This is a genomic window from Caballeronia sp. LZ008 (genome assembly GCF_031451435.1).
Taxonomy (GTDB): Bacteria; Pseudomonadota; Gammaproteobacteria; order Burkholderiales; family Burkholderiaceae; genus Caballeronia; species Caballeronia zhejiangensis.
Genome location: NZ_JARUXK010000001.1, coordinates 3007604 through 3065274, shown reverse-complemented (window position 1 = coordinate 3065274; position 57671 = coordinate 3007604). Strand labels below are relative to the sequence as shown.

Below are 57671 nucleotides of genomic sequence, written 5' to 3'. Positions count from 1 at the left end.
ATCGGATTTATCACGCGTTTTATGGAGAGACGGCGGCGGCGACCGTCCGACGCTTGCGGCTGCATCGCGCGTCGAACGAGCTTTTGCAGGGCGCCCTGCCGATCGATTCGATCGCCGAACACGCGGGTTACAGCAGCGTGCAGGCGTTTTCGCGGGCGTTTCAGGCGAGTTATCGAATTCCGCCGGCGCAGTTTCGCAGTGAGGGCGGCGCTTCGAGATTCGTTCCTTTGGATGAAGTTCGATCAGGAGATACGGCGATGCATCAGGTCGATATTCGTAGTCAGCGTGGATTTACGGTCGCGGCGATGGAGCATTGCGGGTCGTACATGAATATCGGGCGGGGGTTCGAGATGCTGTTTCACTGGCTCGCGGTGCGCGGGCTGGTCGATCCGCGGGCGCGCTCGCTCGGGATTTATTTCGATGATCCTTCCGCCGTCGCCGAAGACGATTTGCGCTCGATGGCTTGTTGTGAGCTCTTCTCCCCCGACGATGTGAAGTTCGAAGCACCGGTTTCGCGGGTGGAAGTCGCGGGTGGGGAGTTTGCGGTGCTCACGCATATCGGGCCGTATGCGCAGCTTTGTTTTGCGTATCAGTGGTTGTATGGGGAATGGTTGCCGCGCTCCGGGCGTGAAACCGGAGAGGCGCCGGTTTTCGAGGTTTATGTGAATGATCCGAGGGAGACCGCGCCGGGGGATCTGGTGACGGAGATTTGGTTGTCGTTGCGGCAAAGCGCGTGATGCGCGAAAAGAAAAACCCGTGCCGCTTGCGCGGACACGGGTTTGGATGATGCAGAGACAATCAGCTGTAGACGGTCGCATATCCCGAGAAACTGGCCCTTACCAGACAAGGCCTCCCCGCCGGGGCGGATGCATAACCTGAGAAAGACGGACGCATAAGCCGAGAAATTCCAACCAGGGCCACGTTAAATGCGGTGCGGTCGAAGTCCCAGAAACGACCTCTCCCGTCAGCGGACGGCGCTCGCGCACGTGCGCGATTTTCGAAAAACTACGCTTGAAGTAAGAAAATTCTAGCGATTTTCGCGGGTGATGGGAATCTGCCGGACGTGCGCCGACGACCATTCTGTATTTCCTCTCAGGCGAGCGAATTCGCTAGTGGGTCAGGACGGCCGCGGACGCCCGTCTCGACCCGACACGGAGGGGCCCCATGAAATCGACCCGCCTCTGTCTTGCCTGCGGCAACGCGTTCGTGCCGCTGCTGCATGTTCCCCGTCAGCGATATTGCTCCTGGAAGGCTTGGCAGAAAAGCCGGTTCCGTAACGATAGTGACTAAAGCGACAGCCGGGCCCGAGCCCAAGCGAAATGACGCGCGGAACGGCGCATCCGACGTCTCGATAGCGCGAGACCGCAGCATGCGGCGCTTGTCCGGTGCGTCTCGATTGGGCTTCTCTACGCGTTGAGCAGTGACTTTGGGGTGACCGAATCGTGTGCAATTCCAGGCATGGACGGCTGTGTTTTGTCCGAAAAGTGTGCGATTCGTCTGCAAGTGTGTCCGAAAACTGTATGTTTCTGGCACGCCATCCTCCTAGGCAACGCATTCCGGTGTCGGTGTCTGGCTCAAAGTGCTTCATAGCGCGCGACGGCCAGGTCATTTTTCGTCGGACGTCGATGCGTTATAGGCCTCTACTGCGGCCTCGCGGGTCGCCCAATACTCCAGCACCGACGCCTTCGTGACGAATCGGTCGCTCCCCTTTTCATGATGTAGTTCCAGTTTCCCTTGCTCGAGCAGCTTCGAGATGTGCGGCCGGGACACGAACAGCAGGGTCGCCGCCTCGCCGATGGACAGGAAGTCGTCGGTATCATGCCGCCATGCGGGGTGCCGGCTCAGAACGTCAACGAGTATTGCCTCCACGCCGGCGGAGAGCTCGCGCCGAACGTCGGAGGGCAGACTGGCCCCAACACGCCCGAACATCTCGTCCATACGTACGCGCGCGACCTGCACCGCATCGGCAATTGATGGCGAAATTTTCCCGTCTGTCGACATATTGGCTCCCGGGCGGAGTAGAAATTGAGTGTAGCCCCTTTGTGAGACACCGAAACGCGCCAGCTGCGCCCGTCGCAAGCCGAACTGGAGGGGCCCATGAAATCGACCCGTCTTTGTCTCGCCTGTGGCAACGCGTTCGTGCCGCTGCGGCACATTCCCCGTCAGCGATATTGCTCCGCGAAGGCGTGCCAGCGCGTCCGTCGACGCGACTGGCAGAGCAACAGGCTCCGTAACGACAGCGACTATCGCGACAACCAGGCCCGCGCCCAGGCGAAATGGCGCGCGGACCACTCAGCTACTGGCGCCAATATCGGGCTGCGCATCCCGCGTATCGCGAGCGCAACTGAAGTATGCAGCCGTCGCGCAACGCGCGACGGAGCTCCAGGCCGATTGCAAAGATGGACGTCATCAGGCTTCCTCGGCCGCTGGACTCGGGGTTCTACCTGCTGTCTTACGCGGATGATGCCGGCGTTGCAAAAATGGACGCGTGGACCGTTCACATCGCCGTGCTGTCTGCACCGACAGCGCCGCCAACGTGATTGCAAAGAGATGACCTAATACGCTTTGGTTTCCAGCCTGCTACCTTTGCCTTGTGGCCGTTCGCTTTCGAACGCGACCATCTGATGTAAAGCCACGACGCTCGCATCGGGCGCCTACTTGCGTCCGATGCCTGCCGCCTGTCGGTGTCTGAGTTGCGGGGTGGAGCATGTCATTCAATAACGCGGATGCACCGGTCGTCGCTAGTTCGTCTGCCGGGCGTGCAGCGGAGTACGTCCAGACGTCGACCGAACACCAGCAGTATTCGACCGAGAATCAGCGCGACCGGATTGGAGACTACGCTACCCGCCGTGGACTCGAAATCGTCCGTACATATGCCGATAAGGGCAAAAGCGGTCTTCGAATTGACGGCAGGCAGGCACTTCAAAATCTCATCTCCGATGTCGTCAACGGCAATGCTGACTTCTGCGTCATCCCCGTCTACGACGTGAGTCGATGGGGTCGATTCCAAGACGCCGATGAGAGCGCGTATTACGAGTACATCTGCCGCCGCGCTGGCATCCAGGTCGCGTACTGCGCCGAGCAGTTCGAGAACGACGGGTCCCCCGCCTCGACTATCGTCAAAGGGGTAAAGCGGGCGATGGCTGGAGAATACAGCCGGGAATTGTCGGCGAAAGTCTCCGCCGGCCAGTGCCGTTTGATTGAGATGGGTTTCCGGCAAGGAGGTCCCGCCGGCTACGGACTGCGCCGGAAGGACACTTCCAAATTGGACGCGAGAACGCTTCGCGAACGGCCGTTGTCGATTCGTGGAGCATTGACAACGCGAGCCGCGTCGTCCGTCATCGCGCCATGGCCAGCGGTTGAGCTATTTATGGACAAATACACTCAAATAGACCTTGATGATTTGTGCACATGTCGACGCGTACGCGAAGCCGACGATTTGGGCGCTCAGTTCAAAATGGGCAAAAGTGGCGAAGGTGTCAGCCACGTATTTCCGTTGAAGGACCAAGCGCTTCAGCGAGCGCTTTGGTAAATCAAAGACGAGCTCACTCATCTTGAGGCTACGCCACGCCTTCACGCCGGCGAGGGGTGCGGTGAAAAGCAGTAGCACAAGCATCATGTTAGCCATGAGTGGGTCAGCGCGATGGCGGAAGGGTGCTACATCGGTCGCGTAGGTCTGAGCTACGCTACTAAGGAGTGCGATGCCAAAGTAGAGCAACCCGAGGACGGCCGCACCGGTTCCGCCAAGAAAGACAATTGCCCCGAGGAGACGCTTTCGGATGTTCTTGCTGTATTTCCGAAAAGACCGTTGACTCCGGATAACAAAGAGCGGCGTGAATCCTGCGAAGGCTGCGACAACACAATCGATAGCCGTAACGCCCGTCTTCACCACGAACCAAGCTGCAACTATGGCCACGCACCTCGTGAACAGTTCCCAGCCGAGCTTTCGGTCCTCGCTCATGAGGCTCCAGTAGTCTTCAGTGATGCCGCGCTTCACGATTGCTGTCATGGTTTTCGAATTTGAACCGCTCTATTATCGGAGTTCCGGTAGAAGGGGAGGCCTAGAACTTTCCTCGGGCCGCGTTGAGTCGAGTGCGCGTTATCCCATGCGGCCGATTTGCTACACAGGCGTTGTCTACCCTGTGCCTCGGGGCCGTCGCTAACCATCGGTTGACTGCACCGCGCGGCAAAGCCCGTTCGGAGAAACGGATAGTCCCACGCCTTCCTCGACGTTAGTCCGACCCTCAAGCGCATGCACTAGCGTTTCTATCGACGTAGCCCAGTACAGACGCTCTTGCTCAAGACGGACGCGCTGCCCCCAGCTACCAGCGCGTAGGTTGTCGTAGACGCGCCGCTCTTCAGCCGTCAGTTCATCAAACGGGACATTGGGACACAGTGAAGATTCCTCCACCCACAGCGGGCGGTGCGAAACCAGTGTTGCTTCGTCCATGAGTACCGACCGAAGCTGAGGCATGACCCTGCGGGCGCGGTCGAGAATTGCAAAACCGTGAGTGTCGATGTCACCCCAGTAGACAATCTGCGGCCCGCGCAACCATCGCAGGACATGCAACGCACTCACCGCATTACCAAGCCGCATGATTGCCACTGTACCCGGAACATCCGGGAGTGCCATGCCCGTCTCAAGATTCTCGACGATAACCACTGCCTTGGGCTCAATAGGCAGCGTCGCAAGTTCAGCTATAGGTGCCTCGATGTCACAGAGGCCACCGACCCGTTCGCGCAAGACTGGGCATAGGAGTCGGATTCGGACCCTGTGCGCAGGTTTCCTCAGGCCGGACAAAGCATGGAAGTCGGTGTCGTCGACAGTGACTCCGCGCAACGACCGAAGGAGCCCCGCCACCAGGCCTGTTCGCTTCTCCAACCACTTCGTGTCAAGCCCCTCGACAGGAAGTTGCCGAAGATACTGTCCTCACTGAGAACGCGACTAATCGAGCAAGCTGTCGGTGAGGTGGCCGGGGCCGGGGCCGGGGCCGGGGCCGAGGCCGGCAAAGCATTGCTCACCGCCGGATGTTTCAGCGAGCACCCCGGTCAGACCGAAAGCAATATTCCGGTCCATTTACTGACCGGATGGGCAAGCTGCTTGAACAGCCAAGCCCAAGTATGTTCGGTGCATTGAGAACATTGCTCGAAAATCTCGCTCATCAAACGACGCCGCCCCTCGCCCGTCAGCTCATGCCCGCGGGGATTGGGCACTTCTCCGTTAATATTCGGAAGAATATGCCGTAATATTGAGCAAATGGCCTGACTGCCTGGCGATTTGACCGGGGCCGTTGCTTGGCTGCCGAAGCGCGTCTTGAGAGGGAAGCGCCGAGAAAAACACGCTAACAAAACAAGCCCTTAACCGGGAGACCGAAGTTGAACATCCAGTCGTTACTTGCGGGCGTACCGACGCCCGCACTCGTCACGGGCGCATTTCTGGCCGCCCTCGTGGTTGCTGTCATTGCGTTTTTCTTCGGTCCGGCGATAAGGCATCTGGCTCGGCTGCGCTCTATTCAGCGTCGCATTGAAAGGTTTGAAGACGGAAATTACCCTTCACAGTTTGAGGCGGTATTCGCTGGCGACCGTCGGCTCGCCCATCTATGGAACGAGTATGCCGAATCGTTGCACGTTCAGCGTGAGGAGCGCGATGGACAGATGGTCGTGCGCGCCGTACGCGCCACCGTGCCCGCCGAGCTGTATTTCAACAGCCAGGTTGTCGTCGACAGCCGCTTGCGCACCGAATTTTTTAAGCATGTCCCGGGAATTTTTACTGGCATCGGTATCATCGGGACATTCAGCGGGCTGATAGAAGGCCTTCACGCGTTCCAAATCAGCGATAACGCGGCGACCGTGCGCGGCAGCCTCGAATCACTTATGCATTCGGTGGGAGAGGCGTTTCTTGTGTCCGCCTCGGCAATCGCTGCGGCGATGCTAACCACGCTCTTCGAAAAGCTTCTCCTTGCCTCGCTGTACCGACGTACAGAAGAAATCGTTCATGCGATTGACGCGCGTTTTGAGGCGGGGGCCGGCGAAGAATACCTGGCGCGTCTGGTCAAGGCATCGGAGGAGTCGGCGAGCCAATCCAAGATATTGAAGGACGCTCTCGTCAAGGAGATGGGAGAGCTGCTGCGTGAGTTGACTAGCGCGCAAATCGAAGCGAGCAAAGAACAAGCCGCTCTGGTCGCGGAGGCGGGTCGCCAGAACAATGCGGCTCTAGGGCAGGTTATCGCAGAGAGCATCCAGCAGGGTCTCAAAGGCCCGCTCGATGAAATTGCAGCAACAGTCAAGAGCGCCAGCGGCGACCAGAGCGCAAGCGCCGGACGGATGCTGCAGGACGTAATGACGAGTTTCAGCCAACGTCTAAATGACTTGTTTGGCGGCCAGATTTCGGGGCTTACCGAACTTAACCAGCAAACCGCCCAGAGCATCCAGCAAGCCGTTAGCACCTTGCACACCCTGGTCTCGAACATCGAAGCTTCGAGCCAACGTTCGACCGATGCGATGGCGCAGCGCATGGCGGAGGCCATCGAGAAGATGGAGTCGCGACAGGAGGCAATGAACGCACAATCGGCTGCATTCATCGAGCAACTGCGCCAATTGGTCGCGACATCCCAGTCGGAGACGAGCCAGAAATTGCAGACGACGCTGGAAACGCTTGGCACGCATGTGGGAGAGATGCTGACCACACTGAGTGGCGCGCAGAAAGAAGTATTTGAGAATAATCGGGCACGCGAGAGCGCCATGTCTGAGCGTGCGACTGGGGCTGTTACAGCAATGTCCGAATCCGTCGATGCCGTTGTCAAGGAACTGGGTGTCGCGACGACGCAGATGGCGCAAAGCGTCGCTACCTTGACCCAGTCCACCGCTTCATCGGTAGACCGCATGCACGCTGGCGCTGAAGCATTGGGTACGGCGTCGCGAAACTTCGCCGCCGCTGGCGAGCGCGTCGCCAGCGTCATGGGCCAAACCGCCGATGTCTCGACCAAGCTCGCCGCAACGGCTGGGAATCTGACAAGCGGGGCGGGAGCCATCCAGGAGCTTCTGGGCGACTATCGCGCTCATCGCGACAGCATCGGCCAACTTGTCACGGAGTTGCGCGCCACCGTCGAGTCCGCACGAAGAGAGGCCGCATTGACTGGTGACATTCTCAGCCGAATCGAAACATCCACCGGCCATCTCGGCGCGGCGCAAAAGCAGGCCGACGAATACCTCGCCGGTGTGAGCCGCGTTCTGGCCGACGCACACGGTGCATTCGCGACTGAAGTGAAGCGCACGCTGGATAAAGCGAATGCCGAGTTCCATACAAAACTGACCTCGGCAGTGGGCTTGCTTTCGTCAGCAGTCGGTGAGCTGGAAGTCACGCTTGCCGCGATGGGAACCCTGACGCCGGCGCGGAGGTAGACGATGTTTGGAAGTCAAATCGTCGTCAAGCGAGGAAGCCGTGACGAGGCGGAGAAACCCTTCTGGATTTCCTTTGCTGACTTGATGACCGCGCTGATGGTGCTCTTTCTCGTGGTCATGGGCGTCGCTTTGCTCGCCGTGACGAAGAATGTAACGGAGAAGGAAAAGCGCGAAGAGCAGCATCGGAAGGACATCGAGCTAATTCTCGACCGGTTTCAAGCTGCATCTAAGCGCTACAACGGCATCAAGATAGACCGTGAGCGGCATGTCATCGATTTTGGGGACCGCGCGCGCTTTGCATTTGGGAAATCAAATCTGGCGCCCGAGCAGGAAGCCGTATTGCGTCAATTCGTTCCCGAAATCCTGACCTTGGCGAACGGTGAGCTGGGCAAGCGCGTACTTAAGCGCGTGGTTGTCGAAGGCTACACAGATAGAACCGGTACATACCTGAGCAATCTCAACCTTAGCCTTCAGCGCAGCGAGCGGGTGTTGTGCAGCATGTTTGCTACGGCTGGTGCGAGTCTGCTCGTCGAGGACCAGAAGGAAGACGTACGAAACCTGTTCCTGGTCGGCGGATATTCGTTCAATGACTCGAAGGACACGGACGAAGAGAGTCGCCGCGTCGAGATGCGTCTCGAGTTCCTGGGTGTTGGCGAAGAAAGAGCTGCGGTCCCGGTGCAATCGGGGAACTTTGGCGACTGCGCACTGCGATGAATGCACTGAACTACCTCGCGTCCTTACTGCAATCGTCCGTCATCGAGGAGACGCAACCGGTTCGCCTGGGCGGCGAAATCGACGCACTTCTCGAAGAGCTGAAAGCGCGTGCAAAATCAGGTAGCGGCCGGGAACCCGTGCACGACCATCAGCTCGATGCGGTCCGGCGGTACTGGAGCAGCCAGGAAGTGCCCACGTTCCGCGATGCATACCTACTGTCCTTTGGCTTATGCATTCCGCACCGCCCCCAGGGTGAGTGCGTCATGGAGGACCGACCACGCTTGCAGCGTGTCCTCGAAAGTGTCGACGGCTACATAGCCAGAACAGCGTCATACAGGCGCTGCTATCAAGGACTCGCAAAGAGCTACTTCACTTATGACGTAGACGCGCCGGAAGCAGCGCCCGCTGGAAAGAAGAACTGGTTGACTTTGCGAGACTACCTTCACGACCGTAACCGTGAGATACGAGACAGCAGACCGGGGCCCGCATGGGTTGACACAGCAATTGAGAATCGACAACTTTTCGACGAAGCGCCCTGCACGCCCTATGTGAGCCAGTTGCTGCGCGGCGACGAATCGCATATCGACCGCATTTGTGAGCAGCTTCAAATCGGAAAAGAGTCGTGGTTTCTGCGCCAGCTCGTGCTGACGCAGGTTGAAGGCGCGACGAAACTCGATGACGACGAGTTTGTGAGCCTGCTACCTCGCTTGCTTGGCCTGCTGGCCCATAACGAAGTGCTCCGCGACCGAGGGACCATTCTGGTCCTTGACCGATACGCACGGGTCTCTGGTAGCCCGCTCCATCCCAAGCTTCGCGACCATGCTGTTACCTGGTGGGGTAATCCGTGGCTGCCGTCGAATGCGACACGATGGGGTGGCGTCGCGCCCGCGGCTCGAACAATGGTCTCCGATTGGTTGAAGCTTGAATTTATCGAGACATTCTTTACGAAGCTGGCAGAGGACGGGCTCGCCGACCGTCGCCGAATGGAATTCTGGAAGCGATATGTCAAGTCCATTGACGACATCGAGTTTGCATTGGGCTCAACCGCACGTAATTCGCGTGAACCTGACCTTGTCGCGCTCCGTAGGAAAATGAAGGGCCTGACTCGCGAACTCGATGCCTCTGGTGCCAACAACGCTTTCATCATGACGATGGGTAAGTTGGTCGCGGTGGAGTTTAGTGGCCTTGGAAACGCATTTTATGGCTACGACGCCAGTCGTTCGCTGCCCTTCAATACGAGTCAGACATTGAAGCTCGGGAAAGACGAGCGGAATTCGCTCAAGCGTTCGAGTCGCATGCTCTGGCTCAAGCATGGGGATGGCATTCACGGCTGGAGTCGCTGGGAGGATATGTTCGAGGCAACGCTTCGCGAGAGTTTTCAGATTCTCCCCTCTGTCGACACCTCACGTTCTTCTACCAGAAGCCAGGCTGCTAACGAACGCACGCGGCCGACGAGTCCGGGCTCGTCTCGCGAGAACACTCGCTCGACGCAAAACCACACTGCAACGCACGAATCCTACTCGCATGTCGCGCTCAAGCGATTCGCGGCAACGCATGGTCTGCAAATCGATGACCGGACTGCACTCGGCGGAAACTTGTGGATTCGCGGAGACGAGGACGATGGGCATATCGGCCAGGTTCTGGCGGATTGGGGCTTCCATGTGAAGCCGGGCAAGGGTTGGTGGAAATAAGGCGAAACTGTGTTCAAGTTATTCAAGCCGGCAAAAGCGCGAGACGTCGCCACCTGGAAGCGGCAGTGGTCGGATAGGGGCATCGTTCTGACTCGTCGAATTGAAGGCCCGGGTGCGATGGTCGACGGAGACCTCGTCGGTGGCTACCTCACGCAGCTCACCGATGACGGCCTCGCCAATGCGGTCGAGGACGGCTTCTTGGTGGACTGGCAGTCGGTATATGAAATCCTCGAGCGGCAGGACTACGGGCAGCTGCGCGACGTTCTTCGAATTCCACCTTTCACCGACTTCCGTCCGTACCTGCGAAGTGGCCATTCGCTGGTCGACCGCGAGTTCGGTATTGCGGTAGATGGATGGCGCGTTGATGGTGGCCGCGAATTTCAAGGCACTCTCACGGGTCCGGTGATGTCGGAAGGCACCGCAGAGACGCTGATGCACCCAGCGCAATGGAAGCTCTTCAAAGCGGTGGTTGCATTCTCGCGCCGTGGTGACGAAGACCGCTCTGATTTGGCCAACCGGCAAGGTTGGGGGCGAATTCGCAAGCTCGCGCTCGAAGCCGAAGCAGGACTCGATGATTTTCTCTACCGCTCGGTGGTGTTGAGTCCCGAAAAGCTCAATATCGGTCTGAGGCGGTCGGTCGAAGTGGCGGACGACCACGTAGTCGAAATCGAGCCAAGCTTCGTCGGCGCACCAGACGACTGGCTCGACACCTTTGACAGAGCTCGCGAGATTCGTGACCGATACGACATCACGACCCGAGAAGGAATCGTCCAGGTTCTGGTCACACCGAAAGTGAAGACGGTGCTTCGTGAAATCAAGCGCTTGCCCGGACGGCGCGTCGCCGGCTCACGGGCACAGGCGTTTTTGCTCAATCCTTACGCGGCGCTGGGCGCTGATGCCGTCGACGTCATCGAAGAGTCGCAGTTCGAGCGCGCTCGCGAAGACGCCGGTCTCGACTACGAACGCTTTGTACCGACGTTCGAGCGCAACGCTGCGGGCTATGCACTGCGCGTCGGCCTGCTTGTCGAATCGGCCGTGGCGAGTGGACCGACCTCCTCGAAGACGCGTTGGCTCGACGACAACGAGCTTTCCACGTTCGTCTCGGCTCTTTCGCGGTCGCTCGCGCTTGGCCACCAACTGCTTGCCTGGCAGGGTTACGACCTTGCTCTGCAGGGGGATTCGGAGCAGCACCTCAAGGAATTGCCGGCTGCACTCGCACAACGGCGTACTCCTCCCACGCTGGTCTCCTACGCTCAGGTCCATGACCTGGGAGGCTACTCGACACGTATCGAATCGATTGGTGTAGAGAAGCCGTACCATTCGCCGTATATCGCGAAGAAGGATGAAGGTGAGGGTTGGTTCCCTGAGAACATCCTGCCCGTCGTTGTTTATCAGCCAAAAGACGGTGGCGAGTCAGTGGCTGTGCCCACCAACAAGCTGGCCATCGAAAAACTGAAGAACGACGTACAGGAAGCTGACGCGAAAGGCGTGGCCAAGCTCGATGTCGGCTGGCTCAAGGACCCTATTTCGCTATCGGATGCGAAAGAAATCATCTCTACGTTCGAGAATCTTTTTTCCGACCTGGAATCGGGTAAGCAGTTTGACCCGGGAAAAACCCGCAAACGGCCCGGCGAACGGGCCACCAAAAAGCAGCTTGTTCTGCGCGCAAACATCCAGGCACTCGAATACGAGGAATTGCGCCGTGAGGCGCTGCAGTCGGTACCAGCAAGTCCGAAGCTTCCGCAAAGCATTCGCCCAGGGCTCGCCTTGCTGCCGCATCAACAGGCAGGGCTCGCCTGGATGCAGCATCTCTTCAGTCTGCAAACCGATTACCAGGTTCGCGGCGCTATCCTTGCCGACGACATGGGGCTGGGCAAGACCTTCCAGTTGCTGGCGCTCATGGCCTGGTTGCTGGAGCAGGACGCCGCCATGAATCCCATGCTGGTGGTCGCGCCTGTCTCATTGCTGGAAAACTGGGCGGAGGAAGCGAACAAGTTTTTTCAGCCGGGGGCATTGCCACTGTTGACTGCGTACGGCGAGAGTCTTGCCGAGTTTCGCGTACCACGCGGCCAGATAGACCAGCGTTTGCAGACTGAGGATGGTCTGGTCAAGTTTTTGAAGCCCAACTGGATTGGCGACGCCAAGGTCGTATTGACGACATACGAAACATTGCGCGACCTGGAGTTTTCGTTCGCTGCGCAGAAGTGGTCGTTGATGGTATGCGACGAGGCTCAGCGCATCAAGAACCCGGCCGCAATGGTGACCCGGGCAGCCAAGAAGCAGAACGTGGCGTTCAGGATTGCCTGCACGGGCACGCCGGTCGAAAACACACTCGCCGATATGTGGTGTCTTTTCGACTACGTGCAGCCGGGCTTGCTGGGTGCACTGAACGATTTTGGTGAGCGGTATCGGAAGCCGATTGAGGCGAAGACGGACGAAGAAAAGTCCCGTGTCGAAGAGCTGCGCGCCCGCATCTCACCCCAGATTCTCCGGCGCCTGAAGACCGAAGTCGATACAGGACTCCCACCGAAAATCGTGGTCGACGGCTGTCGGCGGCTTCCCATTTCTAGCGTTCAGCGCAACCTTTATGCGAAGGCGGTGGATGGCTTCAAACGCCGCAAAGAGCCCAACCATACGACGCCGTTCAAAAATCACCTTGGATTGCTTCATTATCTCAGGCTGGTATGTACCGACCCGAGAGTGCATGGCTTGAGCGTGTTCAAGCCGGAGCCGATGGGCGAATATCGCGCGAAATCTCCGAAGCTCGACTGGCTGCTCAAGCAGCTCTCCGAAATCAGGGCGAAGGGCGAGAAGGCAATCGTCTTTTGCGAGTTCCGGGAGATTCAGCGACTTCTGCAGCACTACATCGAAGCCGAGTTCAGCTATCGTCCCGACATCATCAACGGGGACACGAGTGCGTCATCGACTCACGTCGCCAGTCGGCAGAAGAGAATCAAAGCCTTTCAAGAAGCGCCGGGCTTCGGCGTTTTGGTGCTTTCGCCTGTGGCCGTTGGATTCGGCGTGAACATCCAGGCGGCGAACCATGTTGTTCACTACTCACGCACCTGGAATCCCGCCAAGGAAGACCAGGCGACCGACCGCGCTTACCGTATCAATCAGAAAAAGCCCGTCTACGTCTACTATCCAACCGTTTGGGCGGATGATTTCACGACGTTCGACGTCAAGCTTGACCAATTGCTTGCCCACAAGCGAGGGCTTTCAGAGGACATGCTCAACGGTGCGGGAGACGTGGCGCCGGGCGACTTCAATATCGCAGACGTTGTGCCACATTCACAGTCCAGCGACCTGGATGAACGCATCAGTCTCGATATGGCGCTTCGTATGGGATGGCAGCATTTCGAGTGTCTTGTCGGCGCACTCTGGAGTAAGCGTGGATTCGACTGCTACCGGACACCGGGCACGAATGACAATGGTGTAGACATTGTGGCCATCGACGGCGCACGAGGTCAGCTTATTCAGGCCAAAACAAGTGGAATTGATGGTACGAAACTTGGCTGGGACGCCGTAAAAGAAGTTGTGGCGGGTGAGGCCTTCTACCGACGCAGGCACCCGAACGTCTCGTTCGAAAAAGTCTGCGTCACAAATCAATTCTTCAATGCGCAGGCACAAGAGAACGCCAGTTTGAATGCGGTACAGTTGATTGACCAGACGGACCTTGCCGACCTGCTTCAGACGCACGAAACAACTATGCTCGAGGTCGAACGGATGCTGTTCGTCGAATGGCAGTCGGCGGACCTTACGGATTAAATCAATGAGATGACCACCAGGATAGTGCCGTCTTAAGCATCGCCGGCAGGTTCGCTGCCGAATATGGACGACCGCCGTTATGCATGTATGGACCTGCAGCCTGCGGTCGCAGCAAGCGGGGCGCGCTCGTCCCCGGTGGTTATCGCCGGAGCTTGAGGTCCGCGCCGCCGGTCACACTGACCCGGTGTTTGGGCCGGCGCGACAAGGCTCGGGTTTCCAGTGACTTTACCGTACGAGCTTCACCGACTGGTTCATGGCGAACCGACGTCATCACAACATCACCGGTCACCTGGTTCGGTCTCGGCTGACGGCTGGCTGGTCGGCAAATTGTCGTGCCACGCGGCATAAGTAATCGACGTTCCTCTGAGTCGCCATGAATTGCGCCCATTGTCGGTTCTACCCAGGACCGTAGCGGATGCTGCGCTGGGACTGACAAAGGCCACATCCTGCGCGAAAACCAGATGGGAACCGTCCGACGACTGTTGCAAGGAGCCAAGACTTTGCAGACTTTCTCGCAACTGCTGATATGAGTGTGGCTGTCCCGACCATCCCAACCGCGCTTGCGACTGTGCGAGAACGGTAAATGAGCGGGTACTTTTCCGCGCGAGTGCGACGAGACCATGCTTGGCACTTTCGAGCTCGAAGTAAATGCCGTCGCCATCCGACGACAACTCCGCGAGCAGTTCCTTTGAGATTTCCGACTTGCTTTTTCGGTCTTCCAGACGCCAGTGCGTCTCGAACACGTTCATTACCAAAGTCTGCTGCGCTTGCATGACATCGGCGGTCCACTCCGGATGCTGCAATACCTGAGTAGTAAGGGCGAAACCGGAAACGCCCCCTTTGGTGAAGTACGAATTTTTCTTCCAGGCAAACTCGCGGTTGCTCGCCGAGCTATTTTTCTTGCGACTTAACAGAACAAGGTTACCAAGCCGATGGACCCAGCTTTGGTAGATTTTTGTGTCGGGAACCCATGTTGCCCATTGACTGTTCGGAGCGGGCTGTTGGGGCATCACGTGCTCCACCGAGACGACGTCATGCTCGTAGACCGCGGAGCCATCGGACAAAAGACGGTCCAGGCGCAAAAGCAGCAGCGCCACTGCCCGCGCGGAATGGGTGTCATACAGCGGGCCGTTCAGCACCGAATAGGTGTCGTATTGCTCGCTCGGAGACAGTTGCAGCGGTGACGCCTCGGCGAACAGATTCTGGCCATTTTCGATAGCCCCCGTCAGTGCAGAAAAACGCTCTACACGACCATTGACGCCAGTTTTTCGCGCGAGCATCGAATACGCCAGGCGCTCGAGGTCACGGAAGAAAGCCAGCATCGTAGCCGGTTGCTCGGCATGCCGTACGTAAAACGCCAGGGCAGGCGGCAGCCAGTCCTTGAATTCCAGCTTGTTGAGCCAACGCAGATGCTCGTTCACCAGCTCCGCATGCTGTGTGCTTGCGTAATCCGCGCCGCTGAGTGCGGCAAGCGCCTGCGCCATCGGCAGCAAAACCGTGTCAACAAAGGTCTGCGGCGTGGTCGCCTGTGTAACGTGCTCCTTGAACTCCTTCAGCAAAGTCCCTTGAGGTTTGGCTTTGCGATAGACCATGCGAATGTGGCTGAACAAGTCGCCGAACTCGTCGCGCCCCAGGTCCTCCTCGGCGTCCTCCCATTTCTTCGTGTACGTCTCACGAAGCCCAGATTCGATGCCCCCAATGATTTCTGCCTTCAAAATGTCCGTTGCGCTCAAGTCCAGGCCGCGACTGTTGAGAACACCGAAGATGCGGTACGCCGAATCGAGGTCGGGAGTCGCCACGGTGACGAGGTAGCAACGCGTGATGATGAACTGAACGAGCCGTATGAGCTTGGGTTCTCCCAGGTTCACCAGTCCGCTCATGAAAACCTTGGCGTTTGCCCGCAGGCGCGCCTGCGCACTAGGCAGCGTCGAATTGAGTTCAATGAGTTTAGTGAGACCGTCCTCATGTTGAACATATTGACGGAAGAAGTCTCTGTCTCGCTCGCGCAATGAAAGCCGGTAGCTCGCCTCGGTGGCTGAGACAACGTCGCCGTGCTCGTAAATACGCTTGGTGATACCGGCTTGCACCGCACGGTCACTGATTGTGGCTCTGATAGCTGAAAGCAGTAGCGTCAATGTCGTCAGGCGCTGCTGGCCATCGACTACGGTGGCGTCAGGCGACGTTTCGCTTTTGATGAGAACGATGCTTCCGAGAAAGTAAGGCACACCGTCGGCAAGTTGTTCCGGGGACGCGTCGAGCGCACTCAGCAAGTCGTCCAGGAGCTCTTGCGCCTGGTCGTTTCCCCAGGAGTAAGGGCGCTGATAGCCCGGGACGGTAAATACATACTCGTCGCTGAAGATTTTTTGCAGCGTTTGTTCTTTTGCCGTGAGCGTGTGCGACACCTGTAATCCCCGGGAAGTAATTCGAAGCGTTTTGAGATTGCAAATATACCGGCTTTCGCAAGGTTCGAGCTAGCGTCGCGGTTCCCGTTGCGGCGCCTCCGACTCCCGAGAAATCGGGCATTACACTACCTCTTCCGCCGACGGCCATCCGGACCTTCGCGTCCTTTGGTAGCTCTGCCAACCGACTTGTCCCGGTGTTCGGAAACAAATGCGTCATGCCGTGGCGCGGGGTGAATTGCAAAGGCGTGCGCAGGAACGGTGGTGCGTTGTGCGCGAATGGTCGCCTGAAACAATGCATTGGCAAAAGTCAGAGTCGGATTGCACGTGCGACCAAGGCTTTGCGACTAATCGCCGTAGCGCGACCAGTACGCGTGTGCAAACTTGGCGAATAGTCCCTTGCCCCTTATACGTTTGCTGACGGCGATGACCGCGTCGCTTCAGTCCTCACTGCATTCTGTCCAGCCGCAACGGTTGCGGAACCTCACTGCAACATTCACAATCGACGTGCGCGTGTGTTTTTACACGCATTTCATGGTATATGGCTATGCGGAATCATGCGAACCCTGTGACTGTCGACGCTCTTTGGTCAAAACTCGCCTCACGCGCCATCCGGGTCGCGTTGGCGCGCCGGGACGTGAGCTACGCGGAACTTGCCGACGTGCTGAATACTATGGGCTTGTCCGAGTCGTCGCGTTCTGTGGAAGGGAAAATCCAGCGCGGCACCTTCCGCTTTTCCTTCTTCCTTCAAACCTTGGCCGCCTCGGAAAGCCAATACCCCGAGCGATGGACTGTTCCGCTGCGCAGTGGCGCAAGCGGGGAAAAGTGCGCTGCTGACGTCATTCAGGCGGAACTCGTGGCCCAGCCATGGCTGAACCATATCCTGCTTTCTCAGCGCCTGGCCGAAATCGGCGTCGAGGTTGCCGCCGAGACATTGAAGAGCCAGATAGTGGACGGAACGCTTTCCACTGCATTGTTTCTTCAATGTGCCACCGTCTGTCGATTCCCTGACCTCCAGTTCTTTCTCGACAGTCAAGACATGATGGACGCCGCGCTCGCGGGAGCGTCGGCTCGGTAAGCCAGCGCCGCGGACAAAAATTTCTTGCTTTTCTTCATGGCAAGTCTATATTTCGCCCTGTGCGGAGCGCGTGTAAAAACGCACGGTGACGGTGGCTGGTGGAGGTACTTTGGTCGTCAGAGTGCGTCGCGGGCCGCTCCGGCAATGTGGACCGGCATCATATTGCGTGATGGAACGCCCGGCCCCTTGAGACTTGGAGGTGACTATGCCTGTCTGGAGAGTGGCGGATGTGAGCGCTGAGCCTGAGATGTCAATTTCCGACTGGCAAATCCTGGAAACGCAACTTGGCTCCAGGCATTTCGTAGGCTGCGATGTGCGCAACCTCACCGGCCGTGTCAGCACCGCCATTCAAGAGTTCGACCCGGCCGTACTACGCGGCATCACGTCGTCCGGGCGTGTCTATCAGCTCGTTGGGCCTCGTGGATGGTCCGAGAGCGGTCGGTATCTCTGGGAACGGTGGTGCAAGGTCAACGACATCACGTCCTACACAGATGTCACGGCCGAGTCGCTAACGGAGAGGTCGTGATGACCACGCCGGCTGAGCGAACCAAAGCAGTGCTCGGTACCCGCGATTTCCTTGAGATACTTTCGCGCGCGGACGAGGTTACGATTCACGGCCTTGTACAGTCGGTCGCTGCGAGTCTTCTGCGGCACTACCCTTTGAAAGTCGACCTCGATTTATCGGCAGCGGCGCTTCCGACAGTCTGGGCACCGCCATCAACGCCCGGAGGCAAAGGCGAGCATGTCGCACTCGAGTTCAACCTGGCGCATCAGACATGGATTGTTAAGAAATAGCATTTCCAGGGAGAAGCGAAGATGGCACGGATGGGGAGTTATGGAAGCCAGGATAGTCCGCATCACGACGACCGGGCCTTGCGAATTATAGACATGGCCGCCGTGGCAGCAGTCTTGTTTGACCCAGCAGGCGCTCGAGCGCTTCTTGAGATTTCCGATGCAGAGCTGGGCAGGCTTTTCAAAATCCGTCTCATGCGAATCGCTGGCCTGTCCACGGCATTGAACCTGGATGTCAGCTCGACTATTGGTCAAATGCAGTCGGCATCGAATGAAGGCAAACGCGGTAAGTCGGCACGTTACGACCTTATCGCCAAGGGAAGGCTTCTGCACTTCACAGATTTCCTCACGGCCTCGGACATCTCCGAACACAGGCTGGCCAAGGACCTCGCCGCCCGTCGCTTGTTCAGCGTTGAGATTGGGAGGGACGCCTACTACCCGGCGTTCTTCCTGGTCGATGAGCTGGACCGCAAGGCTTTGGCGAAGGTATCGAGACGGCTTGGCAACCTTGCTGGCTGGCGCAAATGGAAATTTTTCACAACCCCGAAGATGACGCTTGGCAATTCGACGCCGCTACAGTCGCTTATGCGTGGCGATGCGAAGCAGGTGCTGCGAAGCGCTGCGGCGTTTGCTGACAAATAAGAGTAGGCCTACGTTTGAGAGAATGCCGAAGTCAGGCGCTTGCGAAGCACCGAGCTTCATTCGAGCATTTGGTGTCGATGAGCTCGTCGTCGCGGGCGTGCCGACACATTCATTCTCGTGTCATCGGATTTGGCATCGATTCGCGCGAGTCTCAAGTGCTGCACGGCGAGGCAGTACAGGCGCTTGCGTCCTGTTCCCATCGAAACCGCCTTATGCCTCGGTGACTCGGACAAAACCGTCTTGAGGGTCAGAACTTCAACTGATTCTCGGAATTGAATCTCCCAAAAACACGGGCATGAAAGCACATCTTCAAGACCCTTCGCAATATCGCCCAGCATGCGCGGCTGGCGGTGCTCGGCTTCGAGCGCGTGCCAGTAGTCCAGCTTACGCGTGTCGATAAGCGCAACGAACGGTTCGCCATTCTTCGCCAAGCCTTTCTCGGCGCGCCAACGCATCGTCTACCAGCCTGGTGTAACGAGCGCTGGCCCCGTTGAACGCAACATCTCGTGGGTGCGAATCGGCATACGTGTCTCCTTGGTAGAGCTCGCCATCATTGGCACACGAAAAATCGCGAAACGTCCCCGTGTCGATGCAACGTCAACAATATTGTCCATACACTCGCCGGTGCGCGGGAATACGACACAACATGCTCACTTGCGCGACATATACTTGATTGCAAGGACGCACATGCCTTCCGCCGCGCGCAATGCCGCTGGATGGTCGGGGCCGCCCCATCCATCGATGGGCTTCGGTGATGTCGTCTTGCCGCTCACGCTGGCGAGGTGCTGACCGCCAGGGCATGGGGGAAATTCGAGCACTGGGGGGATGCCGCGAGAGGCTCGACGCGCTGGCGAAGATAGAGGCGTGAGGCGAAAAGTCTGTCGGGCGAGGCGGCTCCATACCGAAGCGGGGTGGCGGTGGCTGAGTGAAGGCGCATCTCGGGCAATTCTGCCAGGGAGGGCTGGGCTCAGCCTCACCACCCGAAGCGAAGAAATATGCATCTGTTTTTTGGCTGAGCCTGGTGAAATTCATAGCGATGCGTAACGACAATCATGTCTGCTGCGCAGACACGAATAAGTCCTGCCCAGCCCGTGCGCCGATAACTGCAAGACGACACAGGTCTGCGATTCGGACAAGCCCGCCACGCGCATTCCCGTCCGGAAGTGGCCGCGCACCGACGAGTTCAACGCCCGGCAGCAGTTTGGTCAGTGCTGACGACTTGGTGCCGAAGCTGCGCGCGAGGTCCGCCAATGGCACGTAAGTCTGCCGGAACGCCAGCAACTGATGCGGCAGCACCACCCGGCATGGCTGGCCACGTAACACAATCGACCCCGATTCCAGCAGGCCCAGGTCAATCCAGTAGGCGATGCTCTCCCATTTCCATCCGGTCATTTTCGCCAGGGCCTGAATCGACATGCCGGCTTCGAGCAAAGGCGTGCCGAAGTACGGCGTGACGTCCACGCGTCGGAATGCTGTGTCGCCGAGCGTACGACCACGAACCACGGCCTTTACCTCGCCTTCGGCAATGACCCTCATCAGGGACTGGATGGCCTGCCGGTCACCCATGCGGCGGCTGGTCAGCCCTGCCCACGTGAGCCGCTGCGATTCGGCGATGGCGGCAGGTTCCGCGGCGGCGCGAACGCGCTCAAACAGCTCCAGTATCGAGCAACGCTCGACCTGGCCGCCCTTCAGAATATCGTGACGCCAGTTTGCGTCGGACCGTATCACGCCTGCCATCATCATGTGCGTGAGCACGGACGAGGGCACGCCGGCAAGTTCGCAGGCCTGCTCGAGGGTTATCCATTCATTGCGCCGCTGCTGGATACGTGCCAGCTCGGTGCGCGGGATTTCGTAGACTTGACCACGAGTGCCGACGCGGCGCGTGCGATAGTCGCACTGCCCGGCTTGCATCGCCTTGTGCAGCCGGTCAGCACTGACGCCGATAGCTTTTGCTGCCACCGGCGCACGCATGAACTCTGTCGCGTCCGCCACGATGTCCTTCGCCGAATCCAGTCCGAGCGCGCCGTCGAATCGCTCCGCGGCGACTTCGATAACGATTCTGAGGAACGGTTCGAGCGCCGTCCCCTGACAGAGTTTGCGCAGGCCGATGTACCAGGGGCCGAGTAGCGTGTTGAGTGTCCGTGCATCGGGGCTGCCTGCCGCGATGCGCTTTTCCACATGCGCCTGAAAGCCCGCCGGCCAGTCGGCAAGCAACTTCTCCAGTGGCTCCAGCAGCACGACCGCTTCAGCAATTGTTTTCGGCAGCGCCGCGCTGCGACGTGGGGCTGGCCGCGCCGGGTCGGCGCACAGGCAGAGTGTTTGAACAACGTGCACGAGAGCATCGACATCAACACCACGAACATCCGGTGCGATACCGCCAGACTGTCTGCCGGCGCTCGCAATCAGCGTCGACAACCAGAGTTGCATCCGGGTTGCCGCTACGCGCGGAAGCATGCGCAGTTCATGACCACAATCGCATCGGTCGATATGGTATCGATTCGGTGACAGCAGCTCCCCGCAGTCGTCACATCGGTCCACATGCTGGATACGGTGATGAGGACATGCGGTAACAAATGTGTGTGCCCAATGATGCCGCAGGTAGGGCTCGTCGAGGCAGGCGGGACAAACCGCGTCGGTCTGTACGCGATGCAGTCGTCCCCAGTTGCGGCAAGTGGCTTCCTGCTGGCTCGCAAAGTGCGCCCAAGTCGTTTCGAGGCCCAGCTGTCCCGCGACGAATTCGGCATGAGCGAGCAGCGCGCTGCGGCTGCGCTGGACGCCGGCTAGCCCCGCGAGTTCGCGCCAGTTGGACAGCACGTTCTCGGCAGTGAGCGCGCGATAGTAGCCGAAGCCCGATTCGTCATCGCGCGGCGCGCGCGTTACGAGCAGACTCATCGGACACCTCCAGCCCCGTGGAGGATGGGAACGGCGAGGTCGTTGTCGTTCATGACCTGCGCGAACGCCTGATGAAGGGCCGCCGGAGCAACCTCTGTCACCATGACCTCCCGATTTACGAATGCGGGGAACTGGCGGGAACCGGCGGCCTCAATGGCGTTCGCTGCTGCCTGGCAGTCAGCGAACGTGAGCGGCCGTGGCGACTCATACGCCATCTGGCTCGCCAGCTCCTGCATGAACCGGCTGAGCACGCCAATCAGCCCGCCGGTCAGGAGATAGCACTGCAAGGTAAGTCCCGCCGCTGGTACGTCTATCGGATAGCCCGACTCGCCAAAGAGACTGGCGTAGGTCGCGACACAGGTATGAAACGCTTTCATGTTTTCGGGGATTCGTGAGTCATAAGGCATCAGAAGGCGCCGTGCCGATGCCCTTGTGCGGAGTTGCTCGTTGCATTCGAACAGGCGCTCGAGTCGGGGCACGCCAAACATGAAAACGGTACGGTTGTCCGAATCCGCCAGTTCCTTGAACCAGTCGCCGGCGCCGCGCGGTGGCATGCGCGCACCAGGCTCAACGAGGTGGCTCGCTTCCTCAAACATCACAACGCGGTTATTGGCAAGCTTCAACTGGTCCAGCATCCTGCCGCGCATGGCTCCTGTTGTAATACTGCGCTGCACTGGCAGGCCGAGCGCGGCGAGGACGCTCGACGGCAACTGCAACGGCGATACGGGCGTTGGCACTGGCACCACGAGCACCGGCACATTGCGACGGCCGTCGACCTTCGATTCCGGAAACGCGCGCCTCAATGCATTGATGAGCATCGACTTGCCGACACGCGACGGTCGCATGACACGCTCGATGCGGCTGGCGCCTCCGTCTATTGCATCCTCGATGCGTTGCCTGAGCGGTTTGAAGTGTTCAAGGAACAGCGGATGAGGAAGCTCGCACGTTTCAATCGCAATGCGTAATTGTTTTGCGGGCGTCATATCAATAGGTCTCCGCTGTTGCGGTCCAGCAGTGGAAGCGGCGACACGTCGTCGAACATTGAGCCAGTGGCCTGCGCTGCGGAGGACGGCAAGTCTAGCGCGCTACGAGGCTTGCTGGCAGGTGCCGGCGGTTGTGGGACCGGATGTCTGGCTGCGCGCTCGACGGCCTTGGCTTCCTTTTCGCGACGGGTTGTCTCGCGGTTACGCTCGTGCTTGCCCGGCTTCTTTCGCCTCGTCGAATGCGAATCGGCGACGACCTGCTCTCGCATGTCCGCGTCGAATTTTTCGGCCTGCGGTGCCGGCGTAAAAGATGCTTTGCGTTTTTTCAACTTTTCCTTCGCGTCAGCGAACGACCAGGCCGGCGTTTCCGGCCGCAGGTGCTCGAATGGAAGCGTGACGACAGGGAAGTCGTCGCCTTCGTAAATGTAGATGTGCCGGAAATCGTCCGGGTTGAAGAGCACGTGCAGGAATTGATGCTCTCCGTATTTCTCGAGCAGAACCGAGATGTCATCCTCCTTGTAGTGCAACCCGTCTATCGTGATGCCAGTCTTTCGACTGAGCCTGCACGGCTTATGTTCATAGAGGGTCGCCAGCCACTCCGAGCGTGACGGTGGAAGCGAAATGGCGAAGCATGACGCCTCAAAATGCTTCCAGCGTTCGGCCGGCGTATCGCCCGCGACGAAATCCTCCAGTACGACGTCCCACTGCAGACGCTCAAGCGGTTTGTGAACCCACTTCTCGTAGTACCACCGGACAATCCAGCGCTCCAATTGCTCCAGCGTCATCAGCTCATCACCGAGCGCTATGGGGTCACGCTTTCCATCTACTCCGTCCATACGCGTACAGCCACCCAGTCCCTCAAGAGCCACCTTGAGCGACTTGTTCAAGCGCTCAATAAACGGCTTTTCTTGCGGATTTCTTGATTTGCAGTGTTTAACGTCCGTGCCGAGCTTCTCCAGATTCTGGATGCGGCTGCCCTTGGCTTCAGGACCGTTATCGAAGATGAGTTGCCCCGGCGTGCCGCACACGTTCATGGCGTGGTCGATGGCCAGTTCCTCAAAACGCTTCACCTTCATGGCAGACATGTACATCTCGACACATGCGAGCGTGTCAGCGTCCACGGGAGCACCGACGACAAGGCGCCAGCCAAGTGGATAGCCCGTACAGCAGTCAATCGCATGAACGAGATAAATCGTGCTGCTTACGCCGCCCGGCGTAAGCACGACAAACGGCAGATGCAGCGCATCCTGTTCAACGCGCTCGAAAGGCAACTCAGCCCGAATGCGCTTCTTCGCGAGTGATTTCGCGGCACCGACATCTTGAGGGAGCATACGGCCGCCTTCAATGTCCGTTGTGACGAAGCGCTCGATGGTCCTCTTTACATACCTGGCACTAATCGGCGCATGGCTCTCCGGCAGATACGTACCGCGGACTGAATGGTCGACATAATCAGTCAGCCGCACCAGAGACCAGCGGGACATCGGCACAAGAAAATGCTGTTCTGCTGCCGTGCATATCGTGTTGACGACTTCCATGGGGTAGCGCGGCACCCGGTTACCTTTGTTTTTGTTGCCGCGAAGCATCGGAAGCCCACACAAGTCGTGCTTCCGGTACCGGTACATCGTCGATTGCGGTGGGAATGGCGGTGATTCAGGAGGAGCGTCCGCGTTGTACGCCGCTTCAGCGAGCCTGTACGCCTGCCGAAAACTGAGGCCCCGCTGCTTCTGGATGGACTTGATACGCTGCATCACATCGAGCAGAAACCGGTTTCGCTCGTGCAGCGCTGCGTCGTCAGGCTGTGCCGCATGACTGAAACGGGGTTTACCGGACCGGAGAAGGGTCAGCTTGCCGACGTCAAGGTCACTGAGGACAGTCGTTACGCTAACGTACCTGTCCTCCAGTTTGTCGGCATCGAACACCTTGACGTGTCCGTCCCGTGGCTTGGGGTCGAGGATTTCCAGATATGCGTCGTGATTTCCCGGCGGCGCGAGCCGGTCGTGAAGGAGCAATGTACGTGTCATTTTTCGACTCCCTCCAGCAGGCAGAGGTGGTCAAGGTCGCCATACGCGAGGAACAATTCGAGCGTGCCGCAGATGGTGTGATGCGCGAGGTCTGCGCTGAGCACGCCACTGACCAGCAGGACCGGAATCAGGCCGGGCAGAATTCCCAGGTCCGAGCACAGCGCACGCAGCAGGACCGGACCACTTTCGCAGCGACGTGTGACGCGCTCGACGAGTTCGTCGGTCAGGTACGCACGAACCTGATGGGTGGCCTGCTTGAGCATGCGCGAATTCATCCGAATGGGATGGGCGGCCTTCGCGGGAAGGACGACGGTGCGCAGGGGGTAGCCATTGGCAGCCAGAATCGAACGGGCGCGGCCGACCTTGGCCCAGTAGACATCGTCGCCTTCGAAGCCTTCCGCTTTGACCTCGACCGCATCGTGCAAGCCGTCCTGCCAGTCGATACTGAAATCGGCCGTGTACAACTTAGGCCCCGGCACATCGCGATGCTTATGCCACGCTGCGCGCACAGCCTCCCGCGTCAGCAGCAGGCGCTGGTCAATCAAATCGACGCAAAACGGTTGCGGCTGGAAGGCCCTGACGCGCGGGTCAATGGCGAGAAGATGGGCGACGAATCGCTCGGCATCCGATTCGACGATGAGATGGCCTTCTGCCTTCTCACAGTGCGTGCCGAGTTTGGCCTTCCCGTACGTTGATGCGGTGTGACGGATACCGGTGTTGGCCGAGTTCAGACGGCCGCGACGACCATAGGATGCGGATGCGCGGGTCATGGCGCACCGCCGTCTTCACTGCGCATAGCCGGGGCGCCCAGGTCCCGGGGCATGCTGCGTGCATCAATCTTGGCGCTGGCGGGTCGGAATGGTGAATCTATAGTGGGGTTCTTATTCAGCATCATGCAGTCAATCAAACTCTCGACTGCATCACTTACGGCGGGATTTTCATGAAATTTAGCGGCTGATTGGGCGACGTTACACGCCGCGTGACCTAAGGCGACCGGCGTGCGGAGTGTTCTTTCTGCGGAAATATTTTTCGCGTTACGTCGTTGTAACGTCAGCGTTACAAGGCATCGAAAGTCGGAATTGCGGCGCGTGACATGGCCCGTACGAAGACCGGGAAAGAACGCGTGGCAGGCGGATGATTCAGGGCATCGAGCCTTGCCGCATGTGTGGCCGTGGCGAATTGGGCGACGGCTGGTGTCCTGACCCGATTCCCGAGCGTGGGCCCTGGCTGCCCGTGGCTGCCTGGTGGAGACGACATCAACATCCGTCGAAACGGCGACGGTAGAAGCGCGATGCTTCGCGTCGCGCCGCCAGACATCCGGCCGAGCCCTCCAGAAGATGACCTGTCCCATCGCCTGCTCCTGCGTCGTACCCTCTCATAAATAGGGCTCGACCGCGCGTGCGGGCAAACTACGAAGACAGGTTCATTCTCAAAACTGCACGCGAGCATTGCGCTGACGCCGTTTTACCTTAGGAAATACTGGGGGGATTTTCAAGCTGAACGGCCAATATCCCGACTCTTCTATCACGCTGCCGGACCGTACGTGACTTTCACTGGTCAGCGCGACACCGGAGATAAAATGTATGTTGAGACAGCTCGTTTTTTCGGGTTTGCACGATAAGCAAGAGACGGTTGTCCGCTGTCGTCATGCGTCGAGTCCACGTGAAAAAAGTGCTCCAGCGAAATTTGACGCATCTTGAACGGCTCGATGCACGCGCAGCCACCTCACAGTCGCACTACTGCGATGGCCAATCAACTGACACTCGAGACCCACGGGGCCGGCTCTGAGAGTCCACGAATATCTTGCGTGGCTCCGTCGTCTCCCACAATTTCGAGAACCACAACTTCGGCCCCTGTTCCTTAAGCGTTTTAGCGGCGTACTCGCGGAGTGCTAGCAACAAATCCGTCGGGCTCATCGAGCAAGTATTGACACATCTAGGTGCAATCGCACAGCCAAAGTCCTGCGCCTCGTATGCGAAAATGTCGTTGACGTTTCATACAGCAATGAACAAATTTCAAGGCAATCAAGCATGCTGACCGGCGAAATTCGAAGCCAAATAAACGCCATCTGGGACTCGTTCTGGTCCGGTGGGATTTCAAATCCGCTGGAGGTGATGGAACAAATCACCTACCTCCTGTTCATCCGCCGTCTGGATGAGATGCATACGCTGGAAGAACAGAAAGCCATTGTCACTGGCAAACCTCAGGTCACCCGGATTTTTCCGCTTGGCAAGGACGAGAAAGGCCGTGAATACAGTGACCTTCGCTGGTCGCGGTTCAAGAATTTTGCGGCGCCGGAGATGTACTCGGTTGTCGGCGAACATGTGTTTCCGTTTCTGCGCGCGCTGGGCGGCCCAGATACGACCTATGCGCACCACATGAAGGATGCGCGCTTTACCATCCCGACGCCTGGCCTGCTTGCCAAGGTCGTAGACATGCTCGACCAAGTGCCGATGGACGACCTGGATACCAAGGGTGACGTCTACGAGTACATGCTCGGCAAGATTGCGAGCGCGGGCCAGAATGGTCAGTTCCGCACGCCGCGCCACATCATCAAGCTGATGGTCGCGCTGACCGAGCCGAATGCCGATGACGTGATTTGCGACCCGGCCAGTGGCACCTGCGGCTTCTTGGTCACAGCAAGCGAGTATCTGCGGAATACGTATCCGAAGCTATTGAACGATGCGGGTCGCCGAAAGCATTTCCACAATGGCATGTTCCACGGCTACGACTTCGACAACACCATGCTTCGCATCGGCAACATGAACATGGTGCTGCACGGGGTTGAGAATCCAGACATCCGGTACAAGGACTCGCTGGCGCAGGACCACGCCGGCGACGAGGAGAAGTATTCTCTCCTCTCCTCTTAGCAAATCCTCCTTTTTCAGGGTCGCTCGACTACGAAAACACGGCAAAGGACCTATTGTCGATTGTTCGCACCAGAAAAACTGAACTCCTGTTTATGGCGCTGTTTCTTCGCCTGTTGAAACCGGGCGGAAGAGCAGCCGTAATTGTTCCGGCTGGGGTCATCGAGTCAGATAGTGCAGCACACAAGACACTCCGAAAGAAACTAATTGAAGAAAATCGACTGGAAGGGGTTATCTCTCTTCCTCATTGGGTGTTTAAGCCTTACGCGAGCGTCGCAACTGCGATATTGATTTTCGGAAAATCAGGAAAGACAGAAAAAGTTTGGTTTTATCGGATAGACAACGATGGCTATAACAATGATGCTATAAAAAGCACCCGAGATGGTAGCGAGCTACCGAAATTGGTCGACCTGTGGAAAAATCGACATGAGGCCAGCTACGAGCCCCAACAAGGGAAACATCGATTTGTAAGTCGCGAAGAAATTCAGGCTAATGACTACGACCTTTGCGACCGGGTATATCTCAGCGGATACCAGTATCCCTCTGATGTGCCGCTTCGCCCACTCTCCGAATTATTCGATATATATCGGGGTACCGTTGGTGCGACCCAAGCAGTGGGTGGAGACTATACCTGCGTTACGACCTCGGAAGAACCAAAGAGACATACTGAGTGGAATTTTGACGGGGAAGCTATTTGTGTGCCCATCGTTTCCTCAACAGGACACGGGCATGCGTCCATTAAGAGAATTCACTATGTTACTGGAAAATTCTCGGCTGCAACCATTACAGCAGTCATGCTCAAAAAGAAGAATGAAAAAATCCACGTCCCGTATGTATATCATTACTTATCCGCGCACAAAGATGAACTCCTCGTTCCATTGATGCGAGGCGCCGCTAATGTCTCTCTCAATGAGGGGCGCCTTGGAAATCTCAGGATTCCAGTTCCGTGCGATTTGGAAGAACAGAAACGCATTGTCGAAGGCGTTGTTCAAGCAAGGCTCAGCATAGAGTCTCTAAAAGAAAGGCTTGCTCAGGCTGAAATGGACTTCGATAAAAAATTTGCTGATTTACGCAATTCATTCTAATTTTCTACGGTAATCCGATGAGCAACTTCGCCTTCCTCCAACCCGAGTGGTCCTTCCTCTATGAAGATGCACGCAAGGCGGAAGGCGCAGTCAATGGCGACCCGCGGGTCGCCTGCATCTATGCCCGTAGGTGCCTTGAACTCGCAGTCGCGTGGCTGTATTCCCACGACAGCACGCTGAAGCAACCGTACCAGGACACGCTCAGCGCGTACATCTACGAGGCAACGTTCCGCAATGGCGTCGGACAGGCAGTGTTCGCCAAGGCCCGACTCATCAAGGACCTTGGCAACGAGGCTGCTCACAGCCAGAAAAAGCTCACGCAGTCCGATGCCCAGACCGCGGTCCGTGAGCTTTTCCATTTCTGCTACTGGGTTGCCCGAACCTATGGACGCAGTTCGCGGCCAGAACCCGGCAAGTTGTTTTCCATTGAGCTGATTCCCGCCTCGTCGGCCGTGCCTCAGCAGACACAGGCCCAACTGCAGAAGCTGACCCAAGAGCTCCAGCAGCGTGACGACAACCTGTCCGCGCTTCGTGCAGACCACGAGCAGACCACGGCGGAATTAGAGCGGCTGCGGGCAGAAGTAGCCGCCGCCAAGGCTTCAAACACAGCCCAGCCAGATACGCACGACTACTCGGAAGCGGAGACCCGCAAGGCGTACATCGACCTCCTGCTGAAGGAAGCTGGCTGGACGCTTGACCCGGCCAAAAACTACGAGGTCGAAGTTACCGGCATGCCGAACGGGCAAGGCGTGGGTCATGCCGATTACGTGTTCTGGGGCAACGACGGCAAGCCCCTCATGGTCATCGAGGCCAAGCGGACCACGAAGAGCGCCACGGTTGGCCAACAGCAGGTGAAGCACTATGCCGACTGCCTTGAGAAAATGTACGGGCAACGCCCGGTCATCTTTTACTCGAATGGTTACGAGCACTGGATGTGGGACGACCACTTCTATCCGCCACGTGAAGTGCAGGGTTTCTACAAGAAGCATGAGCTCGAACTCCTGGTCCAGCGCCGGTCCAGTCGCAAGAAGCTGAGCGAGACGCTGATTGATGGAGACATCATCGAGCGCCACTATCAGACCCGCGCGGTCCGGCGCGTCGGCGAGACGTTCGAGAAGGAAAACCTGCGCAAATCCTTGCTCGTGATGGCAACCGGCTCGGGCAAGACGAGAACAGTAATTGCCCTCGCAGACGTGCTGATGCGGGCGAACTGGGCGAAGCGAGTTCTCTTCCTGGCCGACCGCGTCGCGCTGGTAAACCAAGCTGTGAACGCGTTTAAGACACATCTTCCGTCATCGTCGCCTGTCAACCTAGTGACCGAGAAGAACACGGATGGCCGTGTGTACGTGTCCACGTATCCTACAATGATGAAGCTCATTGACGAGGCGTTTGACGGCAATCGTCGCTTCGGTGTGGGCTACTTCGACCTAGTCATCATCGATGAGGCACACCGCTCGGTGTACCAGAAGTACCGCGCGATTTTCCGATACTTCGATTCGATGCTGGTGGGGCTTACTGCGACCCCGCGCGACGAAATCGACAAGAATACCTATGGCCTGTTCGACCTCGAACCCGGTGTTCCAACCGATGCTTATGGCCTGGATGATGCCGTAGCCGAGGGCTATCTTGTCCCACCCGTTGCCATATCTGTTCCGCTCAAATTCCAGCGCCAAGGCATCAGATATAACGACCTGTCAGAGGAAGAAAAAGAGGAATGGGACGAAAAGGACTGGAACGACGACGGCACGACGCCTGATGAGGTCGGCTCGGAAGACCTGAACAAATGGCTGTTCAACACCGATACCGTCGACAAGGCGCTCGAGGTGTTGATGCAACTAGGTCACAAGGTGGCAGGCGGCGACCGTCTTGGCAAGACCATCATCTTCGCCAAGAATAACGACCACGCAGATTTTATCGCCGAGCGTTTCAACGTGAACTATCCCCACTACAAAGGGAAGTTTGCCCGCGTGGTGACGTACAAAACCGAGTACGCGCAGTCGCTCATCGACGATTTCTCAGACGAAGACAAAGCGCCTCATATCGCCATCTCCGTCGACATGCTGGATACGGGCATCGACGTGCCGGAGGTCGTGAATCTAGTGTTTTTCAAGGTCGTGCGCTCAAACACCAAGTTCTGGCAGATGCTGGGGCGCGGGACCCGCCTGTGCAAGGACTTGTTCGGCCCCGGGCAGGACAAGAAGGACTTTTTTGTTTTTGACTTCTGCCAGAACCTCGAATTCTTCAGCCAGAACCCAAAGGTCTCTGAAGGGGCGACTGCCGAATCTCTCACCACCCGGTTGTTCAAGGCACGGGTCGAAATGCTCGTGGAACTTGATAAGCGGCTTAAAGATGAGACTGACGATGCTGCGGATGGCGAGCTGACCGTTGAGAAGCTTCGTGGCGACACGGCCACGCTGCTGCAGGAGCGTGTTGCCGCGATGAACCTGGACAATTTTGTAGTCCGTCCGCATCGGCAATACGTCGAGCGCTATGCCACCAGCGAAGCATGGAAAGTCCTTGGCGACGAGCAGGTTCACGAACTGAATGTTCGCGTGGCCGCACTCCCGTCCGAACAGGTCGACGAGGATGAAGAAGCCAAACGCTTCGACATTCTGGTTCTGCGAACCCAGCTAGCCGTTCTGCAGGCAGCGCGCTCATTCGTGGGCCTTCGGGAAAAGGTTCAGGCCATTGCCGGCGCGCTGGAGGAGCAGATGGCGATTCCCGCCATCAAAGCTGAGGCCGAACTCATCCAGGCAGTTGCTGGCGAAGAGTGGTGGCAGGATGTGACAGTTCCGATGCTGGAAACTGTCCGACGACGCCTCCGGGCCTTGGTCAGGTTGATTCCGAAAGGCCAGAAGCGGATTGTTTTCACCAGCTTCGAGGACGAACTTGGAGACATTGGCTTCATCGAGTTGCCCCAGGTGATGGCCGGACTGAACATGAACAAGTTCCGGGAGAAAGCGCGACAGTTTCTCCGGGAGCATGACTCCCATCTATCGCTGCAACGTCTACGACGAAACCAGTCACTGACATCGTCCGACTTGGAGGAGCTGGAGCGCATGCTGGTCGAAGCAGGCGGCACGCCTGCGCTCATCAACGAGGCCAAAGAGAAGAATCATGGTCTTGGTATCTTTATCCGTTCCCTAATCGGCCTAGACCGGGAAGCCGCCGCTGCTGCCTTCAGCACCTTTATCCAAGGTACAACAGCAACAGCAGACCAAATCGAATTCATAGACCTGATTGTTCTGGAGCTGATACAGAACGGGGTTATGGAGGCCGGACGCCTCTTCGAATCGCCATTCACGGACATCAACGCACAAGGACCATTTGGGGTGTTTCCCGAGGCAACGGTGACGCAGATAGTGCGAGTTCTGGTGGAGATTCGGGAACGTGCTGTAGCTTGAACGAACGAGACAACTCCATTTATCGTCAGAGCATCTGAAATGCCGACCGAACTTAGCAGGCTCATTCGCGGAATCCAGCCAGAGCGGAGCCTACAATAATGCGCTGTCGATGGTCTGCGAACGAATCTCGGTCAATGCAAGCCACAGGAGAAGTGCGAAGACGTCCGCGGTACGCTCGTGCGCACCACCGGCGGCATGACGTATGGTTCGTTAGTGTCTACGAGCCAGGCATCGATTAAGCGGAGAGCGTCCTCAAGGCTCGAATCGCCTACGAGCATTTCGGACATGACGGGCCCGTCTCTCGCTATCAAATCGTCTTGATTACATCCCGGGCAGGGCGCTCGCCGGGGCTCCTCAAGGAAGACCGAATTGCAATTTTGAATCAGGCAAGGGAACTGGCCATCGCCAGCATTGCAAGGTTTCCAAATCACAAGAGTGTGCTCCCAGCTTATTGCGAAGTGGGCATCGAACTGTGCAAGCTGACTGGTGCATATAAAGTCTTTGACGACGCTATTTCTGAATTAAAGGCTGCCGAGGAGCGAGTCGGCGACCCCGAAATAAGCAAAATCATTGCAAGATTTGAGGCACGAGTCACGGCACAAAGCGGCGATTTCAGCGATACGGCAGCGCCGGAGACAGCCTAGCCTCGGTTGTTATCCAATAAACTCTTTCCGCGCACAGGCGGGAAGCCTATCAGCGCGCCGCCAAGTCGTTAATGGGCCTGCGCTATCAAAAAAAGCGGACCCATAAGTTTCTCAACTTATGGGTCCGCTTTTTTCAGCTTATGCGTCTATCTACATCAGCAATCAAACATCAATATTCCCCGCCCGCAGCGCGTTATTCTCGATAAACGCCCGACGCGGCTCGACATCATCACCCATCAGCGTCGTAAAGATGCCATCCGCCGCGATCGCGTCCTCGATCTGCACTCGCAGCAAACGCCGCACGTTCGGATCCATCGTCGTTTCCCACAGCTGCTCGGGATTCATCTCGCCCAAGCCCTTATAGCGCTGCTTCGAAACGTTGCGCTCGGCATCCGCGATCAGCCACTTCATCGCGCTCTTGAAATCCGTCACCGCCATCGAGCGCTCGCCGCGCTTGATCAACGCGCCTTCGCCGATCAAGCCCTTGAAGGTATCCGCCGTCGAAACGAGCTGCTTGTAATCCGCGGTCAGCTGCAGGTCTTCGTCGAACACCGTGACCTTCACGTTGCCATGATGACGCCGCTTGACATGCAGCGAGCGCAGCTCACGCACCTGATCGTAAGCCGGTTCGACGCTCACTTCCGGCTTCAGCGGGTCGGCACGCAGACGCTCTTCCAGACGCTTCGCCGATGCCTCCGCCGCTTCCTGCGACGACAGATCGATCACCACGCCGTCCATCACGGCCTCCAGCGAAGCCGCGTCGTAAATGCGGCTGAGACGATCGACGACGGCCTGCGCGAGCAAATAAGCACGCGCGAGCTCGCCCAACGCATCGCCGGAGATCGGATCGGCGCCTTCGCTCGGGATGAGTTCGGACCCTTGCAACGCCAGCTTCAACATATGCTGATTGAGCTCGTGCGCGTCCTTCATATAGCGCTCGTCCTTGCCCGCCTTGATCTTGTAAAGCGGCGGCTGCGCGATATAGATGTACCCGCGCTCGACGATCTCCGGCATCTGCCGATAGAAGAACGTGAGCAGCAGCGTGCGGATGTGCGCGCCGTCGACGTCCGCATCGGTCATGATGATGATGCGGTGATAGCGCAGCTTGTCGAGGTTGTAGTCGTCCTTGCCGATGCCGCAGCCGAGCGCCGTCACCAGCGTCACGATCTGCTCGGAAGACAGCAGTTTGTCGAAGCGCGCCTTCTCGACGTTCAGCACCTTGCCGCGCAGCGGCAGGATCGCCTGGAACTTGCGGTCGCGTCCCTGCTTCGCCGATCCACCCGCCGAGTCGCCCTCGACGATATAAATCTCGGACTTCGCCGGATCCTTCTCCTGACAATCCGCGAGCTTGCCCGGCAAACCGATGCCGTCGAGCACGCCCTTGCGACGCGTCATCTCACGCGCCTTGCGCGCGGCATCGCGAGCACGCGCGGCATCGACGATCTTGCCCGTGATGATCTTCGCGTCGTTCGGCGTTTCCTGCAGATAATCTTCCAGCGCCTTCGCGACGATTTCCTCGACCGGCGCGCGCACTTCCGACGACACGAGCTTGTCCTTCGTCTGCGAGCTGAACTTCGGCTCCGGCACCTTCACCGACAGCACGCACGACAAACCTTCGCGCATGTCGTCGCCGGTGGTCTCGACCTTCGCCTTCTTCGCGATGTCGTTATCGGTGATGTACTTGTTGATGACGCGCGTCATCGCCGCGCGCAGGCCCGTCAAGTGCGTGCCGCCGTCGCGCTGCGGAATGTTGTTAGTGAAGCACAGCACGCTTTCGTTGAAGCTGTCGTTCCACTGCATCGCCACTTCGACGGTCACGTTCTCGCGCTCGCCGACCGCGTGGAACACGGTCGGATGCAGCACCTGCTTCGCCTTGTTGATGTACTCGACGAAACCCTTCACGCCGCCCGCGAACGCGAAATCGTCTTCCTTGCCGGTGCGCTGATCCGTCAAGCGAATCCGCACGCCGTTGTTCAGGAACGAAAGCTCGCGCATGCGCTTGGCGAGAATGTCGTAGTGGAATTCGACATTGCCGAAGATAGTCGCGTCCGCCAGAAAGTGCACTTCGGTGCCGCGATTTTCCGTTTCGCCGACGACCGGCATCGGCGAATACTGCACGCCGTCTTCCTCGACGAGCTCGCGGTTCTGCACGACGCCGCGCGCGAACTCCATGAAGTGCTTCTTGCCGTCGCGGCGCACGGTCAAGCGCAGCCATTCCGACAGCGCGTTCACGCACGACACGCCCACGCCGTGCAGGCCGCCCGACACCTTGTAGCTGTTCTGGTCGAATTTGCCGCCCGCGTGCAACTCGGTCATCACGATTTCGGCGGCGCTACGCTTCGGATCGTGCTTGTCGTCGCGCTTCAGACCCGTGGGCACGCCGCGGCCGTTGTCGGTGACGGAAATCGAGTTGTCAGCGTGAATGACGACGTGAATGTCGTCGCAATATCCGGCGAGCGCTTCGTCGATGGAGTTGTCCAGCACTTCGAAAACGAGGTGATGCAGACCGGTGCCATCCGACGTATCGCCGATATACATGCCCGGCCGCTTGCGCACGGCCTCCAGACCCTCGAGGATCTGGATCGACGATGCGCCGTAGCTGTTGTCAGGCTTGTTGTCGGGTTGCGAATTTGTGTTTTCAGTCATGGATTTTTTCCGGTTCTGCGTCACTGCTTCGACACTGCTTCGATAACGCTGCGATTACTGCTCGAACTTTTCAAAACACCTTAAAAACGCCAAAGGGGCGCGCCGCCCCTTGGAGTGTTCTCGGTATTGCGTGCGTCAGATACGCATCGGCATCACCACATACTTGAATTCCTCGTTCTCGGGAATCGTGATGAGCGCGCTGGAATTGGCGTCGCCAAGGCTCACCTTGAGCGTGTCGACCTTCAGATTCGCGAGCACGTCGAGCAGATACGTGACGTTGAATCCGATATCGACGGAATCGCCCTGATAAGCGATTTCCAGTTCTTCCTGCGCCTCTTCCTGGTCCGCGTTCGTGGACATGATCTTGAGCTGGCCCGGCTCGACGAGGCAGCGCACGCCCTTGAACTTGTCGGACGTGAGAATCGCCGCGCGCTGCAGCGAGCGCTGCAACTCTTCGCGGCCGATCTCGAACGTGTTCTTGTGCGACTTCGGAATCACGCGCTGGAAGTCGGGGAACTTGCCCTCGACGAGCTTCGACACCAGTTCCACCTGACCGAAGCTGAACTTCACCTGCGTCGCGGCGATGTCGATCTTCAACGAGTCGTCGATGTCTTCGAGCAGGCGCTGCAACTCGAGAATCGTCTTGCGCGGAATGATGACTTCCTGACGCGGGAACGAACCTTCGATCTTCATCGACGAGAACGCGAGACGGTGGCCGTCGGTCGCGACCGCCATCAGCTGGTCGCCATCCACCACGAGCAGCATGCCGTTCAGGTAGTAGCGGATGTCCTGCTGGGCCATCGCGAAATAAACCATGCCGAGCAACTGGCGGAACGTCTTCTGCGGAACCGAAAGGCTCGCGCCGAAGTCAGTAGCCTGGTTGACCGTGGGAAATTCGTCGGCGGCGAGCGTCTGGAGCGCGAAGCGGCTCTTGCCCGAACGCACCGTGAGACGCTTGTCGGAGAGGTCGAGCACGACTTCGCCCGAAGGCATCGCGCGCAGAATGTCGAGCAGCTTGCGCGCTGCGACCGTCGTGGCGACCTGATCGCTGCCGACGCCGAAATCGGCGCGCGTCGTGATCTGGAGTTCGAGGTCGGTCGAGAGGAACGACACATCGGCGCCGTTCTTGGTGATGAGCAAATTCGCGAGGATCGGCAACGTATGGCGGCGTTCTACGATGCCGCTCACGGTTTGCAGCGGCCTTAGAAGATTATCTCGTTCGGTCTTGACCAGTTGCATAGAGTTCCTTCGTTGATGTGACGGCCTGTCCGCCGGTTTCGCCACCAGATTTGCCCGACGGACAACCTCGTAACACGCGTTGCCGGCCCCCCGCCGGTCACTCGCGAAAACTGCGCTCGAATGCCGCCCAGGCCACGGACGGCTAAACCTATATTGTGCCTCAAAACGGAACCGCTCCCTAAAAATGGGGACGTTTTCGTTAAAAAACAGGCCGCCGGGCGCAATAAATGACGCGTGCGTTCCTGGCAAAGCGTCGATCGGTCGCTTAGCCCTTCAGCGTCTGTTCGAGCACGTGCAGTTCGTGGTTCAACTGCGCATCGGTGCCGCGCTCGGCCGCGATCTTGCGCACCGCGTGGAGCACGGTCGTGTGATCGCGTCCGCCGAACAGTTCGCCGATCTCGGGCAGGCTCTTCTGCGTCAGTTCCTTCGCCAGATACATCGCGATCTGGCGCGGGCGCGCAATGTTAGCCGGCCTCTTTTTCGAATACATGTCGGCGACCTTGATGTTGTAGAAATCGGCCACCGTCTTCTGGATGTTCTCCACCGAGATCTGCCGGTTCTGCACCGTCAGCAGGTCTTTGAGCGCTTCCTTGGTCAGTTCGATCGTGATGTCGCGGCCATGGAACTTCGAATACGCGAGGATCTTGCGCAGCGCGCCTTCGAGCTCGCGCACGTTCGAGCGCAGATGCTTCGCGACGAAGAACGCGACGTCCTCCGACAGGCTCACGCCTTCCGACAGCGCCTTCCTCATCAGAATCGCGACGCGCATTTCCAGTTCGGGCGGCTCGATCGCGACCGTGAGACCGGAGTCGAAGCGCGAGATCAGGCGATCGTCGATGCCGGAGATTTCCTTCGGATACGTGTCGCTCGTGATGATGACCTGCGCCTTGTTCGCGACGAGCGCCTCGAACGCGTAGAAGAACTCTTCCTGCGTGCGCGACTTGCCGGAGAAGAACTGAATATCGTCGATGAGCAGCAGATCGAGCGAGTGGTAATAGCGCTTGAAGTCGTCGAACGCCTTGCGCTGGTACGCCTTCACGACATCGGACACGTATTGTTCAGCGTGGATGTAGCGGATGCGCGCGCCCGCCTTGTCCATCAGCAACTGATTGCCGATGGCGTGAATCAGGTGCGTCTTGCCGAGACCCACGCCGCCATACAGAAAGAGCGGGTTGTACGAAATGCCGGGGTTGTCCGCGACCTGAATGGCCGCCGCGCGCGCGAGCTGGTTCGCCTTACCGGTGACGAAGTTGTCGAACGTCAGCACCGGATTCAGCTTCGAGCGCTCGTAGGCGGAATCGTTTTCACCCGCGGCCGAAGGCGCGCCGCCCGGACGCCACGTGCGTCGGCCGGCAGCGGCTTCGTTGGCGTCGAGGCTCGGCAGGTCGAGATCGGCCTGATCTTCCTGCGTGGCTTGCGCCTGCTGTGCCGCTTCTGCGGCGAGCGCGTTGATGTGCGCGGTGGCGTTCGCATGCGCAACGACCGTCGGCGCCTGAGGCGCGGCCGCAGCCGGCGCCGGGGCGCGCGGCGCGACGGGCGCGCTCGCGGTCGGACGTGGCGCGGCATTCGGTCCGCCGCCGATGGCGTTGCGCGCGGTCGCTTTTGGATCGAGGACGAATTGCACGTCGATGGGCGCGCTGAAGAAGTCGCGCGCCACATCGGCGATGCGGCCCGAGAACTGGCTCTTCACCCAGTCGAGCTTGAAGCGATTGGGAGCGGCGATGCGCAAGGTGTTCGCGCCGGCATCGAAGTCGACCGGGGTCAGCGGCTTGATCCACGTGACGTACTGCTGCGGCGTGAGTTCGCGCGCAAGCAGTGCGGAACAGTGTTCCCAGAAATCGTTCATCGAATGCGGTCGTTATGGTTTGCTCCGCACCTGCGGGCCGTGCTTGCCGAACGTTCGGACAAGTCCCGGCACGGCCGAGCAGGGATGCTCCGGAGGCTTACGCCGCAAGGGTTTGCGGGCGGACGGCGGGCCGAAGCAGCGGGCGGATATTTGGGAGTAAGGCGAGATTCTAACGCCAAACGAGGGTGGCGCGCGAGTTATCCACAGGGTCAAATCAGCGCGTCGGACGCGGTGGAAATGCGCCGGAATACGCGTTCGGTGGCGCTAAACTATTGACGGTCAATAGGAAAACGGTTTAAATAGCGGGTTCCGCGAAAACAGAATTCCTGAACCTCCGGCCATCGCGCTTGCAGTGACCACACTGGAGCCTTAGCCCGCGCGGTCAATCAACTCAAGTGAGAGCACCATGAAACGTACTTACCAACCTTCCGTTACCCGTCGCAAGCGCACCCACGGCTTTCGCGTTCGCATGAAGACCGCTGGCGGCCGCAAGGTCATCAACGCTCGCCGCGCGAAGGGCCGCAAGCGCCTGGCCATCTAAGTCTGCCGAGTGTTCGCTCGCGGTTGGATGTCACACTCGACGGCGAGCCGCTCACGCGCCGCACAGAAGTCTTGAGACAGGACATCGTTCAGTTGCCGGCGCAGGCCGCATTCCCCAAGGCCGCAAGGCTGCTGAAAACGGATGAGTTCTCATCCGTTTTTCGTTTGCGCCCTTGGCGCCGTTCGCCGCATTTCGTTCTGTACGGCAAGCCGTCCGGAAAGGAAGCGCGGCTCGGGCTGGTGATCGGCAAGAAGCAGGCGCCGCGCGCCGTCACGCGCAATCTGATCAAACGGCTTGCGCGCGATGCGTTCCGGCTGCGTCGCACGCAGTTGGACGGATTCGACATTCTCGTGCGGCTGCACGCGAAGATCGACCGCAAGGCAATGCCGAGCGCGAGCTCCCCGCCGCTTCGGGCGCTCGTCGGCAGCGAGCTGGAAACTTTGTTCGACCGTGCCGTGCGCGAAGCCGCGCGCCGCAGGGCCGAAACCGTGGCGGCGCCGCCCGAGGCGCCCGCCGTCGACGAATCATCCGGCCCGTCAGGGTCATGAAGCGCGGATTGCGCAGACTCGCCTCCACGGCAAGTCCGGCGCGCGGCGCGAAGCTTATGCAAACGGCACTCATCGCGTTGTTGCGCTTCTACAAGGTTGCTGTGAGCCCTCTGCTCGGCAACCGGTGCCGCTTTTATCCTTCCTGTTCCGACTACGCGCGCGAGGCAATCCAGTATCATGGCGCCGCGCATGGCACGTATCTCGCCGTGAAGCGGCTTTGCCGCTGCCATCCTCTTTCGGCGGGCGGCGTCGATCTCGTGCCGCCTCCCAACGCACAAGAATCTGGCGCGGACGCCACAAGCCCCGGGCAAGACAAGCTTTCAACACCAAACGGCGCTAAAGCGCTTTCCGATCGACACTGAGACAACGCATGGATATCAAACGCACCGTCCTATGGGTCATCTTCTTCGTGTCAGTTGTCCTGCTGTTCGACAACTGGCAACGCGACCATGGGCGCCCGTCGATGTTCTTCCCGAGCGCGACGCAACCGGCGAAGACCGCCAGCAACCCGGCACCGGGCTCGGCCGCATCCGGCGCGCAGCCGTCCGAACTGCCGAACGCGCCCGCGGGCACGGCCGCTCCCGGATCGACGACGCCGCCCGCCACGGCGCAATCGCAGCTCGTCAAGTTCACGACGGACGTGTATTCCGGTGAAATCGACACGCGCGGCGGCACGCTCTCCAAGCTTTCGCTGGTCAAGGAAGGCGACGGCAAGCAGCCGGACCTTTACATCACGCTGTTCGATCACACCGCGAACCACACGTATCTCGCGCGCACGGGCCTGCTCGGCGGCGATTTCCCGAATCACAACGACATCTTCACGCCCGTTCCCGGCCAGACTTCGCTGACGGGCGACGAAAAGACGCTGAAGATCGCGTTCGAATCGCCCGCGAAGGGTGGCGTGAAGGTCATCAAGACCTACACGTTCACGCGCGGCAGCTATGTGATCAACGTCGATACGAAGATCGAGAACGTGGGCACCGCGCCGGTCACGCCGAAGCTCTACATGGAGCTCGTGCGCGACAACACGCCGGTCGAGACGCCGCGCTTCTCGCATACCTTCATCGGGCCGGCGGTCTACACGGATCAGAAGCACTTCCAGAAGATCGACTTCTCCGACATCGACAAGAACAAGGCAACGTTCGAGACCTCGTCGGATAACGGCTGGATCGCGATGGTGCAGCACTATTTCGCGTCCGCGTGGATTCCGCAGCAAGGCGTGAAGCGCGACATCTACGTGCAGAAGATCGACCCGGACCTGTACCGCGTCGGCGTGACGATGCCCGCGCAGACCATCGCGCCGGGACAGACCGTGAACGTCGATGCGCGTCTCTTCGCCGGTCCGGAAGAAGAGCGCATGCTCGAAGGCATCGCGCCGGGTCTGGAGCTGGTGAAGGATTACGGCATGGTGACGATCATCGCCAAACCGCTCTTCTGGCTGCTCGAGAAGATTCACAGCTATGTCGGCAACTGGGGCTGGGCGATCGTGCTGCTCACGCTGCTCATCAAGGCCGTGTTCTTCCCGCTGTCGGCGGCGAGCTACAAGTCGATGGCGCGCATGAAGGAAATCACGCCGCGCATGCAGCAGATCCGCGAGCGCTTCAAGAGCGATCCGCAGAAGATGAACGCCGAACTGATGTCGCTGTACAAGACCGAGAAGGTCAATCCGTTCGGCGGCTGTCTGCCGGTCGTCGTGCAGATTCCGGTGTTCATCTCGCTGTACTGGGTGCTGCTGTCGTCGGTGGAAATGCGCGGCGCGCCGTGGATCGGCTGGATTCACGATCTGTCGCAGCAAGACCCGTATTTCATCCTGCCGGTGCTGATGGCCGTCTCGATGTTCCTGCAGACGAAGCTGAACCCCACGCCGCCGGACCCCGTTCAGGCCAAGATGATGATGTTCATGCCGATCGCGTTCTCGGTCATGTTCTTCTTCTTCCCGGCCGGTCTCGTGCTGTACTACGTGGTGAACAACGTGCTGTCGATCGCGCAGCAGTACTACATCACGCGCATGATGGGAAAGAGTAAGAAGGCGGCGTAAGCGCTGCGTCTGCTTTTGATGCGAAAACGCCCGGCTCTGGCCGGGCGTTTTGTTTTGGTGAGTGGAAATTTACCGCTTCATCGATCCGTAGAACTGCTCGACGAGCTCCTCGAGCAAGTATCGATGATGCGGCGACAGCGCTTCGATCTTCGTCGCCAGTTCGAGCGTCTCCTCGGACGCGGGATATTGCTCGTCGCGCGCAAGCGGCTTCGGCGTGACCTGCGGATTGCCGCTCGGCGGCGGCCCGTAGTGCAGCCAGTGCTGGTCGACCTTGAACCAGTCGGCGAGCGTCTTCAGCTTGTCGGCGGTCGGGATCGAACGCGCGGTGAGCCACTTGTGCGCCGTCTGCGGCGAAACGGGCTCGCCTTGATAGCGCAGGTTGAAGTGCAATGCGAGATCAGTCGCTCCGCGCATCTTTTCGGGTGCGCGGGTCATCGAGAATTTGAGCCGCTCGGAGAAATCGGCCTTTTCTTGTGGTGTAGGCATGGGCTGGATTGTGCGAGGCAATCGCTGCTTACCAGTCAACCAATTGCGCTACTTTTGGCGCGAGGCTGCGCCTCTTTATCTTGATTAAGTGTTGTTGTTGATTGCCGTTTGGCAGCGAGCTTGCATCATATCGCCAATCGCTGCGCGGCTTGCGTTCTTCAATGCACGAAGTTTCGCTTTCCGTTTCGTTGGGATCCTCTATCTCAAAAAAGATAATTCATACGGGACGCTTCCGACAGCGCTGGACAAAGGGAATCAGACGCCGCGATACAATGCCCGCACTTTGAAACCATCACATTGCGCATCGACATGCTGAGCAACGACACCGATCCAATCGTCGCAATCGCCACCGCACCGGGGCGTGGCGGGATCGGCGTCGTGCGGCTGTCGTTCGGTCGCGCAGGCGAGGCCGCCGCGCAAAAGGCGATGCACGCGTTGTGCGGCCAGGCGCTCGCGCCGCGTCATGCGAGCTACGTGCCGTTTAGCGACGGCAACGGCGAAGCGCTCGACCGCGGCATCGCGCTCTATTTCCCCGCGCCCAACTCCTACACCGGCGAGCATGTGCTGGAGTTGCAAGGACACGGCGGCCCGATCGTGCTGCAACTCGTCCTGCAACGGGCGATCGAAGCCGGCCGCGATTTCGGCCTGCGGCTCGCCGAGCCGGGTGAATTCACGCGACGCGCGTTTCTCAACGACAAGCTCGATCTGGCGCAGGCGGAGGCCGTCGCCGATCTGATCGAAGCGAGCACCGAAGCCGCCGCGCGCTCGGCCGGGCGTTCGCTGGAAGGCGCGTTCTCGCGCGAGATCCATGCGCTGGTCGAAGACGTGATTACGCTGCGCATGCTCGTCGAAGCGACGCTGGATTTTCCCGAGGAAGAGATCGACTTTCTCGAAGCCGCGGACGCGCGCGGGAAGCTCGCGCGCATCCGCGAGCGGCTCGACACGGTTCTCGCCGACGCGCGTCAGGGCGCGCTTTTGCGCGAGGGTCTGTCGGTCGTGCTCGCGGGCCAGCCGAACGTGGGCAAGTCGTCGCTGCTGAATGCGCTCGCGGGCGCGGAACTGGCGATCGTCACGCCGATTGCCGGAACGACGCGCGACAAGGTCGCGCAGACGATTCAGGTCGAAGGCATTCCGCTGCACATCATCGACACGGCGGGGCTGCGCGAGACGCAGGACGAGGTGGAGCGCATTGGCATCGAGCGCACGTGGGGCGAAATCGAGCGCGCTGATGTCGTGCTGCATCTGCTCGATGCGCGCGAAGGCGTGACGCCGGAAGATCAGGCCATCGCGGCGCGCTTTCCGGCTGGCGTGCCCGTCGTGCGAGTGATGAACAAGACAGACCTCGCGGGCGCGCCGTCATCTGTGCGCGATGCGGAAGGTCACGCGCGCGAAGTCAATCTGTCGGCGAAAACCGGCGATGGCATTTCGCTGCTGCGCGACCAGCTGCTGAAGATCGCGGGCTGGCAAGCGGGGGCGGAGAGCGTGTATCTCGCCCGCGAGCGTCATCTGATCGCGCTGCGCGAGGCGCGGGAACATCTCGCGCTCGCCGCCGGACATGCCGATCAACAGTCGCAAGTGCTCGATCTTTTCGCGGAAGAACTGCGGCTCGCGCAAGACGATCTCAACACGATCACGGGCGAATTCACTTCCGATGACTTGCTCGGCGTGATTTTCAGCCGCTTCTGCATCGGAAAGTAGACGTCCAAATAACTACGCGCCCGCCGGTTTGCCGAGCTCGCGCAATTCCACGCTGAGCTTTTCGCTTTCTTCCGGCCGTCCGTGAAACGCGGCAGGCGTGTTCTGGAACATCTCGATCCGGTACACGCCATCGCAAAGCGACAGCACCATCGTCTGAACCGCGCTCAGACTCGGCTCGAGCGCCGTCGCGCCGCGCGGCCACATGCCCGCGACGGCACGCAGCAGCAACGTCTGCCCGTTCGCCATGCGCCTCACCTCGCGCACCTTCGCGACGAAACGCGGCGTCGGATGCTGGGCGAAAATCGGCTGAAGATGCGCCTCGATGCAGGCGCGCCCGTCGATGGCGCTGCCGTCGAAACCGACAAGACTGCCGCGCTCCGTGAAGCGCGCCGCCATCGCGGCCGCGTCCTGCCTGTTCCAGTCGTCGAGCAGGCCGAAATACACGCGCCGCGCGCTTGCGGTCCAATCGTCCGGCTGACTCATGCCGCTTTTTTCCATGCCGCGGCGAAAATGCCCGCGCCCATCAGGAGCGCGCCGCCGGTGCGGTTCACCGCGCGCTGCACGGAAGCCTTGCGGATCGCCTTGCGCGCGCCGGAGGCGAGCAGCGCGTAGGCGAACGCGTTGGCGGCCGCCAGTCCGACGAAGGTTGCTTCGAGAATCGCGATCTGCGACACGCTCGCCGCGTGGGGATCGACGAATTGCGGCACGAACGCGACGAAGAAAATGATGCTCTTCGGGTTCAACGTCGTGACGGCGTACGCGTGGGCCATGATTCGGCTCGTGCGCAGTTCGCCGGTAGGCTGGACCGCGTCCGTATCGACCACCGGCGCGCGCCAAAGCTTGATGCCGAGGTACACGAGATACGCCGCGCCGATCCACTTCACGACCATGAACAATTCAGCCGATGCCGCCAGCACCACGCCGAGGCCGAGCATCGATGCGGTCATCGCGGTAAGGTCGCCGAGCGCGACGCCGATGGTCGTCGCGAATGCGTACTTGCGGCCGTGGCCGAGCGCGTAGGACACGACGAGCAGCACGGTTGGGCCGGGAATTGCGACGAGGATCGCCGACGCGATCGCGAACGGCAGCCATTGGGCAAGGGTCATGCTTGATCTCCAGAGTTCGATGCGTCGATTTATCCATGAACGCCGAACGCTTGCAATAGGCCGATTGGCCATCTTGACGCGCGCAGAGCGCATCGGTCGTTATGTGTTGGATCAGTCTCACGGGCGTCTAATGCAACGCACCACGCGCGCGCGGGAGGCAAATTGTCGCAGTCCTTCCGGCATAAGAGCGAGCTTTCATTCCTTTTCGCGCTTCGTTTCGCGATTTTTATCTGGATTTCAATCACCGCTTCACATGAAAAGCGCCTGCGACATTCTGACGTGTTGCGGTCGCACATAACATATGCTTGCAAGTTTGCCTCGCTCAACTAGCATGAGTTTTGCGGTCAGCCGCTTTTAAATACATAGCTAATTTCGAAACGGTTTCGTTTGGGGGCTATACATGAAAAGACGCGTCGGTATTCTCTTCGCGATGATGGGTTTGTTTGCAACCGTTTCCGCAGCGCAAGCCCAGGACGGCGTTATTCAGCCTCAGCAGACGTTCACTTTCAGGCCAAACTCGTATGGCTGCTTATCCAAGGACAAGTTCGATTCGGCCGATCAACACGCGAAAGCCGGCGAGCATCAGAAGATGCAGCAGTTCTTCGAGGGTTTCGAATGCATTTCGACTCCGGTCGATTCGCATTTTCGCGTGATTCGCGTGGTGGGCCATGACATCGAATTCGTCAACGCCTCAAATAGCGACACGCAAGGTATGTGGACCGCGGATCGTTTCATCGATCAATAAGCGGTTCCTCGCAGAATATCCAGCCGACGATCCGGCGCGATTATTGAATTGCGCCGGAAGCGGGATTTATCCGTGAATTAATCGTCGGCAACAGGCCATCGATCCATTCCGCCGCGATCGAAGCACGATCGTGCGCGTCGGCGTCTTCCAAATTTCCTTCGATTCCCCGCACAATGTCGGTTTCGCGCGCAAACGCTCGCGCCATCTCGACAATTCTTTTCCGCTGGCCGAAAGACCGGCGTCCGATGCTGAATGGCTCTCAAATCCACGATCTACAAGGCAGACCTGCAAATTGCCGACATGGATCGCCACTACTACGGCGATCATTCCCTGACCATTGCGCGCCATCCCTCGGAGACGGACGAACGGATGATGGTGCGCGTCACCGCGTTCGGCATGTTCGCCGACGAGCGTCTCGAATTCTGCAAAGGCTTGTCCGACACGGATGAGCCCGATCTGTGGCAAAAGGATCTCACCGGGCAGATCCAGACGTGGATCGAAGTCGGCCAGCCGGACGAACGGCGCATCTCGAAGGCGAGTGGCCGCTCGGAGCGCGTGATCGTGATCGCGTATGCGGGAAAGACCGCGGATATCTGGTGGAACGGCGTGAAGGGCAAGGTCGAACGGTTGCAGAACGTGACGGTCTGGTCGCTCGCGGATGGCATCGCAGAAGCGCTCGGCAAGCTGGCCGAACGGACGATGCGTTTGCAGATGATGGTGCAGGACGGCGACGTCACGCTAGGCAGCGAGACTGCCGACGCCGTCGCGATCCGCTGGAACGTTTTGAAGGACGGCGCGGCCTGAACATCAGACGTCGGGCGGACCTTTGAACTCGATCATGTTGCCTTCCGGATCGAAGAAATAGAGCGACGGGCCGAAGCCTTCGGCGCCGTATCGTCGCGCCTCTTCACCGATGCGCGCGCCATGCTTTTCGAGATGCGCGCGTAACGTGTCGGCATCGAACGGTTCGACGCGCACGCACAGATGATCCATATTGCGACCCGCGCCGGGCTGACCGCTCTCCGGCCGATCGATTTTCGCGCCGACGGCCAGCAGATCGATCAGCGAACGGCCCGCGCGCATCTGCACGAGGCCGATATCGCGCTGCTCCTTCTCGACCGGACAACCTAATACGACGCGATAGAAGTCCACCATGCGGTCGAGATCGGCGCAGCGGATGACGACGTGGTCGATTTCGCGGATTTCGAAGTGCATGCGGGCCTCGCATGTTTTGTATGGCGATCAGTTTAGCCGGTTGGGGAAGTGCAGAGGGGTGCAGAAATGGGAAAGGGCCTGGGTTTGAGACAGGCCCTTTGGATTCGTGGGAGGAGGGCTATCAAATTACTTCGCGAGTCCTTTGCGCCTCAAGGGGTTCGCCGCGAAGACCAACCGAGGTGCCCCCAAAGTTGCCCCCTCCACCATGGAACAGCTGACTTTCGAACGAACTCGCCGACATATTAACGCGATACCCGTCCTTGACCTGCGCGTATAACTGCCGTTACCCTCAACCTGGTGGGGCGCTCCCAGCTACACGTCTCGCTCGGACGACCATCCTGTCACAAGTTGCCGAAACGCCTCGGTCTCATTCAGTACCTCCGCTGTACCCTCCCAGTCCCGATCCACCGACTCAGTCGTCTCTTTCAGCGTGAACGGATTCGCCCGCCTCTCCGCGATTATGGTAAGAACAGTGTTTCCGTCCCACGCCTTATCGTCGAGCATGTCTGTCACCCATTGATCAACGATGAAATCGGGAACTGTGCCAAACACGGTTGTGATCTCTTGAATTCGATCAGATAGCGTCTCAAAAAGCTTTTGCTCAACGCCCTTGTCATAGCGCATGTTGTAGAAGGGAATACGCTTAGCGAGCGTGCCACGCTGAACGCGGCCCTTGCGCTGCTCCAGAATCGTCGGATTCCAAGGCAAGTCAAGATTGATCAGGCAGCCCAGCCGCTGCAAATTCAATCCCGTACTTGCTGCGTCAGTGCCGATCAGAAGCTTCAGTCTTCCTTGTATCACCTTTTCCTTCAGCAGCTTGCGATCGACGCTCTGGATCTTGCCGTCCTCGAAAAGCTTGCTTGCGCTGCTGTTCGCATAAAGCCCGATCGGCTCGTCAAAGTGCCGTAGCAGATACTCGGCAAGCGCATACGCGGAGTCGTAGAACTGGCTGAAGATCAGGACGCCTCGTTCGATCCACTTCTTGTGCTCGAATTCAAATTTCAGCACGTCCCTCACACGCTCGAATTTCGGATCGTCTTCTCGCCCCAGATGTGCAGAAAGATGATCTCGTAAGCGCTGCAAGAGCTCCTTCTCATTTTCTTCTAACGGATAGATTGAGTCACCCTCCTCGTCAGGGTCCTCATCGTCGTGAGGCTTCTTGCCAGCAAGCATTTTCTCTGTAGTTCTCAACCCCGCAACGAGGGAACTGCCGACGCGCCGCTGCAGAAGAGTCTTGATGAATCCCCCCGCCTTCACTCGATGATGCAGGGTCTTGGCGAAATCCTCCGCTATTTCGAATGCCTGTTCCATGCTGTGCGAGCAAAGAATCGGCTGCCCGTCCCCGTGCGGGACCATTTCGATTTTGACTAATTTACCCTCCGTCTCCAGCCGATCGCGGGAACGCTTCACGACCCATTGCGTGAACGGGTTCAGTTCGCGCAGCTGCAGAAACTCCAGATCGAATTTTCGGGCTTCATCAACGAGATCTTGATCAGCGCTGGTCGCCACGCAGTCCGTCAAGCGGAGCCCGAGATCGTGACGCACCCAGTCAAAGACCTCTGTCTTTGCATCGAGCGGTGATGGCAACGGGTTGCGCCAATATTGCCATTTGTCATACAGCGAATTGACGTCTTTACGACCAGCGACTATGTCGAAAACCTCCGGTCCGTCGACCCTTCGCCATAGGCTATTGGCGGTTCCTAGTACCTGGGGATTGTTTATTGACAGTATGTAGAGTAAATCCCAAAGCTCCATCGAGTGCAATTGCACCGGGGTAGCGGTAGCTAGCAGAAGAGTCTTGGCTCTACCGGCCAACTCTTCTGCGAATTGATACAGCAACTTCTTGTCCGCAGGAGAGTAGACGTTGCTGGCAGCCAAGTTGCCTCGTCGGATCCTGTGTGCTTCATCCCAAATAACACACGAGAAATGCTTCCCCAGCAACTGCTCCACCAGCATGCGATTACGCTCAGACCGCGCAGCACTAGTAACGACTGATGTCGATACGATCCCTATCTTTCGCGGACAGTTGATTGCCTTCCCAGGGAGTGCAGGGTGAAACTCGTCGCGTTCCGTGAGCCATCCACCTTCTTCCCAGCGAGCTGAGGGAATGGCGAGCTTCGACATCAATTCTTCCTGCCATTGCTCAAGCAAAGGCTTCGGTGCCATGATCAGGATCGGATTGGAGTCCAATGTGCCGATTAATTTCGCGATAGCGCCCAGTTGCAGCGTCTTGCCCAAACCAACGCCGTCGCAAAGCAGAAAGCGAGCGCCACGCTGCGAATCGCGGCGATATTTCAGATGCTCTTGGAAGGCCAAGTTAATGAAATATTTCTGGTGGTCCCAAAAGCCGAACAGCTCGGTGGCCGTTGGGACTTCGGCCAAAAGTGGTTCGGGCTCAGGCTTCTCCTTCCAACGACCGACATGCTCGATCACCGTACGCTGCGATAGCCGTCCGATCTGCTTTACGATGAACTCTGACAATGGAAACGCTTTGGCCCAGAGCGCTTCAAATTCGTCCTGAAGCCATTTTACGCTCTGCGGATCGTCGTCCTCCCACACCAGCTCGTAGTTCTGTGTCCACGCACGGGAACTGTCATTGGCACTTCCGATGAAAGAGGTTTTGCCCCAAGTTCCTTCGATCACGCCTCCTTTGCCATGCACGAAGCCGAATTCCGCGTCCGGCACCAACCGTATCTCGAACAATCGGCCGTCCTTGCCAGAGGCCAGCAACATATCGTGCAATACCTTCAGTCGGCGCTGGGCTGGGCTACCGTGAACTTCAACAACGTGGGGAAAATGACCAGCGTTCCAAGCCAGTCGCAGCAAGCCTTCTTCGAGCTCCTTGCGCCGTGCGCCGGTAGCCATTCGCACGGTTTTGACATCATCGGCACTCACCTCCGTATTACAAACGATGCGAATGCGCGGGACACTGGCTAGCGATTCGTTAGCAAGCTCGAGCAGGCTGCTTTGAAAGTAGCCTGCAATGCGATCATAGCGATGTGCCCCGGCAAGCCGCGGCTTGAGGAATGTCTCATACAAGCTCGCAAGCCGAGAGCTGTGACGGCTCAGCATCCAATTGTCCTTAAATCAATCAGCCACGATGATGTTCGACGCCGATAGCAAGCTGTGCCAGAGCGTCTTGATACACTGCCCAGTGCGCCACGTGCTCCGTGATCTCCTTCAAGTAAGCCAAGATGGCGGCTAGTCGGCTAGTACGCAGATTCCAAAAATCGGTGTAATCGACAAGATGTTTGACCGCTCGCTCGACATCGGCGCCTTCTGCCAGCAGTTTGAGTGCATGATAGATGTGACGGGTGGGTGAATGGCGCCAAAGACCACGGTTCGCGGCAGCCACCTCGTCGTAACGCAGTGCATCGGGCCGCGGCATTTCTTCAGGCAGAGCGGTTCTAGTGTCATTCGCCCGGGTGGGCCCGAGCAAACTTTCGTAGTCAGGTAAGCCGTAAGCACGCCCCAGGTCTTGGAACGCACCCAACTTGAACACGCTTTGTGACTCGCCTTCGAGCCCTTTGAGCAAGAATTTCTCTTCGGGCGAAAACTGGCGCCAGAACTGGTAGGCGTCGCCACCATTCACCTTTTTGATTGCTCGATCCATTACCGCCGGCACCAGAAAGTCAGTCGCCGTGCGCTTGGCATTGTCCATGAGAGTCCGAAGCGCCGAGCGCCCCCGCTGCGCGTTCGGTGTGAGAAGCTCCAAATTAAGGTCCACGCCATCGATACTCTCGTATCCTGTTACCACCTCTGCGGCGGCGGCTTGGGCCGCGAGCAAATAATCGGTGTCTGTGTAGCCACAGTGGGGGAGACCAGCGTCGATCTGGCTTTCCCGCATTCGGGTGATGACCTCTTTCACCCGCTTATTGACCTGCGGAGTGATAAAGTCAACAAAGCCCACCTTGTTGCTTTTCCGCTTCCGCAAAACCATGTTGTAGGTTGCCTGAACGTAGTTACCGGAGCGCACTCCTAACCCAGCAGTCTCCGTCGCCACGCTCCAAACCTGTTTCACCTGCAGTCCTGCTGACCACATGATAAGAGCTAGATCTTCCCAGACATCCGTAGATTTGTGGGTGAACATCAAAACCTGCATGCCGTCGTCGGGCATTCGGTTCGCCAGACGGCGATAGCACTCGGCCATTCCAACTCGAAAAGGCGCGTCATTTCCCTTCACGGACCGATTACGCATCGAGTCCGTGTACCAATCCGGGAAAGCGGCTTTAAGGTGTGGCACGTACCACCCGAGGAAGAATTCAGACAGCTCTTCGTAGTTCACTGCGTCCGCGTATGGCGGATCGGTGATCCAAATAGTGCATTCTTCCGCGACATCCCTCGCATCAACCAACGCAACGGACCGTGTGCCGCTCGCCGTTAATGCCCAGTGTGTGGGCTGAAGATTGTCGCGCAATCCAGCCCAGGTTCTAACCGGATAGTTCGGAAACGTGTTGAGTGCTTGGTTGTAGAACGTCCATTTCGTTCCACCGATGCCACCGCCTTGCGTTGGAAGCCAGTGACAAATACGACTAGAGTAGTTACAGGCCATGCCCAAGACCAACGCGAGCGCGGCTCTTATGGGCGGCTCACAACCACCAAGACGCCGAGAGTATTCGCCGATCATCAGTAGCTGTCTGGGCGCCCACATGTGATGCCAGTGAGTCCAACCTCGCTCTCGCATGGGCTGCGAAGTGTTGAACCCTGGTTCAATGCGCCAGCTTGGTAACCAACCCGCGGCCTGCCAATCGTCGAACACTTGGCGGACCTCTCCTAAGATCCTCTCCTCGACGTCGAGGTCATGACTATGTGGCTCCCGATACACCAGGTCTCCCCGGCGCATCCGACCGCGTTCGTCGAGCCAATCCGGCGTACGCCAGCGAACGCAGAACAAGCGCTCGCGCAAAACATCGCCAGGCCTTGGCACAACGTCGCGGTTTTCCCAGCGGCGCAGGCCTCCGGCATTTACGATCAATTGGTTGTAACCGACTGTCCGTGGGATCTGTTGATGACGCCCGTCCTTTTTGAACAGCTCCCATAGCACCGGCGGACAGACCAGCTCACCGCCCTGCTGATCGCCGCCTTGCTTGGTGCCGAGCTGCGCATGCGCATACCCCGCGCCGCCGTTATGAAGTCGGAAATCGAAGCGCTTCTCCGCCTCGTTTGGCACCAGCTCTACCCAAGTCTCCGTTTTAGGTGCGATGACCCAGCTAGGGCTTACCGGCACAGTCCAGCCGTCCCATTCAGGTACCGTCATCTCGAGGCAGTACAAGTAGGCTTCGGCCCGCCAGCCTTCCTCGCTAGTCTCAAAGCCTCGTTCGACGACCCAGGCATCGACTTCGTCGTATAGGCGCATCTGCTCGGCATGCACCCTGTTCCGAAATTCCTCGCTACCGCTGACGATGTTAAGTGCGCCCCACGTCATTAGACATGCGATTGGACTGAGGTCCGACGCGTAGACGTCACAGCCCAACTCTGCCGCTTCGCAAGGGATGGATCCAACGCCGGCAAAGGCATCGCCCACCTTCAGTCGCTTGCCGTAACGGCGGATCGCGAGCTGCTCGATCAGTTCAGGCAAGTTTCGAGCACTAGTCCCTAGGTAAGCGTTGATTTCGACCCAAGATTCCGGAGGTGGGCCATCGACTTGTTCCGCACGGCAGCAGTAGCCACGCTGCGCAGTGTGATCGAGAGTGTAAAAAACGCGCTTTTCCAGGGCAAGTCGAGCTTCACGATCTATGCCGCGGCGCTTCCAGGTGTCGTCGTCTTCAAAAAGTGCAGCTCTCTCGCTGAGACTTGCTTGCGGAAAGCAGAGGCTCGCGGGCAGCGATTCGGTCTTGCGCTTCCACATTCCCGCGTTGTCCAGAGTCATGCACCGCAAGAAGATGTCGAGATCGTCCGGCCAACGCTCTGGATCGTCGGAGGCCGGAAACACCGTACCGAGAATGATTGCACGAGTCAAAACCAGTGGCTTCGACCCCCACCATTTGCCTAAGGAAGAGAGGGCTTTCGAACCCTTGGCGTCGCGCTCAATATAACTTTCCAGCGAAAGTGGACCAATCGGGAACTGAACTTCGATAAAGGTTTTGATGGGCTTTGCGTCGGTCATCTCAAAACAGATCTATTTGCGGGTCGCCGCCAGAGCCGCCGCTGCCTTTCTTATTTTTGCGGCGGGGCTCGGCTAACTGACTATCTTGGCTCACATCAGGCTGAGTGTCGGTCTCGGCGGGGTCAACCGCGGAAAGACCCTTGCGCGGGAGATCGTGACTCTCACGTGACTTTTTTTTTTCGTGGCTGGCGGTTCAGCGCGGCTCTCTTGAGCTTCCGAGAGTGCATGAAACAGGGCACGGCGCCAGCCAGTTCCAGTGTGCTGGCCAGGCGCGGCAGCCTTCCCGAAGAGCCACCAACGTTCTTCACGAGCTAGTTCGCGCCAACCGTGCAAAATGGCTTCATGCTGGTCTTCAGCGCCTTCTTCGTGCAAGGCCCATAGAAGCAATGCGAGTTCACGCCCTACAAGCGGGCTCAGGCGGTTAGCGCCGGACTTCAGCTTCGGAGCTGCTCTGCTGCGCTCATTATCACTCATCGCTTGTGCCAACTCGCGCGCTGCGCGTACCCCGACCTTTCGCCACAGCGCACCGGAGATTTCAGCGATTTCGCTACGCCTTGCTCCGCGCTCTGTCTGGTCTACAGCAACGAGTCGACAAACGCCGCCCGCAGCAGAATCAATCCAAAATTCGAAGCTGTCACCGTGCTCAGGCACCACTCCGAAATCGTTCAAGCTTGGGGCTGTCATTGCGTCACCTGGACAGGATCGATCTTGCAGCTCGTATCTACCTGCCATTGCAGCAACTCCTTGCCGCTAGCGAAATGCAATTGTTCAAATTTGAGGGACCATTCCGCGCCCGTCAGTTGTTTGTCGAGAAACTCGAAAGCAGCCAACGCTTGCTCCGCTGTACGACGAGTCTTGCGGTCCCAGGTGAGTGTCACTGTATTATCGGTGGCGGCGACCGTAACCTTTGCCTGCACCATTTGCAATCGAGCGTGGGCAGGGAGGCTGGTAAGGAACTGATAGGCAGCCGAGCGCGTGACCAAATGCGCGAACGCTTTCCCGCTAACAGTAACCGGCAAGTCCGGCTTGATCCCTACCGACGCACCAGTGCCACTGCCGCCCGCGTGCGGTAGCGGCACAGTGATAGAGAGATCACGCACCACCCCTCCCTTTTCGACATGCAGGCGCACCGTCACACCCTCAAGAACTTCAATGCCGGGCTTACTGTATGGCTTGCCGTTGTTCGCGGGATTCGACCCATCGAGAGAGTAAAGCAATTTGCTGGATGGGGGTACAACCTTGATTTTGACGAACTGGTGCCCAGGGTTAGGCGAAGGTACGAAGTCGTGAGCGAGGTCAATCGAATTCTCTATCCGATAAGGTTTCCCTTCCTGATTCTTGCCAGTCGAATCCACTGCTTTGAACTCGACCAACATGGCTTCGCTTACCAGCGGCTGGTCGGTCGGATGCGCCTTCCAATCCCCGGCGTCCTCTCGAACAAACAATTTGTCTGCGTGGGCGAGCTTAATGTCGGTAGTGGTGATCGCACCACTCTCCTTGTCCCGAGCATATTCGATAACAACGCCAGTAATCTCATCGAACGGTGGCTTTTGAAGCTGACCTGCCTCCTCACGCCACGCACCTGCCGTGACGAGCGCTTCGCGCATGCGGTCCAGAGTCCCGGGTTCAGTCCAGAGCATATGACCACGAGATGCCGCGCCGTCCCTGATCTGATCCCAGGTGGCTCGACCAGTAGGCGGAAAGAGGAACGCTTCGATACGGGTGCGCAGTGGCTGATAGACCTTAAGCTTGTCGTCGCTGGCTCCCGGGGAAAACACCTGGAACTTGTTGGCTTCTCGCAGAGTAGCCTCCACCACGAATTCCCCCTTCGATGCTTCTTCGTTGCGATACTTCACATGGTGGCCGGTTTTTTGATCGATATAGCCGTCCAATAAAGTTGTTCCTATCAATGCCGTTTCGCCTTCATCATCCACCAACGGATACGCAAACTTGCTAAAAACTGCCTTGAGGGCAAGAAACAGCTCAGTTTGGTATACTGCTTCCGTTTCTTTCGCTTTCTTGTACTGGCTATCATCAGGCGTAAGATCTCTCACCACCTGGCTAATTGCCCATAGTCTTTGCGCCTTCTTATTGACGTTGAAGATGCCTGTTTGATCCACTGCAGTGAGGAAGGCCACGCGGTTCTTGTATTTCTGTCCAAGGAAAAACTTCTGGAAGTCCGTATCAGGCTTTAGAATAACGAGCGTCGCTTTATCTCGCTCCAACTGTACTTGATCGAGGGCGGGCAAGACCTCGAGTCGTTGATAGCAACCCTTGCCTTTGGGCTCGAACATCTCGCCAAGTTTGTCCTCGATTTTCGAGTCCCTATCGGCGTTTGTGCAGACGTTGGTGTAGCTATTGACCTGAGCGTTCAGGTTTTTGTGCCGATTGAATAAGTAGCGGCCGGATTTTGTTTGTTCAATATACCAACAGGTATCGTACAGCTTCTTCAGCGCGTCATGTAATCCAAGGATCGATCGACCGGGCGCAAGCAAATATTCCGCAAGTTCCGCGTCGGTCAAGCCGCGCGGATGCACCTCCGAAAGCGAGGCGGAGAAGATCCATTTGGCACAGGAAGTAGCGAGATCGTCGGTTTCTTCATCCAGCGTCTCGGCATGGGAAGTTCCGCTATTCGCAATATCCGTCTGCATTGCGTCTTGCAAGGACTTCTTGATCTCAATGAATCGGCTGGCTACATTCGCGTCATTAAGGTCCGCGACGTCCAGCGACAGCAGATGATGCCGACCCACTTCGGCACTACCCTTTGCCCACAAACTGCGCACGATGGACGCCATCAGTCTGATGACGTCCCGCGTTTTCTGAAACCCAGGGTTATCGTTGAACGAGGCGATCAAATGCTTCGTTGAAAAGTGAAACGGGTAGGAAGCCAGAATCTCTTCCCGTACCTTCATTGTGGGCCGCTCAATGATGGCACTTGCCTTTTTCAGTTCTGTTGCGTAAGCATCAGCGATTGCATCCACGTCTTTGGAGCTAACATCGATCGCCTTGAATAGACGTCTCCGTAAGATTGCATACAGCTCATCCTTACTGTTGTCCACCGGCGCGATGGTTTGTGCGCCTTTCGCCATTTCGTTACTGACGCTTTGCATCGTTCCGCCAAGCACATCGTTGGCGCGCATAATTCGCGCCAATTCTTCTGCACCTTGCTCCCAGTCCTTTTGCAAGTCAGCGATAACGATTACACAGCGCCGACATTCCTTGTAATCTCGCACCGCGCCGAACAGGTTTGTTAGCGCGATAGCTGCAAGCGTCGCAGCACGCGTGCCGTCTTCCTTACTGCCTTGGCTCGCAGCGTGCACGAGATAAAAGGCCAATTCGTCAAGCAAAATCAGCGCGGAACGACCCTTAAGCGCATCCCGCCATTCGGTCTCCGAAGGGGCTCGGTCGGCATCAAAACTAGTACCTAACGCTTTACCGACGGCCACCCAGACTCTCTTGTCGGTTGAGCGCCCGGTGAACGACGCGACTACGTCGGGCTTGGCGTCCGGCAAGTGTGCATGGAACTCCATCCGTTTGGCCAAGTGCGGAAAACGAGCCAAGATACCGGCCACGATCATGCTTTGCGTCTTACCACCACCCATGGACTCAGACAGCTTATAGATACCACTTGCACTGCCAATGCCCGCCAACCGTGCGAACGCTTGCGACAGCAGCATTTCCATACCAGAGGTCAGCACGTTGGAATCGAGAAACTCGCGCGCTTCGTCCTCGGTGAGCGTTGCTAGATCTGCCAGGTTAACGACAAAGTCGGCGGTGCCGTCCAAGACGGAACCACGCGGGATCAGAGCTGAAAGAGATTTCATTGTTATTTTCCTTGCTGACGATCGCTTGCTTGGCTATATGGCTTTGAAATCGCTATTCCATTCCGGTCACAGTAGTCCCGAATAAGAACTTCTACCATGTTTGCAACGGAGCGATGTTCAAGGCTCGCCGCCATGCGGAGGGCCTCTTTCAAGCCGGGTTCGATGCGGAAGGTCAACGTTGTGGTCTTCGCGGGACTCATTTACCCTCTTCCGGGTGGATTACTGCGTTTGTACTGCAATGTACAGTAAAACTCAGTCTAGACCAAGACCCGGCAGCACCAGCGATCGCTGGCGACAGCTCATCCCTCAACGGTACGTCGCGAGTCGCATCGGGTCGCCTCGCGCGAGCCCGAAAAGCCGCGAGCACTTCGCCGAGTTCCGGGAAAGGTCCGCGCACTTTCCGAAGACGCACCATTCAGAACGAATCCACCAGCACGCTATGCCGTGTCCATGCCAAGTTCGTTCTGGATGCGTGGCGGCGCGCGACGTCCATGATAAGCACCGCCGCAATGGCGCCCTCGTGGGCGCACGCGTTCGCTTGTTTAGGAGAAAATTTCGCCCCAGTGCTCATCGGGCACTCGGCCGTTTATCGTTCGGCCTCGACCGCCGGGTCCGTCTCGAACCGCGGTAGAAGTTCCGCATAAGGCATAAAAAGCCGTCATCGCCTTGCGGACGGATGATCCGCCGGCCCGTCGCGATGACGCTCATACTTCACTAGTGTGCCGACCTTTTTGATCCGGCCGGCGCCAACCAGCACGCGGGAGGTCCCTTCCACAAACGGGACATGGTTCGCATGGAAAAGAGTCAGCAAAGGCTCTTCCTTCAGATGTCCTGCGAAGCCGTCGGGCAAAGCCGCCTGATTACCCGCCTCATGAACCCAGCGGCTCTCGTATTTCAGTTGAGGCTCGCGGTTGAGATCCGCATCGAGCTCCAGTTCTTCCGCACGGCGCGACAATTGTTCGCGCATAAGCCAGCGAAACGGGACGACGTCCGCGGAGTAAGCCGGATAGCGCTGGCGCGTCGGCTTAAAGTGGCCGTAGCCTTCCTGATTGCGCTTCGCAAGCGCGTGGTGCTTGACGGGCTCAAGTTCGACCGGTGCCATGAACGTCCCTCGTTAGTTGACGGAGCGCGCCCATTGCTCGATGGGAAGGTCGTCTAGCAGGCTGTTGAAATACCCTCTGCGTGGGTCATCCGTGCGCAAGGGAGAAACGTTGATTCAAGGAATCGAACGACACTGAGACCGAAACGATGC

At 58.5% G+C, this 57671-nt stretch carries 40 protein-coding genes and 2 pseudogenes (1 of these 42 cut by a window edge); 20 read left to right on the top strand and 22 right to left on the bottom strand.

From position 1 onward, the window contains the following. Positions 1–737 carry the 3' portion of a GyrI-like domain-containing protein gene (locus QCE49_RS14220; protein ID WP_250459592.1) on the top strand. It extends 124 nt beyond the left edge of the window, so the window shows 737 of its 861 coding nt (coding positions 125–861); its start codon lies beyond the left edge, outside the window; the stop codon is at positions 735–737. A gap of 868 nt (positions 738–1605) precedes the next feature. On the opposite strand, the gene QCE49_RS14215 is transcribed toward QCE49_RS14220, so the two are convergent. Continuing rightward, a complete protein-coding gene (locus tag QCE49_RS14215; protein ID WP_250459564.1) occupies positions 1606–2001 on the bottom strand; it encodes a helix-turn-helix domain-containing protein in 396 nt (131 codons plus the stop codon). A gap of 706 nt (positions 2002–2707) precedes the next feature. On the opposite strand from QCE49_RS14215, the pseudogene QCE49_RS14210 reads away from it, so the two are divergent. Then, positions 2708–3250, top strand: a pseudogene (locus QCE49_RS14210) (recombinase family protein); the annotation flags it as partial. Between the two features lie 114 nt (positions 3251–3364). On the opposite strand, the gene QCE49_RS14205 reads toward QCE49_RS14210, so the two are convergent. From QCE49_RS14205 to QCE49_RS34540, 3 genes and pseudogenes are all read right to left on the bottom strand, one after another. Then, the gene (locus QCE49_RS14205) at positions 3365–4009 is read right to left on the bottom strand and encodes a hypothetical protein (RefSeq protein ID WP_250459598.1); all 645 of its coding nucleotides are present in this window, start codon (positions 4007–4009) and stop codon (positions 3365–3367) included. A 150-nt stretch (positions 4010–4159) separates the two neighbouring features. Beyond that, on the bottom strand, positions 4160–4861 hold the full coding sequence (locus QCE49_RS14200) for a DUF2220 domain-containing protein (protein WP_250459590.1): 702 nt from the start codon (positions 4859–4861) through the stop codon (positions 4160–4162). After that, positions 4859–4918: pseudogene (locus QCE49_RS34540) on the bottom strand (DUF3322 domain-containing protein); the annotation flags it as partial. The gene QCE49_RS14200 and the pseudogene QCE49_RS34540, both read right to left, overlap by 3 nt. Positions 4919–5376: 458 nt before the next feature. Between QCE49_RS34540 and zorA the strand changes: the two are divergent. Genes zorA through QCE49_RS14180 form a run of 4 tightly spaced genes read left to right on the top strand, consistent with a single transcriptional unit; the run spans position 5377 to position 13574 of the window. Continuing rightward, a complete protein-coding gene (gene zorA, locus QCE49_RS14195; RefSeq protein WP_250459562.1) occupies positions 5377–7401 on the top strand; it encodes an anti-phage ZorAB system protein ZorA in 2025 nt (674 codons plus the stop codon). A gap of 3 nt (positions 7402–7404) precedes the next feature. Then, positions 7405–8115 (top strand): OmpA family protein, encoded by a 711-nt coding sequence (locus tag QCE49_RS14190; protein WP_250459560.1) that lies wholly within the window; start codon positions 7405–7407, stop codon positions 8113–8115. Continuing rightward, positions 8112–9806 (top strand): EH signature domain-containing protein, encoded by a 1695-nt coding sequence (locus QCE49_RS14185; RefSeq protein ID WP_250459558.1) that lies wholly within the window; start codon positions 8112–8114, stop codon positions 9804–9806. The genes QCE49_RS14190 and QCE49_RS14185 overlap by 4 nt, the downstream gene beginning before the upstream one ends. 9 nt (positions 9807–9815) lie before the next feature. Continuing rightward, positions 9816–13574 carry an SNF2-related protein gene (locus tag QCE49_RS14180; protein WP_250459557.1) on the top strand — a complete coding sequence of 1253 codons (3759 nt, stop codon included), beginning with the start codon at positions 9816–9818 and terminating at the stop codon, positions 13572–13574. Between the two features lie 278 nt (positions 13575–13852). On the opposite strand, the gene QCE49_RS14175 is transcribed toward QCE49_RS14180, so the two are convergent. Further along, on the bottom strand, positions 13853–15976 hold the full coding sequence (locus QCE49_RS14175; RefSeq protein WP_250459555.1) for a DUF4357 domain-containing protein: 2124 nt from the start codon (positions 15974–15976) through the stop codon (positions 13853–13855). Between the two features lie 565 nt (positions 15977–16541). On the opposite strand from QCE49_RS14175, the gene QCE49_RS14170 reads away from it, so the two are divergent. From QCE49_RS14170 to QCE49_RS14160, 3 genes are all read left to right on the top strand, one after another. Beyond that, positions 16542–17051, top strand: a complete 510-nt coding sequence (locus QCE49_RS14170) for a DUF6471 domain-containing protein (RefSeq protein ID WP_250459553.1) — start codon at positions 16542–16544, stop codon at positions 17049–17051. A gap of 525 nt (positions 17052–17576) precedes the next feature. Beyond that, complete coding sequence (locus QCE49_RS14165) at positions 17577–17846, top strand: BPSL0761 family protein (protein ID WP_250459551.1); 270 nt, start codon at positions 17577–17579, stop codon at positions 17844–17846. Positions 17847–17939: 93 nt separating this feature from the next. Then, the gene (locus tag QCE49_RS14160; protein ID WP_250459549.1) at positions 17940–18485 is read left to right on the top strand and encodes a hypothetical protein; all 546 of its coding nucleotides are present in this window, start codon (positions 17940–17942) and stop codon (positions 18483–18485) included. A gap of 56 nt (positions 18486–18541) precedes the next feature. Here QCE49_RS14160 and QCE49_RS14155 read toward each other — a convergent pair whose 3' ends face one another. The 5 genes from QCE49_RS14155 to QCE49_RS14135 form a co-directional block, all read right to left on the bottom strand. After that, positions 18542–18940, bottom strand: a complete 399-nt coding sequence (locus tag QCE49_RS14155) for a hypothetical protein (protein ID WP_250481421.1) — start codon at positions 18938–18940, stop codon at positions 18542–18544. 595 nt (positions 18941–19535) lie between these two features. Beyond that, positions 19536–21377 carry a TniQ family protein gene (locus QCE49_RS14150; protein ID WP_250459545.1) on the bottom strand — a complete coding sequence of 614 codons (1842 nt, stop codon included), beginning with the start codon at positions 21375–21377 and terminating at the stop codon, positions 19536–19538. Further along, on the bottom strand, positions 21374–22360 hold the full coding sequence (locus tag QCE49_RS14145) for a TniB family NTP-binding protein (protein WP_250459543.1): 987 nt from the start codon (positions 22358–22360) through the stop codon (positions 21374–21376). Before QCE49_RS14145 ends, QCE49_RS14150 begins: the two co-directional genes overlap by 4 nt. Next, positions 22357–24381 carry an integrase gene (locus tag QCE49_RS14140; protein ID WP_250459541.1) on the bottom strand — a complete coding sequence of 675 codons (2025 nt, stop codon included), beginning with the start codon at positions 24379–24381 and terminating at the stop codon, positions 22357–22359. The genes QCE49_RS14145 and QCE49_RS14140 overlap by 4 nt, the downstream gene beginning before the upstream one ends. Next, positions 24378–25151 carry a hypothetical protein gene (locus tag QCE49_RS14135; RefSeq protein ID WP_250459538.1) on the bottom strand — a complete coding sequence of 258 codons (774 nt, stop codon included), beginning with the start codon at positions 25149–25151 and terminating at the stop codon, positions 24378–24380. Before QCE49_RS14135 ends, QCE49_RS14140 begins: the two co-directional genes overlap by 4 nt. Before the next feature lie 1260 nt (positions 25152–26411). On the opposite strand from QCE49_RS14135, the gene QCE49_RS14130 reads away from it, so the two are divergent. From QCE49_RS14130 to QCE49_RS14115, 4 genes are all read left to right on the top strand, one after another. Then, positions 26412–27251 (top strand): N-6 DNA methylase, encoded by an 840-nt coding sequence (locus QCE49_RS14130; protein ID WP_250459516.1) that lies wholly within the window; start codon positions 26412–26414, stop codon positions 27249–27251. Positions 27252–27304: 53 nt separating this feature from the next. Then, a complete protein-coding gene (locus QCE49_RS14125) occupies positions 27305–28333 on the top strand; it encodes an N-6 DNA methylase (protein ID WP_250459505.1) in 1029 nt (342 codons plus the stop codon). Positions 28334–28350: 17 nt separating this feature from the next. Further along, positions 28351–31737: a DEAD/DEAH box helicase family protein gene (locus QCE49_RS14120; RefSeq protein ID WP_250459496.1), complete on the top strand. Its 3387-nt coding sequence runs from the start codon at positions 28351–28353 to the stop codon at positions 31735–31737. Between the two features lie 317 nt (positions 31738–32054). Further along, positions 32055–32381, top strand: coding sequence for a hypothetical protein (locus tag QCE49_RS14115; RefSeq protein WP_250459494.1), 327 nt, complete (start codon positions 32055–32057; stop codon positions 32379–32381). 162 nt (positions 32382–32543) lie between these two features. Here QCE49_RS14115 and gyrB read toward each other — a convergent pair whose 3' ends face one another. The 3 genes from gyrB to dnaA form a co-directional block, all read right to left on the bottom strand. Further along, positions 32544–35027 carry a DNA topoisomerase (ATP-hydrolyzing) subunit B gene (gene gyrB / locus QCE49_RS14110; RefSeq protein WP_008352217.1) on the bottom strand — a complete coding sequence of 828 codons (2484 nt, stop codon included), beginning with the start codon at positions 35025–35027 and terminating at the stop codon, positions 32544–32546. 135 nt (positions 35028–35162) lie between these two features. Next, positions 35163–36266 (bottom strand): DNA polymerase III subunit beta, encoded by a 1104-nt coding sequence (dnaN, locus tag QCE49_RS14105; protein ID WP_008352220.1) that lies wholly within the window; start codon positions 36264–36266, stop codon positions 35163–35165. A gap of 265 nt (positions 36267–36531) precedes the next feature. Continuing rightward, entirely contained in the window at positions 36532–38112 is a 1581-nt protein-coding gene (gene dnaA / locus QCE49_RS14100) for a chromosomal replication initiator protein DnaA (RefSeq protein WP_008352222.1), read from the bottom strand. A gap of 406 nt (positions 38113–38518) precedes the next feature. Here dnaA and rpmH point away from each other — a divergent pair, with 406 nt between their 5' ends. The 4 genes from rpmH to yidC all read left to right on the top strand — a co-directional run bounded on the left by rpmH (position 38519) and on the right by yidC (position 41239). Next, positions 38519–38653 carry a 50S ribosomal protein L34 gene (gene rpmH / locus QCE49_RS14095; protein WP_004198824.1) on the top strand — a complete coding sequence of 45 codons (135 nt, stop codon included), beginning with the start codon at positions 38519–38521 and terminating at the stop codon, positions 38651–38653. A gap of 83 nt (positions 38654–38736) precedes the next feature. Further along, positions 38737–39201 (top strand): ribonuclease P protein component, encoded by a 465-nt coding sequence (rnpA, locus tag QCE49_RS14090; RefSeq protein ID WP_308196617.1) that lies wholly within the window; start codon positions 38737–38739, stop codon positions 39199–39201. A 56-nt stretch (positions 39202–39257) separates the two neighbouring features. After that, a complete protein-coding gene (gene yidD / locus QCE49_RS14085) occupies positions 39258–39563 on the top strand; it encodes a membrane protein insertion efficiency factor YidD (protein WP_250438780.1) in 306 nt (101 codons plus the stop codon). A gap of 8 nt (positions 39564–39571) precedes the next feature. Further along, entirely contained in the window at positions 39572–41239 is a 1668-nt protein-coding gene (yidC, locus tag QCE49_RS14080; RefSeq protein WP_008352228.1) for a membrane protein insertase YidC, read from the top strand. Positions 41240–41308: 69 nt separating this feature from the next. Here the strand turns inward: yidC and QCE49_RS14075 are convergent, their stop codons facing one another. After that, positions 41309–41725, bottom strand: a complete 417-nt coding sequence (locus tag QCE49_RS14075; protein ID WP_008352229.1) for a transcriptional regulator — start codon at positions 41723–41725, stop codon at positions 41309–41311. A gap of 309 nt (positions 41726–42034) precedes the next feature. On the opposite strand from QCE49_RS14075, the gene mnmE reads away from it, so the two are divergent. After that, the gene (gene mnmE, locus QCE49_RS14070) at positions 42035–43423 is read left to right on the top strand and encodes a tRNA uridine-5-carboxymethylaminomethyl(34) synthesis GTPase MnmE (protein WP_250459492.1); all 1389 of its coding nucleotides are present in this window, start codon (positions 42035–42037) and stop codon (positions 43421–43423) included. Positions 43424–43435: 12 nt separating this feature from the next. Here mnmE and QCE49_RS14065 read toward each other — a convergent pair whose 3' ends face one another. Then, positions 43436–43906, bottom strand: coding sequence for an SgcJ/EcaC family oxidoreductase (locus QCE49_RS14065; protein WP_175979695.1), 471 nt, complete (start codon positions 43904–43906; stop codon positions 43436–43438). After that, positions 43903–44529: a LysE family translocator gene (locus QCE49_RS14060; protein ID WP_239294320.1), complete on the bottom strand. Its 627-nt coding sequence runs from the start codon at positions 44527–44529 to the stop codon at positions 43903–43905. Before QCE49_RS14060 ends, QCE49_RS14065 begins: the two co-directional genes overlap by 4 nt. A 400-nt stretch (positions 44530–44929) precedes the next feature. On the opposite strand from QCE49_RS14060, the gene sap1 reads away from it, so the two are divergent. Together sap1 and QCE49_RS14050 are read left to right on the top strand one after the other, a co-directional pair. Next, positions 44930–45274: a surface attachment protein Sap1 gene (sap1, locus tag QCE49_RS14055; RefSeq protein WP_008352233.1), complete on the top strand. Its 345-nt coding sequence runs from the start codon at positions 44930–44932 to the stop codon at positions 45272–45274. Between the two features lie 252 nt (positions 45275–45526). Continuing rightward, positions 45527–46078: a YaeQ family protein gene (locus QCE49_RS14050; protein WP_250459479.1), complete on the top strand. Its 552-nt coding sequence runs from the start codon at positions 45527–45529 to the stop codon at positions 46076–46078. A gap of 3 nt (positions 46079–46081) precedes the next feature. Here QCE49_RS14050 and QCE49_RS14045 read toward each other — a convergent pair whose 3' ends face one another. The 6 genes from QCE49_RS14045 to QCE49_RS14020 form a co-directional block, all read right to left on the bottom strand. After that, complete coding sequence (locus tag QCE49_RS14045; RefSeq protein ID WP_250459477.1) at positions 46082–46489, bottom strand: VOC family protein; 408 nt, start codon at positions 46487–46489, stop codon at positions 46082–46084. 312 nt (positions 46490–46801) lie between these two features. Then, on the bottom strand, positions 46802–49561 hold the full coding sequence (locus tag QCE49_RS14040; RefSeq protein ID WP_250459467.1) for a helicase-related protein: 2760 nt from the start codon (positions 49559–49561) through the stop codon (positions 46802–46804). Positions 49562–49580: 19 nt separating this feature from the next. Next, positions 49581–52595: a DUF1156 domain-containing protein gene (locus QCE49_RS14035; RefSeq protein WP_250459465.1), complete on the bottom strand. Its 3015-nt coding sequence runs from the start codon at positions 52593–52595 to the stop codon at positions 49581–49583. A gap of 90 nt (positions 52596–52685) precedes the next feature. Further along, positions 52686–53279, bottom strand: coding sequence for a DUF3780 domain-containing protein (locus tag QCE49_RS14030; protein ID WP_250459455.1), 594 nt, complete (start codon positions 53277–53279; stop codon positions 52686–52688). Continuing rightward, positions 53276–56419 carry a DUF499 domain-containing protein gene (locus QCE49_RS14025; protein ID WP_250459453.1) on the bottom strand — a complete coding sequence of 1048 codons (3144 nt, stop codon included), beginning with the start codon at positions 56417–56419 and terminating at the stop codon, positions 53276–53278. Before QCE49_RS14025 ends, QCE49_RS14030 begins: the two co-directional genes overlap by 4 nt. 658 nt (positions 56420–57077) lie before the next feature. Then, on the bottom strand, positions 57078–57521 hold the full coding sequence (locus tag QCE49_RS14020) for a hypothetical protein (protein WP_250459451.1): 444 nt from the start codon (positions 57519–57521) through the stop codon (positions 57078–57080). Positions 57522–57671 lie beyond the last annotated feature (150 nt).

Excerpts from the sequence above, each read along its gene's own strand:
- QCE49_RS14215 (WP_250459564.1), bottom strand. The coding sequence starts at position 2,001 with ATGTCGACAGACGGGAAAATTTCGCCATCAATTGCCGATGCGGTGCAG.
- QCE49_RS14205 (WP_250459598.1), bottom strand. The coding sequence starts at position 4,009 with ATGACAGCAATCGTGAAGCGCGGCATCACTGAAGACTACTGGAGCCTC.
- QCE49_RS14190 (WP_250459560.1), top strand. The coding sequence starts at position 7,405 with ATGTTTGGAAGTCAAATCGTCGTCAAGCGAGGAAGCCGTGACGAGGCG.
- QCE49_RS14185 (WP_250459558.1), top strand. The coding sequence starts at position 8,112 with ATGAATGCACTGAACTACCTCGCGTCCTTACTGCAATCGTCCGTCATC.
- QCE49_RS14165 (WP_250459551.1), top strand. The coding sequence starts at position 17,577 with ATGACCACGCCGGCTGAGCGAACCAAAGCAGTGCTCGGTACCCGCGAT.
- QCE49_RS14160 (WP_250459549.1), top strand. The coding sequence starts at position 17,940 with ATGGCCGCCGTGGCAGCAGTCTTGTTTGACCCAGCAGGCGCTCGAGCG.
- QCE49_RS14155 (WP_250481421.1), bottom strand. The coding sequence starts at position 18,940 with ATGCGTTGGCGCGCCGAGAAAGGCTTGGCGAAGAATGGCGAACCGTTC.
- QCE49_RS14150 (WP_250459545.1), bottom strand. The coding sequence starts at position 21,377 with ATGAGTCTGCTCGTAACGCGCGCGCCGCGCGATGACGAATCGGGCTTC.
- QCE49_RS14145 (WP_250459543.1), bottom strand. The coding sequence starts at position 22,360 with ATGACGCCCGCAAAACAATTACGCATTGCGATTGAAACGTGCGAGCTT.
- QCE49_RS14140 (WP_250459541.1), bottom strand. The coding sequence starts at position 24,381 with ATGACACGTACATTGCTCCTTCACGACCGGCTCGCGCCGCCGGGAAAT.
- QCE49_RS14135 (WP_250459538.1), bottom strand. The coding sequence starts at position 25,151 with ATGACCCGCGCATCCGCATCCTATGGTCGTCGCGGCCGTCTGAACTCG.
- QCE49_RS14130 (WP_250459516.1), top strand. The coding sequence starts at position 26,412 with ATGCTGACCGGCGAAATTCGAAGCCAAATAAACGCCATCTGGGACTCG.
- QCE49_RS14120 (WP_250459496.1), top strand. The coding sequence starts at position 28,351 with ATGAGCAACTTCGCCTTCCTCCAACCCGAGTGGTCCTTCCTCTATGAA.
- gyrB (WP_008352217.1), bottom strand. The coding sequence starts at position 35,027 with ATGACTGAAAACACAAATTCGCAACCCGACAACAAGCCTGACAACAGC.
- dnaN (WP_008352220.1), bottom strand. The coding sequence starts at position 36,266 with ATGCAACTGGTCAAGACCGAACGAGATAATCTTCTAAGGCCGCTGCAA.
- dnaA (WP_008352222.1), bottom strand. The coding sequence starts at position 38,112 with ATGAACGATTTCTGGGAACACTGTTCCGCACTGCTTGCGCGCGAACTC.
- rpmH (WP_004198824.1), top strand. The coding sequence starts at position 38,519 with ATGAAACGTACTTACCAACCTTCCGTTACCCGTCGCAAGCGCACCCAC.
- yidD (WP_250438780.1), top strand. The coding sequence starts at position 39,258 with ATGCAAACGGCACTCATCGCGTTGTTGCGCTTCTACAAGGTTGCTGTG.
- yidC (WP_008352228.1), top strand. The coding sequence starts at position 39,572 with ATGGATATCAAACGCACCGTCCTATGGGTCATCTTCTTCGTGTCAGTT.
- QCE49_RS14075 (WP_008352229.1), bottom strand. The coding sequence starts at position 41,725 with ATGCCTACACCACAAGAAAAGGCCGATTTCTCCGAGCGGCTCAAATTC.
- mnmE (WP_250459492.1), top strand. The coding sequence starts at position 42,035 with ATGCTGAGCAACGACACCGATCCAATCGTCGCAATCGCCACCGCACCG.
- QCE49_RS14065 (WP_175979695.1), bottom strand. The coding sequence starts at position 43,906 with ATGAGTCAGCCGGACGATTGGACCGCAAGCGCGCGGCGCGTGTATTTC.
- QCE49_RS14060 (WP_239294320.1), bottom strand. The coding sequence starts at position 44,529 with ATGACCCTTGCCCAATGGCTGCCGTTCGCGATCGCGTCGGCGATCCTC.
- sap1 (WP_008352233.1), top strand. The coding sequence starts at position 44,930 with ATGAAAAGACGCGTCGGTATTCTCTTCGCGATGATGGGTTTGTTTGCA.
- QCE49_RS14050 (WP_250459479.1), top strand. The coding sequence starts at position 45,527 with ATGGCTCTCAAATCCACGATCTACAAGGCAGACCTGCAAATTGCCGAC.
- QCE49_RS14045 (WP_250459477.1), bottom strand. The coding sequence starts at position 46,489 with ATGCACTTCGAAATCCGCGAAATCGACCACGTCGTCATCCGCTGCGCC.
- QCE49_RS14040 (WP_250459467.1), bottom strand. The coding sequence starts at position 49,561 with ATGCTGAGCCGTCACAGCTCTCGGCTTGCGAGCTTGTATGAGACATTC.
- QCE49_RS14035 (WP_250459465.1), bottom strand. The coding sequence starts at position 52,595 with ATGACCGACGCAAAGCCCATCAAAACCTTTATCGAAGTTCAGTTCCCG.
- QCE49_RS14030 (WP_250459455.1), bottom strand. The coding sequence starts at position 53,279 with ATGACAGCCCCAAGCTTGAACGATTTCGGAGTGGTGCCTGAGCACGGT.
- QCE49_RS14025 (WP_250459453.1), bottom strand. The coding sequence starts at position 56,419 with ATGAAATCTCTTTCAGCTCTGATCCCGCGTGGTTCCGTCTTGGACGGC.
- QCE49_RS14020 (WP_250459451.1), bottom strand. The coding sequence starts at position 57,521 with ATGGCACCGGTCGAACTTGAGCCCGTCAAGCACCACGCGCTTGCGAAG.